Source organism: Nonomuraea sp. NPDC023979 (assembly GCF_040639085.1).
Lineage (GTDB): Bacteria > Actinomycetota > Actinomycetes > Streptosporangiales > Streptosporangiaceae > Nonomuraea > Nonomuraea ceibae.
In genome coordinates this window covers 107298-159692 of record NZ_JBEZZG010000016.1, presented here as the reverse complement: position 1 = coordinate 159692, position 52395 = coordinate 107298, and the positions used below count along the sequence as shown (strand labels likewise).

At 69.0% G+C, this 52395-nt stretch carries 64 protein-coding genes (2 of these 64 running past the window's edge); 30 read left to right on the top strand and 34 right to left on the bottom strand.

Going from position 1 to position 52395, the window contains the following annotated elements; translation table 11 throughout:
* The 6 genes in view from AB0G11_RS26905 to AB0G11_RS26880 are tightly spaced (at most 16 nt apart) and all read left to right on the top strand, a layout consistent with a single transcriptional unit that may run on beyond the window.
* Positions 1–40 carry the end of a hypothetical protein gene (locus AB0G11_RS26905; protein ID WP_357589094.1) on the top strand. Its footprint begins 275 nt before the window's first position, so 40 of the gene's 315 nt are visible here — the last part of the coding sequence; its start codon lies off the left edge, out of view; its stop codon occupies positions 38–40.
* Entirely contained in the window at positions 37–348 is a 312-nt protein-coding gene (locus AB0G11_RS26900; protein ID WP_357589093.1) for a hypothetical protein, read from the top strand. The genes AB0G11_RS26905 and AB0G11_RS26900 overlap by 4 nt, the downstream gene beginning before the upstream one ends.
* A 3-nt stretch (positions 349–351) precedes the next feature.
* Complete coding sequence (locus tag AB0G11_RS26895) at positions 352–630, top strand: hypothetical protein (RefSeq protein ID WP_357589091.1); 279 nt, start codon at positions 352–354, stop codon at positions 628–630.
* Positions 614–928: a hypothetical protein gene (locus AB0G11_RS26890; protein WP_357589089.1), complete on the top strand. Its 315-nt coding sequence runs from the start codon at positions 614–616 to the stop codon at positions 926–928. The genes AB0G11_RS26895 and AB0G11_RS26890 overlap by 17 nt, the downstream gene beginning before the upstream one ends.
* Positions 925–1296 (top strand): hypothetical protein, encoded by a 372-nt coding sequence (locus AB0G11_RS26885; protein ID WP_357589087.1) that lies wholly within the window; start codon positions 925–927, stop codon positions 1294–1296. Before AB0G11_RS26890 ends, AB0G11_RS26885 begins: the two co-directional genes overlap by 4 nt.
* A gap of 16 nt (positions 1297–1312) precedes the next feature.
* Complete coding sequence (locus AB0G11_RS26880; RefSeq protein WP_357589085.1) at positions 1313–2110, top strand: hypothetical protein; 798 nt, start codon at positions 1313–1315, stop codon at positions 2108–2110.
* 73 nt (positions 2111–2183) lie between these two features.
* Here the strand turns inward: AB0G11_RS26880 and AB0G11_RS26875 are convergent, their stop codons facing one another.
* From AB0G11_RS26875 to AB0G11_RS26855, 5 genes are all read right to left on the bottom strand, one after another.
* A complete protein-coding gene (locus AB0G11_RS26875; protein WP_357589083.1) occupies positions 2184–3593 on the bottom strand; it encodes a hypothetical protein in 1410 nt (469 codons plus the stop codon).
* 341 nt (positions 3594–3934) lie between these two features.
* Positions 3935–4207 (bottom strand): hypothetical protein, encoded by a 273-nt coding sequence (locus AB0G11_RS26870; RefSeq protein ID WP_357589152.1) that lies wholly within the window; start codon positions 4205–4207, stop codon positions 3935–3937.
* A gap of 63 nt (positions 4208–4270) precedes the next feature.
* A complete protein-coding gene (locus AB0G11_RS26865; RefSeq protein WP_357589081.1) occupies positions 4271–4855 on the bottom strand; it encodes a phosphatase PAP2 family protein in 585 nt (194 codons plus the stop codon).
* 15 nt (positions 4856–4870) lie between these two features.
* Positions 4871–5725 carry an SAM-dependent methyltransferase gene (locus AB0G11_RS26860; RefSeq protein ID WP_357589079.1) on the bottom strand — a complete coding sequence of 285 codons (855 nt, stop codon included), beginning with the start codon at positions 5723–5725 and terminating at the stop codon, positions 4871–4873.
* Positions 5719–6213, bottom strand: coding sequence for an ATP-binding protein (locus AB0G11_RS26855; RefSeq protein WP_357589077.1), 495 nt, complete (start codon positions 6211–6213; stop codon positions 5719–5721). Before AB0G11_RS26855 ends, AB0G11_RS26860 begins: the two co-directional genes overlap by 7 nt.
* Before the next feature lie 309 nt (positions 6214–6522).
* Here AB0G11_RS26855 and AB0G11_RS26850 point away from each other — a divergent pair, with 309 nt between their 5' ends.
* The 4 genes from AB0G11_RS26850 to AB0G11_RS26835 all read left to right on the top strand — a co-directional run bounded on the left by AB0G11_RS26850 (position 6523) and on the right by AB0G11_RS26835 (position 10115).
* Positions 6523–6960 carry an XRE family transcriptional regulator gene (locus AB0G11_RS26850; protein ID WP_357589075.1) on the top strand — a complete coding sequence of 146 codons (438 nt, stop codon included), beginning with the start codon at positions 6523–6525 and terminating at the stop codon, positions 6958–6960.
* 72 nt (positions 6961–7032) lie between these two features.
* Positions 7033–7593 carry a hypothetical protein gene (locus AB0G11_RS26845; RefSeq protein WP_357589073.1) on the top strand — a complete coding sequence of 187 codons (561 nt, stop codon included), beginning with the start codon at positions 7033–7035 and terminating at the stop codon, positions 7591–7593.
* A 19-nt stretch (positions 7594–7612) separates the two neighbouring features.
* Entirely contained in the window at positions 7613–8791 is a 1179-nt protein-coding gene (locus AB0G11_RS26840; protein ID WP_357589071.1) for an MAB_1171c family putative transporter, read from the top strand.
* A gap of 94 nt (positions 8792–8885) precedes the next feature.
* A complete protein-coding gene (locus tag AB0G11_RS26835) occupies positions 8886–10115 on the top strand; it encodes a cytochrome P450 (RefSeq protein WP_357589069.1) in 1230 nt (409 codons plus the stop codon).
* A gap of 146 nt (positions 10116–10261) precedes the next feature.
* Here the strand turns inward: AB0G11_RS26835 and AB0G11_RS26830 are convergent, their stop codons facing one another.
* Positions 10262–10636: a hypothetical protein gene (locus AB0G11_RS26830; RefSeq protein WP_357589067.1), complete on the bottom strand. Its 375-nt coding sequence runs from the start codon at positions 10634–10636 to the stop codon at positions 10262–10264.
* A gap of 222 nt (positions 10637–10858) precedes the next feature.
* On the opposite strand from AB0G11_RS26830, the gene AB0G11_RS26825 reads away from it, so the two are divergent.
* Positions 10859–11734: a recombinase family protein gene (locus tag AB0G11_RS26825; RefSeq protein WP_357589065.1), complete on the top strand. Its 876-nt coding sequence runs from the start codon at positions 10859–10861 to the stop codon at positions 11732–11734.
* A 153-nt stretch (positions 11735–11887) separates the two neighbouring features.
* Here the strand turns inward: AB0G11_RS26825 and AB0G11_RS26820 are convergent, their stop codons facing one another.
* A complete protein-coding gene (locus AB0G11_RS26820) occupies positions 11888–13126 on the bottom strand; it encodes a Scr1 family TA system antitoxin-like transcriptional regulator (RefSeq protein ID WP_357589063.1) in 1239 nt (412 codons plus the stop codon).
* Positions 13127–13361: 235 nt separating this feature from the next.
* Between AB0G11_RS26820 and AB0G11_RS26815 the strand changes: the two genes are divergently transcribed.
* The 14 genes from AB0G11_RS26815 (at position 13362) to AB0G11_RS26750 (ending at position 30192) form a co-directional block, all read left to right on the top strand.
* Positions 13362–14273, top strand: a complete 912-nt coding sequence (locus AB0G11_RS26815; protein WP_357589061.1) for a hypothetical protein — start codon at positions 13362–13364, stop codon at positions 14271–14273.
* Between the two features lie 15 nt (positions 14274–14288).
* Positions 14289–16082 (top strand): MFS transporter, encoded by a 1794-nt coding sequence (locus tag AB0G11_RS26810; RefSeq protein ID WP_357589059.1) that lies wholly within the window; start codon positions 14289–14291, stop codon positions 16080–16082.
* Positions 16079–16327: a hypothetical protein gene (locus tag AB0G11_RS26805; protein WP_357589058.1), complete on the top strand. Its 249-nt coding sequence runs from the start codon at positions 16079–16081 to the stop codon at positions 16325–16327. Before AB0G11_RS26810 ends, AB0G11_RS26805 begins: the two co-directional genes overlap by 4 nt.
* Before the next feature lie 207 nt (positions 16328–16534).
* Entirely contained in the window at positions 16535–17269 is a 735-nt protein-coding gene (locus tag AB0G11_RS26800) for an SDR family oxidoreductase (RefSeq protein ID WP_357589056.1), read from the top strand.
* A 100-nt stretch (positions 17270–17369) separates the two neighbouring features.
* Entirely contained in the window at positions 17370–18596 is a 1227-nt protein-coding gene (locus AB0G11_RS26795) for an isochorismate synthase (protein WP_357589054.1), read from the top strand.
* A 69-nt stretch (positions 18597–18665) separates the two neighbouring features.
* Entirely contained in the window at positions 18666–19427 is a 762-nt protein-coding gene (locus tag AB0G11_RS26790; RefSeq protein ID WP_357589052.1) for an isochorismatase family protein, read from the top strand.
* Positions 19424–21178 (top strand): thiamine pyrophosphate-binding protein, encoded by a 1755-nt coding sequence (locus tag AB0G11_RS26785; RefSeq protein ID WP_357589050.1) that lies wholly within the window; start codon positions 19424–19426, stop codon positions 21176–21178. Before AB0G11_RS26790 ends, AB0G11_RS26785 begins: the two co-directional genes overlap by 4 nt.
* A complete protein-coding gene (locus AB0G11_RS26780) occupies positions 21175–22476 on the top strand; it encodes a hypothetical protein (RefSeq protein ID WP_357589048.1) in 1302 nt (433 codons plus the stop codon). The genes AB0G11_RS26785 and AB0G11_RS26780 overlap by 4 nt, the downstream gene beginning before the upstream one ends.
* Positions 22473–23474 (top strand): DMT family transporter, encoded by a 1002-nt coding sequence (locus AB0G11_RS26775; RefSeq protein WP_357589047.1) that lies wholly within the window; start codon positions 22473–22475, stop codon positions 23472–23474. Before AB0G11_RS26780 ends, AB0G11_RS26775 begins: the two co-directional genes overlap by 4 nt.
* A 57-nt stretch (positions 23475–23531) precedes the next feature.
* Positions 23532–25355: a sigma factor-like helix-turn-helix DNA-binding protein gene (locus AB0G11_RS26770; protein WP_357589045.1), complete on the top strand. Its 1824-nt coding sequence runs from the start codon at positions 23532–23534 to the stop codon at positions 25353–25355.
* A gap of 37 nt (positions 25356–25392) precedes the next feature.
* Complete coding sequence (locus AB0G11_RS26765) at positions 25393–27033, top strand: hypothetical protein (protein ID WP_357589043.1); 1641 nt, start codon at positions 25393–25395, stop codon at positions 27031–27033.
* 93 nt (positions 27034–27126) lie between these two features.
* Complete coding sequence (locus tag AB0G11_RS26760; protein ID WP_357589041.1) at positions 27127–27924, top strand: hypothetical protein; 798 nt, start codon at positions 27127–27129, stop codon at positions 27922–27924.
* A 41-nt stretch (positions 27925–27965) separates the two neighbouring features.
* On the top strand, positions 27966–29666 hold the full coding sequence (locus AB0G11_RS26755; protein WP_357589039.1) for a TraM recognition domain-containing protein: 1701 nt from the start codon (positions 27966–27968) through the stop codon (positions 29664–29666).
* Positions 29656–30192 (top strand): hypothetical protein, encoded by a 537-nt coding sequence (locus AB0G11_RS26750; RefSeq protein ID WP_357589037.1) that lies wholly within the window; start codon positions 29656–29658, stop codon positions 30190–30192. The genes AB0G11_RS26755 and AB0G11_RS26750 overlap by 11 nt, the downstream gene beginning before the upstream one ends.
* A gap of 300 nt (positions 30193–30492) precedes the next feature.
* Here AB0G11_RS26750 and AB0G11_RS26745 read toward each other — a convergent pair whose 3' ends face one another.
* From AB0G11_RS26745 to AB0G11_RS26700, 10 genes are all read right to left on the bottom strand, one after another.
* A complete protein-coding gene (locus AB0G11_RS26745; protein WP_357589036.1) occupies positions 30493–30846 on the bottom strand; it encodes a hypothetical protein in 354 nt (117 codons plus the stop codon).
* Positions 30847–30881: 35 nt separating this feature from the next.
* Entirely contained in the window at positions 30882–31154 is a 273-nt protein-coding gene (locus AB0G11_RS26740; protein WP_357589034.1) for a hypothetical protein, read from the bottom strand.
* 49 nt (positions 31155–31203) lie between these two features.
* Entirely contained in the window at positions 31204–31539 is a 336-nt protein-coding gene (locus tag AB0G11_RS26735) for a hypothetical protein (RefSeq protein WP_357589032.1), read from the bottom strand.
* 73 nt (positions 31540–31612) lie between these two features.
* Entirely contained in the window at positions 31613–32617 is a 1005-nt protein-coding gene (locus tag AB0G11_RS26730) for a DNA cytosine methyltransferase (protein WP_357589030.1), read from the bottom strand.
* Entirely contained in the window at positions 32575–33144 is a 570-nt protein-coding gene (locus AB0G11_RS26725; protein ID WP_357589028.1) for a hypothetical protein, read from the bottom strand. Before AB0G11_RS26725 ends, AB0G11_RS26730 begins: the two co-directional genes overlap by 43 nt.
* A gap of 12 nt (positions 33145–33156) precedes the next feature.
* Complete coding sequence (locus AB0G11_RS26720; RefSeq protein ID WP_357589026.1) at positions 33157–34179, bottom strand: hypothetical protein; 1023 nt, start codon at positions 34177–34179, stop codon at positions 33157–33159.
* A gap of 76 nt (positions 34180–34255) precedes the next feature.
* Positions 34256–34489: a hypothetical protein gene (locus AB0G11_RS26715; RefSeq protein WP_357589024.1), complete on the bottom strand. Its 234-nt coding sequence runs from the start codon at positions 34487–34489 to the stop codon at positions 34256–34258.
* Positions 34486–34839 (bottom strand): hypothetical protein, encoded by a 354-nt coding sequence (locus AB0G11_RS26710; RefSeq protein WP_357589022.1) that lies wholly within the window; start codon positions 34837–34839, stop codon positions 34486–34488. The genes AB0G11_RS26715 and AB0G11_RS26710 overlap by 4 nt, the downstream gene beginning before the upstream one ends.
* A gap of 42 nt (positions 34840–34881) precedes the next feature.
* Positions 34882–35166: a hypothetical protein gene (locus tag AB0G11_RS26705; RefSeq protein ID WP_357589020.1), complete on the bottom strand. Its 285-nt coding sequence runs from the start codon at positions 35164–35166 to the stop codon at positions 34882–34884.
* A 16-nt stretch (positions 35167–35182) separates the two neighbouring features.
* The gene (locus tag AB0G11_RS26700; RefSeq protein ID WP_357589018.1) at positions 35183–35548 is read right to left on the bottom strand and encodes a hypothetical protein; all 366 of its coding nucleotides are present in this window, start codon (positions 35546–35548) and stop codon (positions 35183–35185) included.
* Positions 35549–35720: 172 nt separating this feature from the next.
* Here AB0G11_RS26700 and AB0G11_RS26695 point away from each other — a divergent pair, with 172 nt between their 5' ends.
* Positions 35721–36254: a hypothetical protein gene (locus AB0G11_RS26695; RefSeq protein WP_357589016.1), complete on the top strand. Its 534-nt coding sequence runs from the start codon at positions 35721–35723 to the stop codon at positions 36252–36254.
* A 71-nt stretch (positions 36255–36325) separates the two neighbouring features.
* Here AB0G11_RS26695 and AB0G11_RS26690 read toward each other — a convergent pair whose 3' ends face one another.
* Positions 36326–37135, bottom strand: coding sequence for a UTRA domain-containing protein (locus AB0G11_RS26690; protein ID WP_357589014.1), 810 nt, complete (start codon positions 37133–37135; stop codon positions 36326–36328).
* 221 nt (positions 37136–37356) lie between these two features.
* Here AB0G11_RS26690 and AB0G11_RS26685 point away from each other — a divergent pair, with 221 nt between their 5' ends.
* Positions 37357–38175, top strand: coding sequence for a hypothetical protein (locus AB0G11_RS26685; RefSeq protein WP_357589011.1), 819 nt, complete (start codon positions 37357–37359; stop codon positions 38173–38175).
* 212 nt (positions 38176–38387) lie between these two features.
* Here AB0G11_RS26685 and AB0G11_RS26680 read toward each other — a convergent pair whose 3' ends face one another.
* From AB0G11_RS26680 to AB0G11_RS26645, 8 genes are all read right to left on the bottom strand, one after another.
* A complete protein-coding gene (locus AB0G11_RS26680) occupies positions 38388–39047 on the bottom strand; it encodes an HNH endonuclease family protein (RefSeq protein WP_357589010.1) in 660 nt (219 codons plus the stop codon).
* 74 nt (positions 39048–39121) lie between these two features.
* Entirely contained in the window at positions 39122–39943 is an 822-nt protein-coding gene (locus AB0G11_RS26675; protein WP_357589008.1) for an RNase adapter RapZ, read from the bottom strand.
* A 90-nt stretch (positions 39944–40033) separates the two neighbouring features.
* A complete protein-coding gene (locus AB0G11_RS26670) occupies positions 40034–40948 on the bottom strand; it encodes a hypothetical protein (RefSeq protein WP_357589006.1) in 915 nt (304 codons plus the stop codon).
* Positions 40948–42042, bottom strand: a complete 1095-nt coding sequence (locus AB0G11_RS26665) for a hypothetical protein (protein WP_357589004.1) — start codon at positions 42040–42042, stop codon at positions 40948–40950. Before AB0G11_RS26665 ends, AB0G11_RS26670 begins: the two co-directional genes overlap by 1 nt.
* Positions 42043–42175: 133 nt before the next feature.
* Positions 42176–42529 (bottom strand): hypothetical protein, encoded by a 354-nt coding sequence (locus tag AB0G11_RS26660; protein WP_357589002.1) that lies wholly within the window; start codon positions 42527–42529, stop codon positions 42176–42178.
* A complete protein-coding gene (locus AB0G11_RS26655) occupies positions 42526–42810 on the bottom strand; it encodes a hypothetical protein (protein ID WP_357589000.1) in 285 nt (94 codons plus the stop codon). Before AB0G11_RS26655 ends, AB0G11_RS26660 begins: the two co-directional genes overlap by 4 nt.
* A gap of 20 nt (positions 42811–42830) precedes the next feature.
* Entirely contained in the window at positions 42831–43196 is a 366-nt protein-coding gene (locus tag AB0G11_RS26650) for a hypothetical protein (RefSeq protein WP_357588998.1), read from the bottom strand.
* A 462-nt stretch (positions 43197–43658) separates the two neighbouring features.
* Entirely contained in the window at positions 43659–44084 is a 426-nt protein-coding gene (locus AB0G11_RS26645; protein ID WP_357588996.1) for a hypothetical protein, read from the bottom strand.
* 316 nt (positions 44085–44400) lie between these two features.
* Here AB0G11_RS26645 and AB0G11_RS26640 point away from each other — a divergent pair, with 316 nt between their 5' ends.
* From AB0G11_RS26640 to AB0G11_RS26630, 3 genes are all read left to right on the top strand, one after another.
* On the top strand, positions 44401–45141 hold the full coding sequence (locus tag AB0G11_RS26640) for a hypothetical protein (RefSeq protein WP_357588994.1): 741 nt from the start codon (positions 44401–44403) through the stop codon (positions 45139–45141).
* Between the two features lie 227 nt (positions 45142–45368).
* A complete protein-coding gene (locus tag AB0G11_RS26635) occupies positions 45369–46274 on the top strand; it encodes a hypothetical protein (protein WP_357588992.1) in 906 nt (301 codons plus the stop codon).
* 228 nt (positions 46275–46502) lie between these two features.
* Positions 46503–47159 (top strand): hypothetical protein, encoded by a 657-nt coding sequence (locus AB0G11_RS26630; RefSeq protein ID WP_357588990.1) that lies wholly within the window; start codon positions 46503–46505, stop codon positions 47157–47159.
* 339 nt (positions 47160–47498) lie between these two features.
* Here the strand turns inward: AB0G11_RS26630 and AB0G11_RS26625 are convergent, their stop codons facing one another.
* The 8 genes from AB0G11_RS26625 to AB0G11_RS26590 form a co-directional block, all read right to left on the bottom strand.
* A complete protein-coding gene (locus tag AB0G11_RS26625; protein ID WP_357588988.1) occupies positions 47499–48470 on the bottom strand; it encodes a hypothetical protein in 972 nt (323 codons plus the stop codon).
* Between the two features lie 591 nt (positions 48471–49061).
* Entirely contained in the window at positions 49062–49427 is a 366-nt protein-coding gene (locus AB0G11_RS26620; RefSeq protein WP_357588986.1) for a hypothetical protein, read from the bottom strand.
* Entirely contained in the window at positions 49424–50338 is a 915-nt protein-coding gene (locus tag AB0G11_RS26615; protein WP_357588984.1) for a DUF5131 family protein, read from the bottom strand. Before AB0G11_RS26615 ends, AB0G11_RS26620 begins: the two co-directional genes overlap by 4 nt.
* Positions 50331–50474 carry a hypothetical protein gene (locus AB0G11_RS26610; RefSeq protein WP_357588982.1) on the bottom strand — a complete coding sequence of 48 codons (144 nt, stop codon included), beginning with the start codon at positions 50472–50474 and terminating at the stop codon, positions 50331–50333. Before AB0G11_RS26610 ends, AB0G11_RS26615 begins: the two co-directional genes overlap by 8 nt.
* An 88-nt stretch (positions 50475–50562) precedes the next feature.
* Positions 50563–51579 (bottom strand): DUF5131 family protein, encoded by a 1017-nt coding sequence (locus AB0G11_RS26605; RefSeq protein WP_357588980.1) that lies wholly within the window; start codon positions 51577–51579, stop codon positions 50563–50565.
* The gene (locus AB0G11_RS26600; protein WP_357588978.1) at positions 51576–51866 is read right to left on the bottom strand and encodes a hypothetical protein; all 291 of its coding nucleotides are present in this window, start codon (positions 51864–51866) and stop codon (positions 51576–51578) included. The genes AB0G11_RS26605 and AB0G11_RS26600 overlap by 4 nt, the downstream gene beginning before the upstream one ends.
* A gap of 17 nt (positions 51867–51883) precedes the next feature.
* Positions 51884–52252: a hypothetical protein gene (locus tag AB0G11_RS26595; protein WP_357588976.1), complete on the bottom strand. Its 369-nt coding sequence runs from the start codon at positions 52250–52252 to the stop codon at positions 51884–51886.
* Positions 52253–52313: 61 nt separating this feature from the next.
* Positions 52314–52395: the end of a hypothetical protein gene (locus AB0G11_RS26590; protein WP_357588974.1), read on the bottom strand. 470 nt of this gene lie beyond the right edge of the window; the window shows 82 of its 552 coding nt (coding positions 471–552); its start codon lies beyond the right edge, outside the window — the gene reads right to left on this strand; its stop codon occupies positions 52314–52316.

Sequence of the window (52395 nt, the reverse complement as noted above, 5' to 3'; positions counted from 1 at the left end):
GCATCTTGACTCCGGCGCCCTGGCCAGGAACCCGCTGTGACGCGGGCCGCCAAGACCGACGACGTGCCGCCGGTGGCAACCGTCGGCGAGCTCACCGAGCAGCACCTCGGATGGAGGGTGCGAGTGCCCGACACGAATCCGACCATCGCCCGGCGCTACCTCGACCTGATCGATGTACGGCACTGGGAGTACAAGGAAACCGCCTACTCCGGTCTGACGAGCACAGAAGGGCAGGACCGAGGGTGGGCCGGCACCGAACACACCTACCCCAGCTCCACCCCCTGTGAGCTGGTACAGAAGGTGAAGGTGAAGCCGCTACGGCGAACTCCTCGACGAAGGAAAAGCTGACTGATGCCCGGCCGTGACCGCATCGTCGCGGAGCTGTGCGCCGCCCGCATCTGGCAGGCGTGGGACGCCGATGACCCCGACGCCGTGACGACACTGGTGTGCGAGGTCACCGACGCCAGCGAGGAGAGCATCGACCTGGTGTGCGGGCTGCTGCACGTCGGCGCCCAGCTCCGGAAAGCGGCCGTGGCCGGGCAGCTCGACACCTACCGCGAACAGCACCTCGGCGCGCTCCTGATCGCCGAGGCCACCACTGAGGACACCCCAGATGGACCGCAAGCCTGAGCGCGGTGTGCTGCCGTGCCACTGGTATGAGAACCCCGACTATCCCGGGGAGCGCTTCCTGGTGCCGTGCTGCCCAGAACGCGTCCAGGACCTGGACGCCGCCTGCACCTGCGAGCTACCCGTCCAGGAGCTGGAGCGACTCCGGGCCGAGGCGGCCGACCAGGAGCGTCGGCTGCGTCGGGCAATGCTGGAGCGCGAACACTACGCCCGCGCCCTCCTGCAGCTGCCCGACGGCCACGCGCTGCTCGACCGCGCGCACCGCAGCGCGGCCGACGATCCGAGGATGCCGCCCCGATGAAGCCCGCGCCCAGCGAGATCCGGACCTGCCGGCACTGCCACGCCCCGCTGCTGCTGGCGCGGCTGGTGCTCGCGCCCGGCCGGTGGCGGTCCATCACCATCTACGCCGATGCTGACCCGCTGCTCGGGACGCTGGCCTGCTACCGCAACCGGCACCGGGTGTGGGAGGCCCGCGCGCTGGAGCCCGGCGAGCGGCCCCGCCGCGACGAGTCGATGCATATGGAACACCCCACCTCCTGCCCGAAGAAGCCGCCCACCGGGGCGGCCGGGCGGCCGCAGGAACGCGCAGCGCGGCCGCTTCCCGAGGGCGTCATCTCACTCGACCAAGCCCGCCTGAAGCGCGCTCAGCGCCGCACGCAGGGCCGCTGACCGAAGGACTCCACTCATGGCCATCACCAGACAGCTCCTGGACGCCCTCCGAGGGCACTACCACAAGCCGGGCCAGCTCGGCCACGACGGCGACATCCTGCTCCCGGAGGTGACCGCCCCCGGCAGCAACCGGCGCTGTGACCTGCTCCGGGTCGGCGTCTGGCAGTCCCGCGGGCTCAGCATCGACGTGCACGAGCTCAAGACCAGCCGCTCCGACTGGCTGCGCGAGCTCGACAACCCGGCCAAGGCCGAAGCGTGGTGGCCCTACAGCTCACGCTTCTGGATCGTCGCCCCTCCGAAGCTGATCCAGCCCGAGGAGCTGCCCACGGGCTGGGGGCTGATGGAGCCGCCGACAGGCGCTGGGCGGCGCCGCTTCAAGATGGTGGTCAAGCCCGCCGAGCGCGCCCCCAAGCTGACCATGCAGCTGCTCGCCGAACTGCTCGGCCGGGCCGCGAACATGTACGCCGCCGACCTGCAGCGGATGCGCATCGACCACAGCAACGAGCTGTTCCAGCAGAAGCAGCGGCTGCGCGCCGAAGCCGGCCAGACGCGTCTCGACCCGCGCACCCAGGAGACGTTGGAGATCCTGGACAAGCTGGAGGCCGCCATGGGCATGCGCCTCACCATCTGGCGGCACGGCGGCGACGACACCGTCACCGTCGAGCAGTTTGCCGCCGCGTTCGCTGACTTCGCTCGGAAGCATGTTGCCCTGCAACGTCGCGCCGAGGATCTGGCCCAGGTGGAGAAGCGTCTGCAACGCGCTCTGGCGACTGCTCAGGAGGCTCTGGGCTCCCCGTCCGCTGCCCTCTTCTGATTGCTCAGGTGTCGGGCGGGGCCGGGAACAGCCGACTGCCTAGCAAGGCACTCACTCCCGAGCGCGACCCCCTTCATATCAACCGCGGGCCTTCTGCGAGCGCCGCGGCGCGTTCCATCCGCGCCCGGACGCGAGCCCGCACCAGCGATCTCAGGCGTCGCTGCTCATGATGATCAGCCACATCGGCGATCTCAGGAGGTTCTTTTTCCGTTGCCCACAGCGTCTGCCGGATGGCTTGCTCAGCGGCCGCATCGGCCCGTATCCATCTCCCCGGGTCCGGCTCTGCGGGCGCTTGAATCCGTCTCTGTGGCTGCTTCTGCAGGGGGCGTGAGGTTTCAGCAGATGTTCGCAAGGCGGTATTTGCCGCTTTCCTTTTCAATTCGGCTTTCGCCGCCCGATACGCCTCATTGGGGCCGGTCGGGCGCACGGCATGTTCCGCTGCGGATGGTTGCGCATCCAGGCACCCCTCAGGAGAGATGGTGGGCGGGCGATGACCAGCCGCCTCGGCCATCGCCTTCCATTCTTGGCGGCGCTGCTGTTGTTCGGTGCGTAGGTGGGCGGCGATCGCTGTTGCCTGTTGTGAGGGTGGGTTGTGCAGATGCGGGTGCCGGTGCCAGGGGGTGAGGCGGTGCCTTATCCAGCCGGGGATGTGCCGGAGTTGGCTGGTGCTGGTCCAGGTGTAGGTCCAGGGGGTGTCGTCGGGGCGGTTGTCGAGTGCGTGGATGATGTCGCGAGGGGTCCATCCTGCGTTGAGGAAGGGTTTGAGGAGCCAGCGCAGGTACCAGGCGGTGATGCGGCGCAGAGCAGGTAGTTCATGGCGGAGGCGTTCGCAGGCTTTGAGTCGGTCTCGCTTGGTCCGAGGCGTGGCGGTGAGAGGCCATGACGGCGAGATACGCATTTGATCATGGTGAGGGGGCCGTGTCTCGCGTGTGCGCGTGGGACTGTCTGTTTCTCCCCTAGGGGGAGAAACAGAGGGGGGTTCAGTTGTGTGTCTGGCCTGGCTGGGGGGCTGGGCTGGGGATGTGGGCGTGCGAGGGGCGCAGAGCAGCCAGACGGCTGCGCGGTTGCCCAGGCCGTCGTCGTCCAGACCTGCTCTGGTGCCTTTGCGGTAGCGCGGGGTGGTGCCTTCTTCCACGGTGCCGAGCCAGCCGCGGCAGCGGAGCCATCTGATCCACCGCTTGACGGTAGGGGTCGACAGGCCGGTCCGTTCGACGATGCGGTTGATGGTGGGGCGTGAGCACATCGTCTGCCAGTCGGCGTGCCAGCTCACCACGTTGGCGATGCGGAGCAGGTTGGAGTAGCCGTCGCGGCGTAGTGCTTGAACGTGCCCATCCTGACGCAGGGCACGCAGCCATGCTTTCTGGGAGGTGGCGCGGCGCATCCCGCGTGGCACCGCGGCCGCGATGAGGGCCTGGCGGGGCAGGTCGTGGGGCAGGGCGCGGCCGGGCCTGATCGACACACCGGACAGCACGGTCCAGCGCACGCCGGCGCGGTGTCGGGGACCGGGTGTTTGAGGCGTTCCTGTCCGGCACGCCATCGTTTGTGTTTCGGGGCATGCTGGCATGACCCCTTGTCCGCCGGATACCATGGCGGAGCCTCCTCAGCGCGGGGGACCGCAAATCCGACCAGGCACGTGGCAGGTGCCCAGTCGGCGATTACACCTGACGGATCACTTCGTCGCTCAACTCTCTACGCCGGCCAAAGCACTAGAGAGCTGGGTTGAGGAGTGGCCGACAAGGTTTCTGCAGAGCCAGGCGCTGCCTGGCTGCCTCGTGTGCATGACCTCCTTCGGCGCCTACCTAGTAGTTTCGATGAACAGTTTCATCAGGTAACTCCTAGGGCGGATGCGACTCCGCGAGCCAGGGTTTCGATGATGTTCGGAACGTAAAAAATCACGCCGATCGTGACGGCCACAACGAGAAACTGCACGAACCGCGTTATCTCGCGAGTGAAAAGAAAAAACAGCGCGATCACAGATACGACCACCAGGAAGAGCGGCCCGAAGAACTGGCGGATGAACTCAGCGAGGCCTTGCGTGTTGAGCTGCTCAGGTGGTGCGCTTTGCAGAAACTGGACGAGCGCATGACCAGCGGTCATTGAACCCCTCCCTGTTGCGATCCTGTTTTCGCCGGCAATGTACAGGGCATCCTCGGCAGCCATTCAGGCGATGCTGGAGTAGACGGCTCCGCAGGCGAGCATCCCCAAGGCCGCGCCCGCCAGCACTTGAGCAGGCGTGTGTTGCTCAAGTTGCACGCGTGACCAGGCGACCGCCGCAACCGCGCCCACCATCGCAAGCACCAGATAGGGGTGTGCCTGCAGCGCAATCGCCAGCATCGCAGCACTGCCGGCGGTTGTTGCCGCATGAATGCTGATATCCCAGCGAGCGGTAATCGGCATGATGCCGATCAGTACCGCCAGGAATGCCGCCCCCGCCGCCAGGACCTGGTTGGGCGCCCCCCCGATAATCAGGATGAATAGACCAGTAATCAGGCAGGCCAGGGCGGTCAACGTCTGGGGGAGCCCCTTGCCTCGCCGCGAACTTTGTGGGCGACGTGCGAGCCAGCGGGAATGCAGTAGAGGCAGGAGTCCGGTGAACGTTGCCGGCACCAGACCCCAAGCCGCGCCGACGCCACCTCGCGCGTGCCAGCCGATGACGATGGGGATAGCGATCGCCAGTGATGTCGGGGCAAAAAGGCGGGATATGAGGCGGGCACCGGCCACAGCCTGAAAGGCGCTCATGAGCATGGAATCCGTCTCGATTCAGGGGATGCGGGCCACGGCGCCGTACATGCCGGTGGCGCGCGGTTCGGCGGAGACCGCGGCTGGGCTCGGACGCCATTGAGAGATAGAGACGATGCCGGGATCCAGCAGATCGAGACCGGCGAACATGGGGCGTAGCTGATCGAGCGTGCGCAGGTCCGGGATGGGAGTCAGGTGACCACAGAGGTCCTTGACCCTGATCAGGTCGGCGAGCGGCAGGTGATCGTGGGTGATCTGCATGATGGCCAGTCGGCTGTTGGGCGCCAGAGTATGCCGCAGCTGCTGGGGCACGCTGAGGTGCCGGTCGCCGGTGAGGTTGTGCAGACACCCGATGAGGAGTCCGATAGGCGCTTCCCGATCGAGGAAGGTGGAGAGGAGCGGATCGCGGAAGAGCCTCGACAGTTCCCGGACGTCGCCTTCCATGATGCGAACCCGGTCGCTGTCCGGCTCGATGGTCGCGCGCGCAGCAGCCAGCACCAGGGGATCCGATTCCGCATACACCACGCGGGCGGTGGGGAGCCGCGCGTGGGCGATGTCATGCAGTCGCTGGCCGGGAGGCAGGCCGGTGGGAACCCCCGTGCCGAGGACGACGATCTGGTCGACGCCCTCCTGTACCAGGTGCCTGATGACGCGCTGGTAGAAGCGGGGGACGGCGTGCATGGACCTGAGGGCGGTGCGGCTGTCCGTTTCCGTGATGAACTGGAGAGCCAGCTCCCGGTCCGCGGCAAAGTTGTTTTTTCCGCCGAGCGCAGCGTCCAGGATACGCTCCAGCCGGGGACGGGCCGGGTCCAGGGCGGTCAGGTGGTGCATGGCGCGCACGGAGTCCCAAAGTGGCGGCGCCGAGGTGATCAGCATGGCGGGTATCCAGAGGCCGAGGTTGTCGCCGGCGAGGAATCAAGCTGGAATCGGCAGCTGGACCGGCGACCACTGGGCGTGCTGGTCACGCTGTAGTCATCACACAGCGCGCTGATCAGCATGAGCCCGAATCCCGTGTCGTCGACGAGGCGGGGCGGAAGGGGCGCATCAGGCTCACCCTCATCCAGCACGGTGGCCGTGAGCATGCCTGATTCGATCTGAAGGTGCACGACGATGAAGTGTCCTTGCTGGCCGGAACGGCTGTGGAACAGGGCGTTGCTCACCATCTCGGACACGCATGACAGCAGGTCACCGACCCGAGGCCAGCCGATCAGCGCTGTCCGGCGAATGAATGCGGTCGTAAACGCTCGGGCGGTGGGCACGCTGGAGAGCCCGCCACTCAGGCGGGCCCGCGAGGTGATCCCGTCGGCTGGTGATGCCGCCCCGCCGGCGGCGAGCAGGGGTGGAGCTGTCGCACTGTGGCCCATGCGGTCCCTCTCATCTCTGCCGTGTGCTCTGTGGCCCAGTTCTCAGATGGAGTGCCGGCCGAGCCGCTCGACGGAACCTCGTGCTCGGGCCAGGGATGACTGGCAACAAGGTTCGCCCCGCCCTCCGACAAGCTCCTGTGAGCCCGCAATATATTGGCGACTTTTCAGGGTTTTCCACCAATCTATTGGTTCCTCAAGATGTCCTGTCAGAGAGAGGGATGTCAAGATCTCCCACCCATGTATTGTTGGCAGCGCGCAGCGGACGCCATATATTGGCGGTGTCTCCAGGCATGGAAGAAGGGCCAGGACGTGGACGACACACACACTGGACAGGCGGAGGAGCTGCAGATCACCGCAGCAATCCGGAGGCGTATCCAGCGGGAGATCACCGACTCGGGTCTGCAGGACCCTGACATTGCCGAGCGCACCGGCCTCAGTGCCAGCCAAGTCGGCAGGATGCGCCGCGGCGAGGCCGACAACCTCACAGTCAAGTCGCTGGTTCGGCTGAGCAAGGCGTTCGGCAAACCGCCGGAGTACTGGCTGAGCGGCCAAGCCGCCGAACGCCCAACGGACAACCAGCCCGACAAGCCTGAACACGAACTGCTGGCCAGTTCCGGCATCCAGTCGGTACTGCTGCGAGGCGTCTTCGACCTCGACCAGCAAGCCCAGCTGGAGATCGTGCGTTTCGTCGACTCTGTCCGCCGGCTCAGGGGCATGACGGAGGTTGCCGGTGACGCCGATGACTGAATCCGATTGCCGGGGCCAGCGGGCGGATGCGGCAACAGCAGTTTCGGATCCCTACTCACCGGGGGTGGTGATATGAGGTTGGCACGCCGCGAGCGCTCTGCCGCCGAGCGGTTACGCCGGGAGCACTCGACGCTGTTCCGCCGGCTCCCTGACCCGTTCCACATCCCTACGTTCTGTGACGTAGTCAGTGATGTGGTCGGACGCCCGGTATCCGCCCACCCCTTCGCCAAGGGCACCTTCACACGGTTTGATGCCTGTGGCGTCAATGGAATCTGCGTACGCGCCGACGATGAGTTCATCATCGGATACGCGGGGTACGTGCCGGTCTTTCACCAGGTGGTGATCACCTTGCACGAGGCGGCGCACATCGTGTGCGGCCACCTGCAAGACATCGACCCTGGCGCCGGCCTGACAGGAGCCATCGAGATCGGCACCCCGCTCGGCAACGACTCTGCGCCTGTCCGGCAGGTTCTCGGCCGCAGCGATTTCCGCGGCCCGCAAGAGCAGACAGCCGAGACGCTGGCCATTCTGCTCGCTGACCGAGTACGCCAGGGCGCCTTGCGCAGCACCGACCCCAGACGCGTTGCCGCGCTGCGCGAGTTCGTCGGCCCCCTTCGCAATCCGTTCGGCTGAGCCGGGCTGACGATCACCGATGACCAACGGCATCGTGGCGATATGCCTGGTCACTATGTCCATCGTGGCGGTGATCAGGATGCCGGGGATGCGGCACTCTCCGGTCCATCTGATGATCTGGCTCGCGCTTGTCTCCGGTTCGATCAGCGCCAGCATCGGCCAGCCCGCAGCACGAGCCTGGTTGTTCGAACTCTCCGGCCAGCACTGGGTGGCGCTGGCGTTGGAAATGGTGCTCGCGCTGGTCACCATGGCCGCCGTGCTCAACTGGCTCACCCTCGCCGAGTCAGCCGGCCGACGGCGACCGCAACGGCATCGGTTACGCAGCGCCTGGGTCCGGACCGGCATCATCGCTGTCACCGTCACCGTGACGGCCGCCGTCAACAACCTTGAGACGGTCTCGACCTATACGGCCATCGGCAACGACCAGGGATCACTCGCTCAGATCATCTGCGTGAGTCTCTACGAAGGCAACATGATCTACACCTTCGCGCAGACGACGGTCATGTTCTTCGCGCTGGGCCGCGCAACAGCCTCTCGCTGGACCCGCTACATCCTCTACATGATCGCAGTGTCCACCATCGGGTCGCAGGGCCGCTCCATCTACACCATGGTCTACCTCCTGTTGCCGAGCACGGCTCTGCCTCCCTGGTCGACACCACTGAGCGCCACGATCAACCTTCCCTCCAACGCGGTGGGCTGCGTGGGGATCGCCCTTCTGGGCTCTGCCGGGGCGATCCAGTGGTTTCGCACCCGCCGGGATCTGCGGGCGATCACCCCGTTGTGGCAGGCGATCCGTGCGGCCTATCCCACCGTGGTCCGAGTTCCTGACAAGCTGCCCACCGGCCCCCGCCTCGTCGCGGCGGTGACCGAGATTCATGACGCGCTGAGCCGCCTGGCAGGTTGGAAAGGCTCGCCAGCGATACTGCGCAGCGCACGCGAAGCCGCTGCTCAGGCCGGCGTGCCCAGCCACCGCGTCGAGGCTGCCGCCCAGGCCGCCTGGATCGCCCAGGCCCTGCGCACGCGTCTTGACACCTCCCAAACCGAGCACACCGCGTGGACCTACGGCGCCTCCGCCGATGACGACATGGCCGGCGGCGTCTCCTGGCTGGCCCAAGTCGCTCATGAGTTCCAGCACAACCCCTTCGTCGACACCTTCGCCTCCCGCACCACCCATTCGTCCGCGCCGACCGGCACCTGATCAGCCAACCGCCCAGGGCGAAGCATCATCGGTGACTTCACAACCAGCTCCACCCCCCACCCGCCTGCAACATCCCGCAACTTGGGGAGGCATCATGACTGTCGAATCCAGCACCTGGCCGTGGGTAGATCTGCCGCCCGGGCCAGACGGCACCCCCTCACCGGCAGTGACCCGCCGGCAGGAATCAGCGCCCATAGCACCGGTGCGCATGCCGAGCGGTGACCAGGTGCCGATGCTCGTCCGCTATGACGACGTTCGAGCCATGCTCGCCTGCCCGGCCAGCAGCCGCATCTTCAGCGAGGACGACCCGGTCATGGTGGCCGGCATGTCCTCCGAACGTGTGCCCGACGTCCTGCTCAACATGGACCCGCCCGAGCACACGCGACTGCGCCGCCTCATGCAAGGCCCGTTCTCCGTCCGGCAGAGCGAACAGTGGCGCACGCACATTCGCACGATCGCACATGACCTGATCGACCACTTCGGCAGTCCGTTCGATCTCGTGGCGGACTACGCCATGCCGCTGTCCTCGCGCGCGCTGTGTCGAGTTGTTGGCATACCCGCCGACGATTACGGCCGTTTCCATCGCTGGACGACAGCGTTCCTGTCCACCAGCGACGCCAGTGCCGAGACGCGCGCCGCCACGTTGGCCGCGCTGGTCGACTACGCCGCCACCCTGATCTCCCGGCGCCGCGAAGCTCCAGGGGAGGATCTGATCGACCTGATGATCCAGGCCCGCGATCAGCAGGACCGGATGAGCGAGGGCGAGCTGGTCAACATGCTGCTGATGCTGATCGTGGCCGGCCACGAAACGCTCACACTCATGATCAGCCGCACCGTCTACCGGCTGCTGCGCACCAACACCTACACCGAGTTGGTGCGCAATCCCTCGCTGATCGGTCCGGCAGTGGAGGAAGCGCTGCGGTATGAGGGGCCTGGCGCCAACGGGGTACTCCGGCGGGCCCGCGAGGACATCACCCTGCCGTCCGGCAAGCTCCCCGAAGGCAGCGTCGTGCTGGCCAGCCCTTCCGCCGCAAACCACGACCCTCACGCCTTCACCAACCCAGCCCGCTTCGACATTCGCCGCTACACCGACTCGGCCACGCGTGCTCACCTGGCCTTCGGCCATGGACCGCACTACTGCCTGGGCGCCAACCTCGCGCGCATGGAGCTGCAAGAAAGCCTGCGGGCTCTGCTTGACCGGCTTCCTGCCCTACGGCCCGCCATAGACCTGGATGAGGTGCCGTGGACGGTCGAGGCGACCACTCACCGCCCAGTGAAACTGCTCCTCCGCGGAGAGCCCGGGGTTCCCTCCGCGCAGCCCTAGACCCATGAGGCAGGCACGGCGCCTCGCTCTGGTGGGCGAGGCGCCCTCCACGGGATCGACCGGCCCTTTGAGCGTGAACGCCTCGCTCGCAGGCGGGCCCGTCAGGACGCGGACGTGGCGTGCGATCCGGATGTCGATGTGGGCAACTACGTCGAGGTCGGTACCGGCGAGGGTGTGGAGGGCGCGGTGCTCGGGTTGGGAAGCTCGCCGGGGACGGGCTTGGGCTTGCCAGAGAGACAGGAGTCGACGAAGAACTCCTTGACCTGAGCGCGCCACTGGGCGGTGAGGTGCCCGGTGTCCGTGTCGGGGGGCATGTCCTTGCTGGCGCCGCTGCCATCGAAGGCGCGCTCGCACCGCGCCTTGTCGATCTTCGCCTCCTGTGAGTACAGCAGTTTGTAGGTGTCGACGCCTCGGCCAGCGGATTTGCGCAGGTAGCTCATGCGCTCGTCGACATTACCGTCGACGCCTGCACCCGCTTCGCCACCCATGTGATGCTGCTGTCGCACCAACTCGGCGAGCATGACCTGGACGACACGGCCCTCCACTCGGGTCCGTGTAACCAGCCCCAAAGTAGCTCTCTGTAATCGCGCTCACGGATTGCGGTTAGGCGGCGCTCGGGCTTGTTTCATAAGCGGCCACCTATGAAACACCCGGCTCAGCCGATCACAGCCAGGGCGAACAGTGTTTCATGGGACGTTGCAAACGCTGTTCCTGATGAAACAGACTTATGAAACACTCGCGGGGTGAGCGATGACGACTTCCTGCGCGTGGAGGCCCACGACTGCCCGATGACCTCGTGCGCGGCTCCGGCCGGGTCGCCCTGCCGTACGGGCCGCGGCAAGGTCGCGGCGCAGTACCACACGGCCCGCTTCCGGCTCGTGCCCGATCTGGCCAAGTCCCTGGCCGTGGCGGTCCCGGCGGTGCGTAAGCCCGGCACGACGTGGAAGGCCCTGCCACGTCCCGCCGCGGCCGGCGCCCAACCGGCGGGGCACGCGCGCATCGGCTACGCCCGCGCCTCCACCGTCCGCCAGTCGCTCGACACCCAGCTGGATGCGCTCAAGGCCGCCGGCATCACCCGCGTCTTCGCCGAGAAGATCTCCACCCGCGCCACCGTCCGCCCCGAACTCGAGCGCGCCCTGGTCCTGGCGGCCGAGATGCGCGCCTCTGGCCTGGCGGTCACCCTGGTCGTGCACGAGCACAAACGGCTGGGCCGCGGCATCGAACTGGCAGCCCTGGCCGAACAGCTCCGGGCCGCGGACATCGGCCTGGAGTTCCTGTCCGGCGAACTGCAGGGCAGCCACGACCCGACCGGGATCGTCTTCACCGTGCTGGCGGCGCTGTCGGGCATGGAGCGCGAGTACATCCGCGACCGCACTCTGGAAGGCCACGAGTCGGCCCGCACCCGCGGCAAACACATCGGCGGCACCGCCGTCACCGACGAATCCATGCTGTCCATGGCGCTGCACCTGCGCGGCCAGAACCTCAGCCTGCGCGACATCGCCGCCCGCCTGGTCATCACCCGCGGCAAGAAGAAGGGCCAGCACCCGTCCCCGGCCACCGTGCTGCGCATGCTCCGCGACCACGACGAAGCGTCCGTGCCTGCCGTGCAAGGGTCCTGAACTGGAGAGATAGCGCTCGTTTGGGGCTGGTGACACGTTCGTTAACGACACCCCGACACGGGCCGCGTGCGAGCGGGCCGCCGGCCTGTCCAAGACGCTGGAGCGGGCACTGGCGGCAACGCGCGGCCTGGAGCTGGGGGTTGAGCAGCATAGTTAGGTCAACATGTTGCTGATTCGCTGGCGGTGCGCGTTCAAGAGCTGCAGACTTTCTCCCCGGGTCGCACAGATCACTGACAAGTGGGCGAAGGCCACGTTGTAGGCGTCGACGTGGGCCGGGTCGGACAGCAGCCGGTCCCCGATGATGCTGTGTTCGTGCACGATGTCGGGGGCGAACGGCTCAGCAAAGCGCAGCAGGGTGAATGGGCCGGTGGTGGGCACGGCGACAGGCGCGTCAAGCGGGAGGACCTGCACGGTGACGCTCGGCCGTTTCGCGACCTGGAGAACGTAGTCGAGCTGGGCCAGTTGCGTGCGGGAGTCGTTCGGGCGTCGCAGCAGTGCGCCCTCGTCCACGATGGCCCAGAGCCGGGGCGGATCTGGGCGCTCCAGCATGTCCGGGATGTGGTGGGTCCAGCTCTGGACACCGTCAGCCGCCAGACTGCTGGTGCTCCCCACTGCGGGGCTGAGGTGGTTGGCCTGGAGCAGAGCGGGGATCTGCTGGCCGTGATAGGTGCGCAATAGCACGGCCTGTTGCTGCAGACCGCGCACGGCGGCGTAGGGGAGCGGGACGCCTGGGTGGTCAAAGTCGTCCGGGTCACGCTCGGCGCGGGCGAGTGACAGGACTCGCTCGCGCTGGTGGAAGTCCTGCACGCCATAGACGGTCAGCAGCTGTTCCACCACGACGGTTGGGATCGCAGATTGGCCCGTCTCCAGGTCTTCGACGGAGAGGTCTGTCGGCACCCTGCTGGACGTGAGTGCCTGCCGCACCTGCTGTGGCGACAGGCCGGCGGTTTGCCGAAGAGCGCGCAGCCGGGCGGCCAGTGTGGCGCGCTGGCTTGGCGTGAGCGACGCAGGATGCGCAGGCATGGGCGGGGGCGAGAGCAGGGACGGCGGCTGGTCGGCACGCAGGGCCAGCTCGTAGACGATTTTCAGGGCCGTCATCGACTCCGGCGACAGGCTCTCGGCGAGTTCCGCCGTGGCCGGCAAGCCAAGGGCCGGGCCGAGCTGGTTCGGCAATGACTCCTCGCCGATCAGCCAGCCCACGCTGACCTCGAGATACGTGGCGATCGCGCGCACCACGGCCAAGGTCGGGTTTACCTGCTTGCCGCTCTTGAGCTGGCTGACGTAGGCGCGCGTGATGGGGATTCCCGCCTCGGTGACGGCGGCGGCGAGCTGCGTCGCGGTGCAGCCGCGCCGGCTCATCGCGAGCGTCAGACGGTCCGCGAGATTCGCCACGTCCTGGTCCCTCCTCGACGAGCACCGGCTACGGCCTCTCTCCGGTGACCTCCGCTGATCACTTCACGGTCGCGCACGAGCCTAGCAACCGGTCACAGCTCGGCCGAGCCCCATCTGTCTCCACACAAACGAAAGTAACAGTTGACACAGAACACGCCATTCATCAGGATCATCTCTCGCGCACGTAACTGTAACTTACGTATCCGGGCAACTGTGGCGCAGGAGGGCGGAGAAGATGACGATCGGCCCGGCACACCAGTACGGGCCCCTTCCGGGGCACGACGGCATCGAGGCGGGGACGCTTCGCGGGCCGATCGGCGAACACGCGGTGATCCAGCGCATCTGCGCCCGGCTGATGCCGCCCGGCACCCGCATCGAGGTTGCCCCCGGGCCGCTGGGCGGTTCATGGGTGAGCGTCGTCGTCCCGCCGCGGATGTCGGCGTGGCCGGTGCATCAGCGGATCGCCCGCCAGCTGGCGCTCGTGGGCTGGCATGCGCAGGTGACCAGCACCCAAGTGGTGATCCTTGGCTGGAGCGCACCGGCGCTTCAACACCGCGCCCGGCTGATGCAGACCGCGCTTACCCGGCGTCTGACCGACATCCGCCTGACGGCGAGAACGGCTGTGGATCTCACCCTCGCCCTCGCCGCCGATCCGGGCGCCGCCCGAATGGAGCCCTGGGGCCGGCACGCCAGCCGCGGGCGAGGGCCCGTCGAAGCCGATCATGCAGGCGCGATCGCTGAGCGGGTCTGCCGGCATCTGTGCACGGTGCTGCGGTGGCCGCATCGGCTTGCGGATCTGGACGGCTTCGAGCGCACGTCGCTCCTGCACGAGCACCAGCTGCTCATCGCACAGGTGAGCGGCCTGGAGGACAAGTTACGCCGGGCGTGCCGCGACCATCTGATCGTCAGCCGTCTGCTGGCGCTCGCCACGTGGGAGCACCTGGGCGAAGGGCTGCTGCCGGCCCGGGCCGGTCAGCAAGCTCTGGCCCAGGCGCGCCCCCTGCTGCGGGCCAGCGAGCTGGCGGCCGGTACCGGCTGGCCCGCGCCCAACTCGCACCAAGGGCGATCGGCCGGACTGACCGAGCGACACGTGGGGGCCTGTGTGCCCAATCAGAGCTCGACAGCTCCGCTTGACGGCTGCTGCTGAGGGCGCGGGGGCACCATGAAGGCGACCACACCACAGGCCTCCGGCCGCATCCGCCCGCGCCACAGTCACGCGCGCCGTCCTGCTGGAGGGCTTGCGCTGCTGCGACTGATCGCCGCGGCGGTGACGGCGCTGGTGATGGGCGACAGCATCGCCACCACCTTGGCCTTGCCCGCGCTGGCTGATGACCCGCTCACGAGGGCTGTCCCGCTGACGCAGCTGAGCTGGCTCACCACCGTGAACTTCGCCGCGACCGCCGCATTGCTGGTCACAGGTGGACGGCTGGCCGATCTGCTGGGGCGCCGCGCTGTCCTGGCCTGCGGTCTGGCCCTGTTCGGCGTCGGCGCTCTCGCGGCTGCCTTCGCGCCCCTCTGGCCGGTGCTGGTTGCCGCCCGGCTCGCTCAGGGGGTCGGCGCGGCGCTGATGATGCCGGCCTCGCTCGGGCTGCTGCTGAGCCGCGTCAGCATGGCCGCACGCGCCGGCGCCCTGGCGCTGTGGGCGGGGGCCACCAGCGGCGGAACCCTGCTGGTCCATGGGTTCGGTGGGCTGGCGCTGACCGAGTACGGGTGGCGCGTGCTGTATCTGCCGGCGGGGCTGCTGGCCATCGCTCTGCTGCTGCTGACCGCCGCGCTGCCCCGCTCCTCGGCATCCCACCGGCTGATGCCCGATGTGCTCGGGGTGGTGGCGCTGGTGAGCGCCACCACCGCACTGGTGCTGCTCATCTCTCAGGGCGGTGTGTGGGGCTGGACCGCCCCGCCCACCTTGGCCACGCTTGCCGTTACGGCGGCTGGCGCTGCCGTGGCCGTCACGCGCTCGCGACGGCACCCTGCTGGGGCGGTCGACCTGGCGCTGTGGCGGCGGCCGGGGTTCGGGTGGGGCAGCCTGGCCTCCCTGCTGTACGGCGTGATGGCCTTCCCGGTCCTCATCTTGGCGCCGCTGGTGCTCAAGGAGCTCGGCTTTGGGCTGGTCGAGGCCGGGCTCGCGCTGGTGCCCATGTCGGTGGCGGCCATCATGGTCAGTCCGCTGGCCGCCCGCCTGGCGCGGCGGGCCGGAGCCTGGTGGCCGATCTATGTGGGCGCCTACGTGAGCGCCGCTGGCTTCCTGATGCTGATCATTGACGGCGATCCCGCACTGCTGAGCGCGATCGCGCTCATCCTGCTCGGCGCCGGATTCGGCGTCATCAACACGGCCGCCACCATCGCCGGCATCGGCAACGTCGACAAGGGGCAGCAGGCCGCCGCGGTGGGATCCATCATCACCGCGCGAACTCTCGGCGGGGCGCTGGGCCCGGCGGCCGCGGCCGCCCTGCTCGCCCAGTCCCCAGGCGGCCCAGCGGTCTCCTACCGCGGCGTCCTGGCCGGTTGCATCGTTGTGGCGATCGTCGTCACGGGCGGCGCGTTCATTCTGGCCATGCGCCAGGCCCGTCTCGCTCGCACCCACGCCGCCGCCATCGGCATCACCGCTGCCAGCGGCTCCACCCATGTGCCGCAGGACACACCCGCCGAGCTCGTGAATTTAGAGGACGAACTCGCCCGGCTCCAGCAGGTGCTGCTGCACCAGCGCGACCGTTTGACCGCCATTGCGCGGGCGGCGGAGTCGGAACTGGCGGCCCTGACCGCGCCGGTCCCACCGGCCCCGTCCCGGTCGATCCCCGCCCTGTCACGCTCATCTTTCCCTACTCCGCCCGGCGTCCAGCGTGGCCACGGCGCGCACCGTGCCGTTCCCGCCGCGCCCGCCGCCGCGCCCGCCGCCGCGGCCGCGCGCCGCGTCGGGCCCGCGCCCCTCACCACACTGCCAGGAGGCCAGCCGTGACCCCGATCACCTCCATGACCGCTACGCCCGCCCCAGCACAGGAACGCTACCTGCAGCCCTACCTGGACTCCCGACCGGACACTGTGCCGGACGTCGCCGGGGACGCACGTGTTTGGCCCGGGCCCGGGACTGACACCCTGCCGCTGCTCAGTGTGGCCAACATCCGCTCCATGGAGCGGCTGCGCTTCATCCACGATCAGGCCTTGCAGGGCATCGCTGAGATCACGCAGGCCCTGGACCTGTGAAGGCCCAAGCGTCCCGCCCATCACCTCACCGCCCGATCGGAGAAGCCGGTGCCCGTTCACTCCCTGCCCCTCGCCACCGCCCAGCCGCCACAGGAGCTCTCCCAGCCGCCTCTGCCAGGGTTCGACCTCGCGAAGCGAGCGCACCAAGCCCTCCATCAGCCCGCCCCTCACCAGGGCGGCGCATCCTCTGGGAGCCTCGCCGGACGGGTGGCCGTGGTCAGCGGCGCGGCCCAGGGAATCGGTGCCGCGGTGTGCGCCCGCCTGGCCGCTGACGGCGCCACCATCGCCGCACTGGACGTCGATGAGCACGGCTTGAAGGAGTTGTCCGCCACCGTCCCCGATGTTCTCGCCCAGATCTGCGATGTGCGAGACCCGCGAGCGGTCCAGGCCGCGATCAGCCACGCCGAACGCGACGCCGGACCCATCGCAATCGCGGTGAGCGTGGCCGGCGTGCTGCGCAGCGGCCCCGTCACAGCGTTGACCGAACCGGACCTGCGCGAGCTGTTCGCGGTCAACACGATGGGCGTGATCCACCTCTGCCAGGCCGTGACCGGCCTCATGATCAGCCGCCGCGCCGGAGCCATCATCACCGTGGCCTCCAACGCTGCCCACGTGCCCCGCATCGGCTTGGCCGGCTACGGCGCGTCCAAGGCGGCCGCGCTCGCCTTCACCCGCCATCTCGCTCTGGAAGTGGCCGAGTACGGCATCCGATGCAACAGCGTCTCGCCCGGCTCGACCGACACCCCCATGCTGGCCATGCTCACCACTCCTGAGCAGGCCATCGCAGGTGACCCCGCCCGTTTCCGGCTCGGCATCCCGCTGCGCCGCATCGCCCACCCCCACGACATCGCTGACGCCGTGGCGTGGCTGGCCTCCGACCAGGCCCGGCACGTCACCATGCAAGACCTCGTCATTGACGGCGGCGCCAGTCTGACCGGCTGATATGCCGCCCCGGCCGGCCGCCTACCGCCGCCCGGCTGTGGCCCAGGCACCGCCCTGGATCGCACCCCTGTTTGCACCGTGAGAAAGAAGCTCCTCGCTCATGTCGTCAACCACGTGGCCGCTCATGCCCCTGCAGGCACCGCTGAGCCATGACATGCCCACGCCCCGCATCCTGAACGGATACACCCCCTCCACGCTGCTCTTCGGCGCTCCCACGCACACCCTGCTCGCCGCTCCCGACGCTGACCGGCCGGTCCTGACCGGATCCCTGCGGAGTCTCGCTGGGCAGGTGCGGACCACACTCACCGAGCCGTCTCAGGTCGCCGCTGGCGCGATCTCCTTCGACGGCCGCCGTTCGCGGCTGATCGTCTCCTCCACCCCGCGCTGGCGTGCTCCGCTGCTGGTCCCGCGATGCTTCCGCTGCCGTCACCCGGCCTGGACGGTGCGCGACGATCCGCCCCCGGAGGATTACCACAAGAGCGTCCAGCAGGCCCGCGACATGATCACCACTGGGGCGCTGGACAAGCTGGTGCTCGCCCGGACCCTGCTGCTCGCCGCCGACCACCCGCTGGACGTGGCGGAGCTGCTGGCCCACCTGCCCGGCGCGGGCCCCCACGTGTTCGCCGCACCGCTCGGCGACCAGCCCGCACACCCCGGCGGCGAGCTGCCCCACCAGGCAACCAGCCAGGGCGCCGGTGACCAGGGCACGCTCATCGGCGCCAGCCCCGAACTGCTGGTCTCCCGGCACGGCCGCATGGTCACCACCAATCCGCTGGCGGGCTCGGCGCCACGCGCCCTCGACCCAGCCACCGACCAGGCAAGCGCTCACGCACTGCAGAACTCCCGCAAGGACCGGCACGAGCACCGGCTGGTCGTGGAGGCAGTCGCCGACGCGCTCGCCCCGCTGTGCAGCCAGTTGCACGTACCTGACCGGCCGCAGGTGATGGCCACCACAACCATGTGGCACCTGTCCACGCCGATCACCGGGCTGGTGCGTGATCCGGCCATCTCCAGCCTGACTCTGGCCGCCGAACTCCACCCCACCCCGGCAGTCTGCGGCACCCCGACCCGCCTGGCCAGCAGCCTGATCCCCGAGCTTGAACCGGTCGAACGCGGCTACTACGCCGGCCTGGTCGGCTGGCAAGACGCGGCCGGCGACGGCGAATGGGCCCTGGCCCTGCGCAGCGGCCTCGTCGTCGGCGACACCCTGCGGCTGTTCGCGGGCGCGGGCATCGTGGCCGACTCCGACCCCGATGCCGAGCTCGCCGAGACCAGCGCCAAGTTCGGCACGCTGCTGCGCGCCCTGCGCATCCCGATCGACCTGTAGATGCTGGCCGCCTGCGCCAGCCCGCATGTTGCAAGCCCCGGATCCGCCGTGACACGGAAGGGATACCTCATGCCCATCGCCGCCATCGCTCCCTACGCGATGCCCGCCACCATGCCCGACAGCCGCGTCAACTGGGCACCCGACCCGCGCCGCGCTGTGCTGCTGATCCACGACATGCAGCACTACTTCCTGCGCCCCTACCAGCCGGACGCCGAGCCGCATGCCGACCTGATGGCCAACCTTCTGGCGATCCGGCAGCGATGCACCGAGCTGTCCATCCCGATCATCTACACCGCCCAGCCGGGCTCCCAGCTCCCGGCCGAACGCGGCCTGCTCACGCAGCTGTGGGGGCCCGGCCTGACCGATGTCGAGACCGACACCGCCATCCCAGCCCCGCTCGCCCCCGCCGGCGGCGACATCGTCGTGGCCAAGCACCGCTACAGCGCCTTCATCCGCAGCCCGCTGGCCACCATGCTCGCCACCGCGGGCCGCGACCAGCTGCTGATCGGCGGTGTCTACGCCCACATCGGCATCCAGGCCACCGCCGTCGACGCCTTCAGCCACGACATCCAACCCATCGTGCTGGGCGACGCTGTCGCCGCCTTCAGCGCCGACAGCCACCAGGCGTCGCTGGAGTACATGGCCGCGCACTGCGCCCGGGTTCTCACCACCAGCGACGCCGTCCGAGCCCTCAGACGCCGTCCGGCATCCACCACACCCGCCGGCTCGCCGCCCGCCAAGCCGCCCACCGCCGCTGCTGGGAGCGCGCCACCCGCCGCAGCACTGGCGGCGGTCTTCTCCGCAGCGGCCTTCGCGGGGGAGCGCCGATGACGACGGCCGGCGAGCACGCTCACACCGCCGCGCCGGACTCCTCGGCCTCGGCCGCCCCGGCGAGGGTGGCCGACGTGATCGGCTCCACCCTGGCCGCGCTCGGTGTGCGCACCGCGTTCGGCCTGACTGCCACCGGCAACTTTCACCTCGTCAACGCGCTGAGCGCCGGCGGGGTAGCGTTCGTCGCCGCGCGCCACCCCGCTGGCGCGGCCACCATGGCCGACTCCTATGCCCGCGCCAGCGGCCGGCTGACGGTCCTGTCGGTGCCCGGCGGCGCCGGCGTCCTTCACGCCCTGCCGGGCATCGCCGAGGCCGCCAGCGGGCGCAGCCCGCTGCTCATCCTGTCCGACGTCGCCAACAGCGATCCGCCACCGGCCCGCCACCAACCGGCCGTGCTCAGCGCAGCCGGAGTCTGGATCGAACGGATCACCGACCCGGCACAGACCATCGAGGTCGTCCTGCGCGCCGCACACATCGCTCGCACCCGGCACCGTCCCGTGCTGCTGGAGGTGCCGCCGCACCTGGCGCTCAGCCCTCATCCCGCCCCCGTCCCGGAGCGGGCAGACACCCTCGACGCACTGGCGGCCCTGGAACCGCCTGCGCCGCCGACCGCCGACGCGACCGCCGTGGCGAGCCTGACCGACCTGCTGACGCACGCGCGACGCCCGGTCTTCCTGGCCGGCCGCGGTGCTCTGCAGGCCGGGCCTGAGCTCCAGCGGCTGGCCGCACGAACCGGCGCCCTGCTGGTCACCTCCACGGCCGCGCACGGCCTGTTCGCCGGCGACCCCTTCCTTCTGGGCCTGGCTGGCGGGCTGGCCACGCCGGCGATGGCCGAGCTGATCGCCTCAGCGGACGTGCTGATCGGGTGGGGGAGCGCGCTGGGCGCTTGGACCTTGCACCACGGTCTGTCCGTCGGTGCCGACACCGTGCTGGCGCAGATCGACGTCGACCCGGCCGCACTCGGCGCCCACTGCACGATCGATCTGGGCGTCGCCGGCGACGCCGCCGCCACGGCTGGCACCCTTCTGCAGGCGCTGCCCAAGGCCAAGATGGGCTACCGCACAGCACAGGTACGTCAACGCATCCACGACCACAGCAACTGGCACGACGTGCCCTACCAGCCGATCGAGCAGGAGGGCCGCATCGACCCGCGGACCCTGTCGCTGATGCTGGATGCGATGCTCCCTCAGGAGCGGATCTTGACGGTCGGCTGTGGCAACTACATGGGTTACCCGATCGGCTACCTGGCCGCGCCGGACGCGCGCGGACGTCTTAGCCTCCTGTGCCCGCACACGCCTGGATCCGGCCTGGCCGCCGGCATCGGCGCGGCGCTGGCCGGCACCGACCGGCTGGCCGTCGCCGCCCTCGGCGACGGCAGCGCACTGATGGCGGCCAGCGAGCTGGAAACGGCTGTCCGCCTCCGCCTGCCCTTGCTGATCGTCGTCTACAACGACGCGGCGCACGGCGCCCCGCTGCACCACTTCGGGGCCGCCGGGGATCGCCTGGACACCGTGACGTTCCCGCCGGCCGACATCGCCGCGATCGCCGCCGGGTACGGCTGCCGGGCCGCCACCGTCCGCAAGCCGGCCGACCTCAACGTGGTCACCGACTGGTTGTCCGGGCCTCTCCAGCATCCGCTGCTGATCGATGCGAAGGTCGCCTCGTTCCCTAGCTGGTGGCTGCCCGCCTCGCAGGACGGCCCCGCCGCCCCCTCCCGGGGTGTGGCTTCCTCTCCGGAGGAGCTGCGATGAGCGCGCCCATCTATCTGCTGCAACAGCCGTCGCCTCCCTTTCCTCCGCAGCTGAGCAGCATCAGCCTTGCACCGGCGGGCGAGCCTGCACACCAGCTCACGGACGGCTGGTGGCACCTGCCCGCCCTCGTTGAGCCTGGCCCGCTGCGCAGGGCGGCCGCCCGGGCCGTGCGCCGCCAGCAGGACCTGCTCGGCTACCTGTGGGACACCGATGCGCCACCTGCCGCCGGCGCGCTGTGCGAGCGCGACACCCGCTCCGGCCACGATGGCGTCACGGCCTACAGCGCGCTGCCGCTGGACGGCGCCGACCACCATGTTTTTACCGCCGGTGGACCGCCCACGCCCAGCGTGCGCGATCTTCAGGAGGTAACCATCGTCTCTGGCGTGTGTCATTACAGCGCCCGCGCTGCCCGGCTGATCACCGAGAGCGGCCGCAGCGTGCCCATCGCCCACCTGCGCCAGGGTCTGCTGGGCGAGCGCGTCGTGGCGCTTCGCCTGGATGAATCGCTGGCCCTGCCCGAGGAGGAGACGTCGCTGCGCCTGCCCAGTTTGGGCGCGAGCCTGATGCGCCGTATCCCTCCGGGGATCGACCTCACCCTGCTGCTCGACGTCCCCCACACCGCCACCGCTCTGTTCCTGCTCCAGGCCGCCCAGCATGGCGAAGCCTGCCCCCAGCTCGTACTGGACTGGTGCGAGGCCATCACCGACCGGCATCCCCGGCTCGCACTGCTGCAGACCGAACGGTGGGGGGCAGCCACCGCGGACCTGCGCGGACCCGTTCATGTCCGCCTGGCCGCCGAGCTGGAACCGGTTGGCGGCTACCTTCGCCATGCCTTGTCCCGCAACCGCGTCCCGGGCACCCCCGAACTCGTCGATCTCATCGCCAGCCAAGACCGGCTGTGGCGGCTCCTGGTGGAGTTCGCGCCGCCCCAGACGCCGATGGACCTGGCTGATCTGAGCTACGTCGCCGCCCTCCTCCGCGCCGCTGTCAGCACCCCCGACGCGCCCCGCCTGGCGCTCGCTGTGGACAACATTCAGGAATTCAAGATCCAGCGCCGGGCGCACAGCCTCGCTCGGCGCCTGCAGCATGAGTTTCCCAACGCGCGTTTCCCGCTGGCCGGGCTGTATCCACTGGGCCGCCTCTGGATCCGCGACCACGAGGGGAGCATCCGGCACAACCTGCACACCAGCGACCCCGGCCGATGGGCGGTCGACGATCAAGGCCATCAGGTCGACCTGTTCGAGCTGATGGCTGAGCTGTACCCGGCGGCCTCGCGGACGATGGTGATCGGCCCATGAAGGCTGACCCGGCCGCGCCCCTCTGGCCTTCCGCACCGGCCTCGTCGTATTCCAGCCCGGCCCTGCCCGGACCGGTGGACGCCCGGAGGCGGCGGGGCGGGCGGCCGATGGCCTCGGCCGCGCTGGCCGGGGCCGCCGCGCTGTGGGCGGCCTACACTCCGGTCACCTCCGTCGCCGCTACCTCCGCCGTGGTCACCGTGCCCATGCCGGTTACCTTGCTGCTACCAATCCAGGTTGCCGTGGCCGCCGCGGTGCTGTGGCTGGCGGTTGTGTTACGCGGCCACCGCCCGCCCGGCCCGGTGAGGCGCCTGGTCCTGCTCGGCGCCCTGGAGCCGGCGGCCAACTGCACGCTCTTCGCGCTCGCCCTGACCATCGTTCCGGCGGCCGCCGGCTCCCTGCTGCTGAGCAGCGAGAGCGTCCTGGTGGCCCTGCTGGGCGTGCTGGTGCTCAAAGAACGACTCGGCCGCGCGGGCTGGGCCGCCGTGCTGGCCTGCCTGCCCGGGCTGTGGCTACTGGCCGGGGCGGACACGCTGGTGGATCTGTCGCCGGGCGCGCTGCTGGTGTTTGCCGCCACCGCGGCCTCCGCCCTCTACGCCACCGCGGCCGCCTGGCCGCCGCGCACCGAGCACGTGCGGGGCATGGACGCGTTGACCATGACCACCTGGCAGTTCACCTTCGGCCTGGCGTGGGTCAGCCTCCTGCCCCTTGGTCATCTCCTGACCAGCTCACACACGATCATCAGCGCCGTGACGCACACCAGCGCCGGAGCGTGGTGGGCGGCCATCGGCGGCGGGCTGCTCCTGGCCGCACCGTGCCTGCTCTACAACCACGCGATCCGCCACGTCGGTATCGCGCGCGCCGGCGTGATTCTGAACCTCATTCCGGTGTTCGGCGCAGCGATCGCCGTCATCTGGCTCGGCGACACCCTGTCGGGCCGGCACCTTCTCGGCGCCACCATCACGCTGGCCGGCATCACCATCCTGGCCGCCCGCCGCTGACCCACCCGTGTCCTGTCCTTGTCCACCCGCCCATCCTCCGCGAAAAGGGAGCAGTCGATGTGGCACTCGCTGTCGGAAGACACGCGCGAGATCATCACCGATCTGCGCCACGAATACGGCGCCCGGCTCTACGACTACCTGCGTACCGAGCTTGGGCCGGGCGATGCTGAGCTCGGTGTCGCCGGGGCGTTGCTATCGGCCTGCGCGCACGCTGAACGCCCTACCTCAGGTGAGCAGCTACGTGCCTGGCTGTACGCGGTGGCTCGTGCGCACCGCGCCCTCGCCGCCGCCTCTGCCACAGCGCCCGCCCAGCCGTCCAACACGCTGTCGAGCTCGCCTCCTGGCTCCTGGCCCGACGACTTCGGCCTACCAGCTGTGCTGGCCGAGGCGCTGGCTACCCTGCCGCCGGCGCAGCGGGAAGTACTCGACCTGGCCGCCCGGCACGGACTCAGCCACACCGAGATCGCGTTGATCTTCGATGCGGGCGTCATGGAGATCGAGGCCTTGGCCACCCAGGCGGCCGAGCACGTCAACGCATGGCTGGCCGCCCGCACCAGCGACGCCTGCCCACAGCTGACAGAGCTGACACAGCCGACACCTCCTCGGGCTCTCCTGCCCAGCGAGCTCGCCACGATCAGCGACCACATCCGCGGCTGCCCCACCTGTCATGCGGCGCCCCGCCCCATGACCACCACCGTGCTGGAGCAGATGCCCCTTCAGGCCGCGCCCACCACCCTGGCCGACCGGCTCGGCGCCGCCGCACCACTGCCCGACGACGAGACGCTGTGGCGCAGCGACGGGTTCCCCGTCCAGACCGCAGAGCTTCCTGACGTGTCCGCCACCACCATGCTGCGCTCACCGGCTCCCGCGCACCCTCCGGCCTCACCGGCGACCTCCGCAGCAAGCGAGCCGCCACCGCAGATGGGCGGCAAGGATGAGGAAGAGTTCCGGGCCTGGGAGCATCGCGGCGAGCTGGCTGCGGAATTCTGGACCCCACGCACGGACGAGTCCAACCCCGAAGCCAGGATCTCGCTGAGGCCGGTCCTGCCTGTGGTACGCGTCACCGCGACCGTCGCCGCCGTGCTCACCGCCGTGGTGCTGACCGGCATCGCCTGGTCGGGCATGCAGTCCCCTCGGCAAACTTCCGCCACCGCGGCCCAGGCCCCGCCGAGCAGCATCCCGGACGTGATCACCCTTCCCGCCGATCCGGCCGAGCCCGATCCCTTCCTGCAGGAGCCGCCATCTCCTGACCCCACATCGACGCCACCTCGCACCACCGACCCCACCCGCCCGACCAGCAAGCCGACCAGCCGGCGCGCCACCAAGAAGAACAGCGACCGCCCATCGACCAAAGCCCCGGCCACCCACCCTGCCAGTTCCCGGCCGGTCAGGAACGACAGCCCACACGATCCGCCGGCTCAGCCGAGCAAACCGGCCACCAAGCCGAGCGCCTCCTCTACCACCCGCAGCGCTGCGCAGCTCCCCAGACCGGCGGCGCCGTCCGCCAAGGTGTCGCCCAGCAGCATCAGCCTGGGATCAGCACGCAGTGGGTCGTTCTCCCTCAGCGTCTCGCCGGGCAGCGGCCGGGTGCTGTCCGCCACCTCCAGCAACGGCATCCAGGTGAGTGGCAGCAGGTTCACCGTGTCCGCCCCCCAGTCCAAGCCGGGCTGCTCGCCGAGCACCGAATCCGGGACGATCACGCTCACGTGGAGCGGCAGCAACACCGGCGACGGCCGGACCACCGCGGGCACCACCGACGCCGGCGGCAGCCTGTCGGTGAACGTCAGCTGGACCGTCGAGGCCGACAAGGGGATCTGGCTGTCCAGCGGCCCCGTCACCAACGGCAGCCGCGGCTACTGGTCCAACTGCCCCAACGGCTGACCCGCACCCCGCCTCCCTAAATTCCGGAGAGTCGCAGATGAGACAGTTCTTCACCGGCATCACCCGGCGCGAAAAGCAATTCACCGTTGCTGGGATCGTCCTCGCCCTGGTGCTTTTCATGCCGTTCCTGGCCATCGCCGAGCCAGGCATGGTGTCCGGCTCCGGGCCCGGCGATCCAGTTGACCCCGGCGCGGAGCAGGCCCTCGATGTCGAACGGGGTGACTCCTGCCGCGACACGCTGCCCGCCGACACCCCCTCCTACGTGGTGTGCACCTGGCTGACACCGCCCCAGGACGCCCTGGAGGTCGCTGCGTTCTGGGCCGCCGACGGCGGCGCCAACCTGAAAGCTGCCCAGCCCCTGCCCGCCAAGTATGTGCGCTGCAACCAGAAGACCGACCTGTCCAAATTCTCCGCCTGCAAGGGCGGCGAGACCGCGTGCAAGCAGCGGCCGGACGGCTGGTATGAGTGCCGCAACATGGCCACCGGCAAGACCACCTACGAGCGCACCATCAACGGCAAGAGACAGGTGCGCACCACTGCCCCGGAACCCTCCGCAACCGGCACCCCCGCTGCGCAGGCCACCCCAGCAGCACCCAGCACGGCACAACCCGAGGCCACCGACAGCACGACAAGCGGCACGACGGAGAACAGCGGCACCGCCGCAGCCGAATCGACTCCCACGATCACTCCGCCTGCCGCGCTCCCGCCCGACGGAGACACCTCCAGCGCCGCCAGCCCGGCCGCCAGCCCGACGAGCAGTTCCACCGGCGACCGGGCCGCCGCCGGTGAGCCGGTCACCACCGCTATCGAGGCAGCCCGCGCAGCACACCTGCGCGTCTGGGTAGAAAGCGACCTGGCCGACGACTACCTGGCAGGAGACGCCCAGTTCCGCGCCGCGCTCGATGCGCTGAGCCAGGCCGCTCGCCAACCCGGCGTGATCGGTATCAAGTTCACCGACAACCTAGGCTACAGCCGCTTCTCCACCGAGGCCGACATACGGACCTTCCTGACCAGCGCGACGCGTGCCCTGCGCGCCGCGGCGCCCGGCAAGCGGCTGGCCATCGGCGTGGTCGTTCCCGAGCTCGGCTGTGGCTCGTCCCAGCCGTGCATCACCGCCATGCGCGCCAAGGCCCCGCTGGTCACCAAGCAGCTGGTCGGCCGTTACATCAAGGCCAGCGGCGTGGAGCATGTCTACGTCTCCAGCGGCCTGTTCGCCACCACGTATCGCACCTACCAGGTGACCCACCCGAAGACCGGCAAGCCGACACCTATCACGCCGGCGCTGGCCACCCGCGCACAGTGGCTGAGCATCAAGGCGCTCGGCTGGGACACCCTGGCTCAGATCGGCTCACGTGAGTACGGCCTGGCCCACACCGGTGACACGGCCGACTGGTCCAAGGCGGTTGCGGCCGCCCAGATCAGTGCCAGGATCGGCACGGTGATCGGGCTTGGCGCGCCGACGGTGACGTTGTGGGGGCACAAGGCCGCCGACGGCGACCAGACCTACCGCCTGCTGGATGCTGGCCTGGCCCCCAACGAGGTATGGCAGGCGCTGACCGCTCAACGGCTGCGCGAGCGCCTGTCCGTGGTCTTCGACCCGGCCTCAACCGAGGCGGGCGTGAGCCAGGACATCGCCGCGCTGGCCAAGGGCGTGAGCGAAATCTTCATCCTCACCTGACCGGTGTAGCCCCAGACCTCACCTGCTCGCTCGTCCCATGCTCCTCGCGCACGCTTTCGCCCCTCTCCTTGCTGTTGGAAGGTGTATCGCCGGATGCGGCACGACGACCACCACGACATCCCGCCGGGCCTGCCCGACGGCCGCCCGTACCGCGACTACGACGGCCCGCTCGGGTTTGCTGATGCCGGGCAGGGCGGCTACCCCGTCGAGCGTGACGACGTCCCTGCCCGAGCGGACGGCGAGCAGGATGAGCCAGCCGGCACCGGCCCCGGCGCCGCTTCCACCGGCCGGACGACCGGCCGCCGCCTGCACAACCCTCTGCCCCCGATCACGAGCGTCGACGACGAGGACTGGTACGAGCCGGACCCTGTCCGCACCGACTGGCGCAAACTCGCCCCGATCGCGCTCACCCTGGCCGCCGCCATCGCTCTCGGCCTCTGGCTGGCCCTGGCCCCAAACACCCGGCAGACGGCCGATCCCGGCCCGCCCTCGCCCACGCGCCACCAGCCACCAGACAGCCGCGAGTTCACCGCGACCACCCGCACTACGCCGCCGGCCCGCACCAGCCGGCCGACCACGAGTCGGAGCCTCACCACCGCGCCCAGCACGACACCCCGCCCGACCCGCACGCCGTCGGCCCGCCCGTCACCCACGGGAGCCAGGACCACCCCGCCGCCGTCGACCCGCCCGATCGTCACCGTGACCGAGACCGTCACGGTGACGACCCGCACCACAGCGCCGCCACAAGCCCAGCGCACCCCCAGGCCTTCTTCCGCGCGTCCCGGCGGCCCGGAGGAACCACCCGGCAGCAAGCCGTCCGCCTCCGGTCCGCGGCCCACGACGACCTGCCGCATGTGGGCTGACTGCCACGACGGCCCGCCGGAGGGCTGACTCGTGACCGACGCCCCTGCCGGCTCGTACCGAGAGGGCCCATGGTGACGACAACGGCTCTCACAATCGCGGGCGCCCGGCTCGTGCTCACCCCCGGCCTTGCGGCCATCGCGGCCGCCGCTGTACTGCTTACCTTGGTTGCCCTCGTGACCCTTGACCGGTTGCGTAACCCGCGCCGCCGCTCGGGGCTGGCCCTGTGGTGGCGGCTGCGCTGGCGGCTGTACCCGGGCAAGGGCTTCGCCCGCAGGCTGGAGCTCTACCTGCACTACGGACTGCCCGCGGCCCGCAAGGTAGCCCGCCAGGCTAGGCCCTCGGTACGCGGGTGGTGGTTGCGCATGATGGTCCGCCACAGCGAGATCGCCCTGTTTCTCGGCTGGGCCCAGGGCTGGCTACTGCGCTTTCGTGTTTATGCCACCTTCGAGGACAACCTGCTCTGCCTGGCCCCGCAGAAGGAGGGCAAGACCGCCCACTTGGCTGGCCGGATCCTGGATGCTCCTGGCGCCGTCATCGTCACCAGCATCCGCGACGACATCGTCGAGCTCACCGCTGGCCTGCGCGCCCAGCATCATCGCGTTCACCTGTTCAACCCCGAGCAGTTCGGCACCTGGGCCTCCACCGTCCGGTGGTCACCCGTCGACGGCTGCCAGGACCCCGCCACAGCTATCCGCCGGGCCGCCCACATGGTCGCCGCCGCCGAGACCGGCGGACTGTCCAACGAGCAGTTCTGGACCAACCAGGCGGCCATGGTCCTTGCCGCGCTACTCCACGCCGCCGCTCTGGAAGACCTGACCTTGGAACATGTTTATGCCTGGGCCCTGGACGAAGACCCCACCCCGCTCAAGATCCTGACCCGGCGCCGGCCAGGTCTCAACACCGACCGAGCGGCCGCCCTGGTCCGCCGCTACCACACCCTGCACGTCCGTACCCGCGACTCGATCTTCCTGACACTACGCCAGGTGCTGCGTTGCATGGACGACCCTGCCACCGCCTGGGCCGTCTGCCCGCCACCCGGCCAGGGACTAGACCTGGACGACCTGCTACGCCAGAGGGAAACCCTCTACCTGATCGCTGGAGACAGCGCCAACCCCGCCATCCCGGCACTCTTCTCCACACTCGTGGCCGAGATCCACCACCATGCCCGGCAGCTGGCCTCCCGTCGTTCCGCCCGCCGCATGGACCCGCCCGTCATCTTCGTCCTCGACGAAGCCCCCGAGATCTGCCCAATCACCCAGCTGCCGGGCTGGCTGGCCACCGCCGCCGGATCCGGATTCGTCTTCATCGTCGCCGGCCAGTCTCAATCACAGTTCCAGCAGAAATGGGGCCATGAAGGCGCCCGCACCATCTGGAACAACTGCAAGGCCAAGATGCTGTTCGGTGCCACCTCCGACCCCGAAGACCTGAAGGTCATGTCCGAGCTGTGTGGCGAGATCGCGCTGCCTTACTGGGAACAATCGGTCGACGGCTCAGGCAAGCGCCAGCGCACCCGCCGCTGGGAGACCGTCCCGGTCCTGCCCCCCGAGCAGGCCCGACGGCTGCCGACCTGGCGTGCCCTTGTACTGCGCCGCAACGCATCCCCCACCATCGTCAGAGTCGAGCAGATCTGGAAGCGCGCCGACTACAGACGCTGGCGCAGGAAAGATGGCCAGATCCCGCTACCACCCGCCAGCACTCACTCTCTGCGCAGCGAAGACCAGCATCTGCACAACATGAGCCACGAAGTCGGCAGGAAGCATGACCGCTGAAATGGATGATCCTCAAGATGAGCAGGCCGCGCTCATCAACGAACTCGCGAACGAGGTGGAACAGCTCGCTGAGGCTGTTGCCGAGCTACACGCTGCTGCTCCCCAGCAGGCAGGATCGCAGGCGCGGGCCCAACTCGAGCCGGCACCGCGTCCCTGGTGCTGGCCGCGGATGCCGCACAGCGAGAAGGCCGACCGGCTCGACGAACTCGCCGCCTGGGTCCGCGACGTCCTCTTCGCCTGGCCAGGAGCCCAGCAGGCGATCTTGCCGTGCTGGCCGCGACACTGGGATGTCATCGATGAACTGTCCATGCTTTACTGCGCCTGGCAAACCGCCTACCTCTGGGAGAGCCGAACCGCCAGCGACGCCGGCTACTACCTCGACCGCCTCTTGCCCAGCATGATTGAACGCGCCAAAGTCCGGCTCCGGCCATGCAGCCAAGGCCACCACCCTGACGGTGCCCGACGTGACGACACCGACATCGTGCAGCGGACAATAGTTGACCTGCGTCGACTCACAGAGGGGTAGCCATCTCTGGTGCGACGAGCCGTCAAACCGCGGGCAACGAAAAGCCCCGCTGGCTCCGCCCTGAGGCGCGGAGTCAGCGGGGCTTCCCGCGTGGGGCTACTTCCGCCCCGTCAACTCGCCGGCCTGCTGCAGCTGGTCGTACAGGTCGCGCATCTCCTGCGACTCGCCACCCGGCCAGGTTCCGTTGGTGTCGTTGCCGTCTCCGCGATGCATGGGGAACCTCCCTCGCTGTCTGCCCGGTTCGCTTCGGGCTCCTGACTTCAAGTGTAGGCACGGAAACCGGCCGGTGGAGGGCGACGTCTACACCGGATCGCGGCGGGCCCACTCCTCTTCCGGGCCGAGCCAGCCGTCGACCACCAGATCGGGGCGGCGCGCCCGCCACCTGGCGATGGCCGCCTCGTAGGCGGGCCCGTCGTGGAAGTGGGAGAACCCGTGCACGCGGGCCAGGTTCCGCCAGGAAGCGCGCACCCGCTCGTAGGAGGCGGCCGAGTAGTCGAACCCGAGAGCGGGGTCGATGTCCTTTATGTCGACGCCAGCAGCCAGGCACAGCCCAATCCTCGCGTCGGCTGTCGATGTGCACCGGTCGGCCTCGGCGACCGGATCTTCTCGCCCCGTGGCGAAGCTCAGCAGCAGCAGCCGCGCCCGCGTCCGCATACGCGCGGCATCCTTCGGAGTAGCAGACGTGTGAGTCATGCCTGCTCCGCGCTGATGGGCGGGTTCAGCTCGGCGTCAAGCGCGAGCTCCAGCGCTCCGGTGGCGTTGCCGATGGCGTCGGCCGCCCGCTTGGTGACGTGCGGGTAGTGCGCAGGAGCAGCGGCCACGAGGCCCCTGAAGTGGTCGGTGGCCCTGCTCAGCGCGATCAGGACGTCGGTCAGACTGTCCATGGGGAGGGCGCCAAGCTCCTCGGCAAGGTCGGCGATCTGCGTAGCGAGGGCGGCGGCGGTCTTCGTCTCGGTTGTCACGATGCTTATCTCCTTTAGTCGGGTGCCCGGGTCGCTAGGGGCGGTGGAGTCAGGAGTTCGGCTGGTCAAGGCCGAAGTACAGGTGTGGCGGCAGTTCGGAGGCGCCGTCTATCCACTCGTCCCGGGCGAGCATGGCGATCTCGATGGACTCCTCAGCCGCGTACCAGCGCTGGCAGGCTTCCGGGTCGCGCCGCTCAAGCACTTCGGCGATCCAGCCGAGGGTGATGCAGGCGGCCCGCGCCTCGTCGCCGGTGCTCTCGTTCCGGTGCCCCACCGCGAGCACGTACATGTCGCACAGCTCCTGGGTGGTGCGCGCCCCGAGCGTGGCGCGGCCACGGGTGCGTATCGCGGCGAGTCGCGCCTGAGGGTCCTCGATGATGGTCACATGCATGCCTCTCTGTCGGGCGCCCGGGTCGCTGCGGGCAACACACTCGAATGTAGTAGTGCTTACTCTTGGGTCAAGCCGCCGCGCCGTATCCGAGCGCGGCGGCGGCCCGCTCGCCGAGGAACTGGGCGATGCCGACGGGCACCGCGTTGCCGATCAAGCGTTTGACCTCCTTGCCGGTGCCGACGAACTGGTAGTCATCCGGAAATCCCTGGGCTCGGGCGCACTCCCTGTTGCTCACCAGGCGATGCCACGACTTCCCGTCGCGGACGGTCGCAACAGCGTGGTGGTTGCCGCCAGCGGTGATCGTGGCCAGCTGGTGCTGGTCGGCGCGCCGGGGCTTGGCGTTGCGCCGGTAGGTGACCAGGTGAGGGACACCCTCTTCGGCGATCTGCTCGATCTGGTCGGACACGTACAGCCGGCGGGTGACGAGCTTGCCGGGGTCCTCGTCGAGGATCGCCGAGGCGGGAACCCTCGGCATGGTTGGCAGGTCCAGGTCCACGTTGATTCCGTCGAGGGTGGCCACGATGAACAGTCGGCGGCGGTGCTGGGCGTGGCCGAAGTCGGCCGCGTCCAGGATCATCTCGCTGGTCTTGTAGCCGAGCAGGTGTAGCCCTCCGAGCCACCAGGGGAACAGGGTCCAGTCCAGGAACTCCGGCACATTCTCGATGATCACGACCGGATACTTGTGGACCTCGGCGGCGGCGATGACCGCGAACGCCGTCGCGCGGTCAATGGCCCCCGCGTCCGCGCGCAGCCGCTCGACCTCCGCCGGCGGGCGGCGTCGACCGCCGGCGCGGCAGTGCCAGACGCATGAAGGGGAGGCCCACAGGAGGTCAGTGGAGGGGAACGTGCGCCAGTCCACCTCGCTGAGGTTGTCGCTGCGGTGCTCGACGTCGGGGTGGTTCAGGCGGTGGGTCGCGAGAGCGGTCGGCCAGTGGTTCGCGGCAATCACAACGCGCAGCCCGGCCTTGCCGAGCCCCGTGGTGGAGCCGCCGCCGCCGGCGAACAGGTCGGTTGCGGTGGGTCCGGCCGTCAGTGGCCGCCGCCGAGCGTGCGCGGTCGCGCTGGGGAGCATGGTGATCCTTCTCTGTCTGGCACCCGGTTCGCTGCGGGTGGGTAACTCAATGTAGGAGTGTTTACGTGGCTGCCGATCTGGGTCACCTTGAGGCCGAGCCGCTCGGCAAGCGCACGCACCTCCTCCGTGGTCCACGGCTCGGTGCGCAGCGGCTTATCGCCTCCGGCCGGGCCGCCCTTGAAGATGCGTTGCGCGGCCATGCCGAGCGTCGCGCCGTCGGCCGTACGGAACGCTGCTTCCCGCGCGGGGAAGCCGAGGGAGTTGAAATTGAGCGGCGTGCCGTCGGCGTCGACTAGCTCGGTCTCCAGTCGGTTGGCCAGCCCGCGCGCCGTCTCCAGGTCGGGCTGCTCGCCGCCGATGCCTTGCCCGTGGTGGTTCATGATGCGCCAGCCGCCGCCGCCCTCGCGCAGTTGCAGCAGCACCAGGTTCTTGCCGTCGGACAGCTGCAGGTTGGCCGCCTTCTTGCCGGCGCTGGTCAGGAACTCGCGGCGCTGGTCGGACAGGCCCGGCTGCGAGTCCGCGCGCATCACCCAGTGGTCTCAAATCGTGTCCGGGGTGTCGAGCGCTGGCCACCCCGCCGACGCGGCGGGGGCGGAAAGCGGTTCGAGGTCGAACAGGTTCTCGTGCGCCTGGTCCGGGGCGACCCTCCAACCGGAGGACTCCGGCAGCGAGTGCAGGATCTTGTACCGCCAGGCGAGCGCGAAGAGGGGGCAGTTCGCGCAGTTCTTGTGCCTGGCGTGCTCGTCGCACCAGGGATGGCGGGGCTCGTGCCGGGCGGCAAACGACCACGCCAGCGAGTCAGCCGACACGAGGCTCTCGGCGTACCGCCTCAGCCCTGAGGTCTTCACGCCGAACCCGTGCATTCGCAGGGTGGGGAACGCACGGAAGATGTCGGCGATGTCTTTGGTGTGGCTGCGACGGCACACCGAGCCGACCCCCACGAGCGGCTCCGCCTCCAGGTCGAGCCGGTAGGTGGTGGCGTACATGTCGGCATGGCACTTGTAGTCGTCGAGGTCCCAGCCCTGCAGGACGGGCACGTTAGGGTTCCCCCACCGGGCCATGAACGATCGGATCATCATGTAGTTGTGGCAGGTCCGTCGCTGGTGTTCTTCGATCGACCTGCCCGTAACCGATCTGACGCCCGGTTCGCACATCCAGTCCTGCGGCGCCGCCCACCGCAGCATGCCGATCTCCTCGTGATAGCGGCGAACCGCCCGCACGTACTCCAGGGGGCCTTGCGTCCAGCCGCCACGCATCGACAGTTCAGTGAAGCCGCCAGAGTCGAGCGCCCACGGCGCGCGAGCGCGGGGGAATGCCTTGCGCTTGGCGAGGCGGCGGTGCGACACGAACATCGGCACGTCGAGCGTGCCCAGCCAGTTCACCATGTGGGTTCCCAGGTAAAACGTGAACCGCAACGGCATCCCGGGCGCCCCGATCGACCCCTCCAAGGCCTCGGCGACCGGCGTCAAGCTCCGGCGCGAGCAGCAGCGGCAGCGCGGCACAGGCTGTGACCAGACCGCGTCGAGCGCGGCCGCGGAGTGCTGGATGGTCAAAGTGGGCACGGGTCTTCTCCTGGCGTCAGGGCGGGGGTCGCGTCCCGCCGACCTGGCGGCCCGCCAAGCGGATCGCCAGGTCGGGCTACAGCAGATGATCGATGATTCCGGTCAAGGTTGAGGTGATGAGCGCGTCGGCCTTCCTCCGGTCGCCGTCGGAGAGGTCCAGAGCAGCCAGCCGAACCAGGCGGAGCGCCTCCTTCTCGTCGTACGCGGCAGCCAGGACAGACCAGCTGTTGGCGTGGTCCGTTCCGGGCTTCAGCACAACGCGGGCGGCTGTCACCGGCCAGCGCCGCGCCATCTCAACGGATGAGATCATTCGTCGTCCTCCTCGGGGAGAAGCTGCTCGCGGATCGATTGGAGGGCCTGCGGGATGCTGGAGTGCCAAACGCATGCGGCGATCTTCTTCACGGTGTCGTCGTCGAGCGGCCCGAGATGTTCCTCGGGCCGCTCCCGGGAGAGATGGATGCCGAGCCGCGACGGCGTCGCCGGCTCGATGGTGTTGTGGTGCAAATCCACCGTCGATCGCTCGCCAGTGGCTTTGTCGGTCACGGTGAAGATGTTGGCGGTCGAGCCAGGCTTGCGCATGTGCTGCCATGCCCTCTCAGCGGCCTGCGCGGGGGAATCGGCGTCCTCGGTGATTCCCCATTCGACGTCGTAGGTGTTCATGGGTGCTCTTTCGTGCCTAGTGGCCAATGCGGTTGGTCGAGTTCAGGACAGAAGATCGGCGATCACGCCGAGCACCGAGTTCTGCTGATCGGGTGTCAGGTTGTTCAGGATGTCGTCCCAGTTGAGCCATGGGCCGGAGACGTGCCAGCTCGCCTCCTCCTTGGCGAGTTCGCGCACGTCGGCCAGGACATGGGCGTACGTGGACACCGAGGCGCTGATGACCCGGGCCAGCGTTTCCAGGGCCTGCGTCAGGTGCCCGCCCCAGCGCAGGCAGTTGCGGGCGGCTTCGACGCCGACCTCGGCGAGGGCAGCGGAGATGGAGGACATGGAGGGCACTCCCTGCTCAGTAGCTGCTGACCCGGGTCTTGCGCACCTCGACCTCGACGGCGGCCAGGTGCTTGCGCAACAGCCGCGCGCCCTGCTCCTGCGGGGCGACCCGGCCGTCGAAGCTGCGGAACACGAGCACGTGCGGTTCGTGCGCGTAGATGAACCCACCGTTCGAGGTGATCAGACCGGCGGCGACAAAGACCCGGCAATGGCGAGTGTCCTTAATGCCGGTGTCTCCTCGCACGTCGATGATCGGGATTCCGGCGTCGATCTCGGCGGTGGCCTCGGGGAAGTCAGTGTTGAAGGCGCGGGCGGCCTCGCGAATCTGCTCGGCGGTGGCCAGCAGGGCGGGCACCTCACTGGAGTGATGGTGCAAGGACATCGATCTCTCCTCCGTCGGGGCGGGGTTCGCTTCCCGCACACACCACTGTAGCAGTGCTTACGCTCTTGGCAATCTCCGAACGACGGAAGGACCGCGCCACCCCAGAGCGTAAGCACTGCTGCATTCGTGGTGGCGGCGGGAAGCGAACCCCGCCAGACAACAGGAGATCCACATGCCCACGCCCATCCAGGCCGACATCACCGCCCGCGCCGAGCGCGCCCGCGCCATGATCCAGCCGGTCAACGGCAGCAACCAGGAAGTCGCCCGCCACATCACCGACGCCCTCCTATACGCCCACAGCCGCGACAGCCGCCGCAACCCCACCACCACCGGCCAGATCCTCCGCGACGCCGTGGTCGAAACCGCCAAACTCGCCCAGGCCGACGACACCAACATGCGGCACGAGGCCCCCGGGATGATGGAGGAAGCCGGCTGGCTGATCGGCGAACTCCTGTCCGCCGCCGACGAGCAACCACGCCAGGCCGCCGTTACCGGCAACGCGCCGCTGCTCCTCTTCGAGGGCGTCATCGGCTACCTGCTCAACCGCCCCCGCGACGAGCGCACACTGGACCGGCCCGGCGTCCGCGCCGACGCCAGCACGCTCACCCGCCAGCTCATCGATCTGGTGCGACGCTACGACACCGAAACGTTCATGGCCATTCTCTCCGAGGCCCTCGGCGGCGTCCGCGACGCGAAAGAGGTCTGACTGGATGACGTAGCGCCCCCGCCCGATCTATCGGACGGGGCGCTGTGACCGTTCCTCGAGGAGAAACCTGGTCAGAATTCGTCGTGGCCGGCAACCTGGCCGATAGGGAAGACGTGCCGAGAGGCGGCACAGATGGTCTCCAGGATGTGCACGGGAGTTCCTTCGGCTGAGTAGCTGGCCCGAAGCACCTGGACAACGATTCGGTCCTGGGGATCGAGCTCTAGGGTCTCAGCTTCGAACTGAGTGGCATAGCGGGCGGTAAGAGTCTCCTCGGCATGGCCGAACCGGTATCCCAGATCTTCCAGAGCCGCTTGCAGGGTAGGCCTCACAAACTCGGCCTGGGCCATCCTGGTCTGGCCGAATAGATCAGCACGGAAGAATGAGGTAGCGATTCTCACGGGGACGCCGTTGGCCTTCATGAGCTTGCGCCGGGCAACATGCTCAGTGCCGGGCTCGACGCGCAGGCAGGCTGCGACGTGCTCGGGCACTGGCTCCAGACCGATGTAGAGCATCTCGCGGGTGGCCTCGATGCCCTGTCGTTCAGCTTCCACGAGGAACAGCGACACCGAGCCGCGTGTGGCCGGATCGGTAGGCAGCGCTCGTTGCACGAGGATGCGGGGGGCCTTCACAGCCATTGGTTCAGGTGCCCGCGCAGCCGGCCCCTTGGATACTTGGGCGATGCGCCCAGGGGTCACACCGAGGCGGACAGCGATCTGCTCCAACGTCATGCCCCTTGAGCGGGCCTCGGCAATCGCGTGCCGCTTGTACTGGGCGGCCTGCTCGGTGAGCATCTGGTCGGACTTCATGAGCTGGTCGAGGGCGCGAGCACGTTCGATTGGGTCGGTGATGCGGGCGGCCTCGTTGAGAGAGCGCAAGTCCATGAGATAGGGCTCCAAGGCTCAGGCGTTTATAGCCCCCCTATTGCAAGGGGCGGAGATGTGGGTTTACGCTGCGGACAGCAGCTATAGCCCCCCTAACTATAGCCCCCCTCAAAAGGAGAGGTATGGGGGGAGGAAGCCTGCCAGAAATACAGGTGGCCTCCGGTGTGTCACCACCGGAGGCCGTCGGGTCGCCCAATCCACGCAAAGGAGATCAACGACCCATGACCTCTCAGCATAATCAGGCCACCACGCTCATGACACAGGCCCAGGCTGCGGAAAACCGCCGGATTGCCCGGATTACCGCCCGCGAGCACAACCGACGCATCCGGAACCTGGTCACGGCCGGCGCCACTCCAGAGGAGATCGCTCGGGTGCAGCGCAGCCATGATCGCGCGGCCGAGCTTCGGGCGCTGGCCGGTGGGTCCGCTCGGGTCCGGCGCGTGTTTGGCACTCCGTTCGCGGCGCGCTGTGCCTCTGCTGCGAAGTACGAACCGTTCCCAACCTACGAGCAGCTGCCGCCCGTGGTTGAGGCGAGGTTCGTGAGCCAGGCCAGCGGTTTCGGGCCTCTCACCCAGATGTACATCAACAACCGCCCCGTCGGCCGCCCATTGGGCGACCATGGCCGCGCTGAGGGCTTCCGCTGGCACAACGCCCTGCACCTCGCGTTCGCGGTCGGCCTGGGCTGGTCACCGGTCACCCGGTCGATGCTCGGCGTCGAACGGCTGTCCGACCCGTACACGGCCAACGTCGAGGACGGCCACGCCGCCCGCGAGGCCGAGGAGCGCACCGCCTGGGCCATCTTTCTGGACGCTCGCTCTCACGGCTGGTACACGCGCGTCCACCCCAGCAAGTCCCTGTTGCGACAGGTCCGCACGCTCACAGCTGGTCTTGAGGTTTCCGGTCGCTCGAACGACGACTGGCGCAGCGTCATCACGGCCGGCATCGACTGTGTCCGGCATCTGTGGAGCGCCGACGGCGGCACACTGTACGGCGACAGCGCCGTAGGCGCCCTCGCCCCTGTCACTTCGAGCTGCGCCTAACGTCGGCGGCATAGTCTCAAGCTCCGCCATTGGCTCACATCAGCCGTTCTCCAGGAGTAGACACTCCTGGAGAACGGCACACAGGCCCAGTACGCGTGGAACTATCGCCGCCGAAACAGCACGCCCGCTGGACACCCGGTCGGGCGCGAGCCAGGCGGGAAGACGGATTAGCGGGCCATCCATCCAGGACAGCCCGCTACGGGCATGCCGCACTACGGCAGCGGGGGGATCTCGATCGGCTCGTTCGGGCACTCGGCCGCGAGCGAGGTGAGCGTGTCCTTCTCTGCGTTGTCCACGGTCAGCTCCCACCGGAGTTTGATCGCGGTCCATTCGCCGATGTACCGGCAGCGGACGGGCTCGATCGGGAGCCACGTGCCGGGGTCCTGGTCGGCTTTCTGCCGGTTCGAGCGGGCGGTGACGGCAACCAGGTGGCCGGGGTCGGACAGGTCGTTGGCGTACGCCTGGCGCTGCGCCGGACTCCAGGCGTGGGCGCCCGAATCCCAGGCCTCTGCCAGCGGGACTACATGATCAACATCCAATTCGGACGCTTGTTCGACTGTGATGTCATCGTAGTAGGAGTGCCACTGGCCGCCCACCAGGGTGCACCGAGAGCCGACCTCAGGCGGTGTGACGGCCTCCTCGATCAGCACCTCGTTGCGGGCGTTGCAGCCGTCGCGGTCGGCGTCGATCCAGTGCCGGAAGCTTGAGCGCTCGTACCCGTCTCGGCTTTCGGTGCCGGTGGGCAGGCTGGCCACGGCGTCGCGGAGGAGCATGGTCTGGGCGGCAGCCTGGGCGGTGCCGCTCGCCAGGGGTGTGGCGAGGAAGGCGATAGCCAGGATGGCGGAGATGGTGTGGCGTGGGGGGCGTGGCACGGGGCCTCCAACGGCGGTTACATAGTGTGGTATCAACCTGCGCTAAGTAACCACAGGGGGTAGCGGCACGGTCACTACCGCCCCGGTGACACTCCCCTGACATGCGGCAACACCGTCGTACAGACCGCGCATGAGTGGCCGGCGCCTGTTGGCTCTTGGCACCGTTTGATGCACACCGCGCAGAACCGCAACTCGATGCCGGAGTAGCCCTGTGGCACCCATCGGTGGCATTGCGAGCAGCGTCCTTCGTTGTATCCGCACAGCAGGCAGCCAGCGAGCGCGCCGACTTCGTGGCCGGAGCGACATCGCGTGATGCACTCCAGGCAGAACCGATCTTCCACGGTGGCGGGGCTTGGCGTGGTTCGGGCTGGCGGGTGTTGTCCACACCGCTCGCACGTTGCCTGCTTCAGGATGCGGGGAAGGTGGGCGTGCAGGTGTTCAATCTCAACGCCGCGGCCCAGTGCGCGAAGGCGCTGGGCTGTGAGTTCCACAAGTCCGCATGCCCGGTGGCGTCCGCCGGCACAACCTACAGCGATCGTTGTCGGGCCACTGGGCAGCAGCGCGTAGTCGACGAGGTTGTCGATGAGCTCTCGAGCGCCGGCGGTGTTGAGGACCACGTCCTGAACGCGAGGGTGGAGTCCGTCGAGGTCAAGGATCTCGCGGGCGCGGGCGGGATCGCGTAGTCGGTCGCGGACGTCCTCCACGCGATCGGCGGCCGGGGGGATCGGACGTCCCTTGGCGTCCGTGGGCAGGTGCAGGTAACCGAATGAGACCAGCTTGAGGAGGTTCTCTTCGGGGGCCTCCGTGCGTATGTGAGGGCAGTGTTCCAGCGGGCCGCCGTAGTAGACACGGTTGCACGGTGGGTCGCAGTACCACTCCGGGATTTTGATGGTCATGGGACGGGTTCCCTTCCTCGTGGGCGCGACGCCGGGTTTGGCACCGCGGTAGTCGGCGGGCCGGTGGTTGTTGATCACAGCTCGCCGTCGTCAGTGCGTCGCCGCCGGCAGGTTGGCACCGGGCGCGGGCGGGACGTCGACCCGCGTTGGATAGGTTCGTGACGTTGGCATGGCGATGTGGATCTGGCGCCGCTGAGCGCGTGTCTTGGCCAGCTTGAACAGGTATCGGTGCTTTCCTCGGTGGCGGACCCGGCGCACTCCGATCCGCTGCAGCTCTCGTCGGAGCCAGGCGGCGCCGTCGTCCTCGTGGGGCTCGCGCGGGCTCGCTCCGTAGGCAACCAGCCGCCGCTCGACGCCCTCGTGGCCCTGTTCGTTCCGGCGGATCTTCTGCAGGGATCGCTCTGACAGCGACGTGCCGTCTGGAGCGAGCCACAGGGGTCCGGGGGTGCTCCGGCCCGCGTAGAGCGCCCCCTTCTCCCGATAGATGGCGCCGATGTGGCCGGGCATCACCAGGCGGCCGTCGACGGTGGCGCGCGGCATCGGATCGGCGAAGGACACCACCCCCCGCATGCCTTCCTCCCGCGCGAGTTCGAAGCCGCGTCTCAGGAAGTTCGTCTCCGCGTTGCTGGGCACGCCGTCCAGCAGCACGAACCGGCCGAGCTCGGCCGACTCCTTGAACGGCTCCAGCTCGGGGAACGGGTTGGTGATCGCGAGCACGTTCTGCGGGGTGCTCAGCACCATCATTCCGACCAGCGCCGGCCCGCCGCCGGGACCGGTGGCCGCGAGGTCGAACAGGCCGTAGCGCAGGATGTCGGCCACGTAGGCACCGCTGTAGTGGTGGGCCATGACGAACGCCTTGGCCGTCGGCTCTGCCACCGCCTCCACGGTGTACTGGTCTGGGTCGAACCCGCCGTCACGGCGGTGCACCCACGTGTGAGTCCGGCCGGGCCCGCAGCGCTGGCACCAGTCGTTGGCCGGGTTCACCTCGGTCAGTATCGTGGCCATCACAACGCCCCCGCCAGCTTGACGAGGTCCTCCTGGCACGGCGCGACCGGCGTGGACCGCTCGGCCTGCCGCTCCGCCATCCGGGTCTCCAGCTCGGCCCGGCCGAGCTGAACGGCCTCTGCGATGTACCAGATGATCGACCGTTTGTTCTTGAACAGGTGCTGGATCCGCGCCTCCAGGGCGGCGATGTCGTCGGCGAGGTCGGGCCGGAACGCACACGCCCAGGTGACGTCGAGCACCGCGCCGAGAATGCAGATCGAGCACGACAGCCGCGACATGAACGCGTACGCCCAGTGCGCGTCCAGGTCGTGGGCCTCGTGGCAGGCCCACACGTCGGCGAGTGTCCAGTGGTGCACGATCCGCCAGGTGAAGACCTCGCGCTTGGTCTTGTTGGACGCCATGCGATTGTGCTCAACAGCGGGCTTCTTGGCCCGCGCGGTGGACTCCTCGGCCCGCTCGCCGTTGACGTCCAGGATGCGCACCTTGCGGCCCAGGTAGGACAGGCCCTGCACCAGTTCGGTGAACAGCCGGAACTTCGGTGCTCGCTTCTGCTCGCTCGTGCAGTGCCGGTTCGCCGCGTCCGGGAACTTGCCGTACTGCTCGATCTGCTGCAGCAGGTCGCCGCCGGTCCGGGATCGCACGAAGAACGGCAGCCCGTAGCGGGCGGCTTGCGCCTCGGCGATGCCGCGCGCGGACGGCCGGTCGCCGAACAGTTCGACCAGCGTGGCGCCGAAGCGGCGCCGGTAGTAGTCGGCGTGCTGGGCGTCGAGCTCGGCCGTGGACGGCCATTCGACTCGGCCGAGGTCGTTGTGCAGGACCACGACCCGGTCCAGCAGGCCGAGGCGGCGGGCGAGCGTCACCAGTTCGTGCAGGGCGACGCTGGAGTCCTTGCCGCCGGAGTGGTTGACGACGATGACGTCCATGGCGGGCAGGTACGGCCAGAACTCGGCATCGGCGGTGATGGCCGCCGCGATCAGCTCGTGGCAGGCCCGTCCAGCGATCTGCCGGACTCGGCTCTCGGGACGGACCGGCAGGTGCGGGCCGCCGGCGGCGAGCTTGAGCTTGACGCGCTTGGCGCGGAGCGGGAAGTCCACGGAGGGTCTCCTGGCTGTCAGGGCGGAGGTCGCGTTCCGCCGTACGCCCTAGATTGTAGGAGTGCTTACATTCCGGGTCAAGGGAAAGGCCCGCGCCCTTCTGAGGAGAAGAGGCGCGGGCCACATGAGGCGGTCAGTCGTCCTGTGCGCGGCGAAGGTTCTCGGCCACCTGCCGGCCGAACTCCGCCACCGCGTCCGCCGCCAACTCCAGGGCGCGGCCCGCCTCGATCTCCGTCAGGACGACCGTCCCCGGGCCGGAGCATGCGACCTTGCGGGCGTCGCGGACGCCCTGACAGGAGGAGGATCCGAGGGCGCACCGCATGTTGGCGCCGCAGTTCACGCAGTCGCCAACCCAGAAGTAGGCATGGTCCTTGCGAGTGGCGTTGGGGCCGAGCCGCCACGACATGTCGTGGCCGCGCCGGCGAGCGTCGGCGTCCAGGTCGTCGCGCAGCGCCTTGACGTCCCGGATCTCGTCCCGGCTGGTCACTCCGACTCCAGGATCTCGATACCCCTGGCCAGGGACACCTTCTGCTCGCGCCGCTCGACCCACGGCACTCCCTCGCGCAGCCACACGCCGAGCACTCGCTCGCCGGTGCAGGCGAACGAGACCTGCCGCAGCTGGGTGTAGGTGTCGAACTCCCACACCCTGCGGTAGATGTCCTCGGTGGGGATCTTCACCGTCGAGGACGGGGCGTTGACCACGTAGCCGGCGGGGGAGCGGTGGGCCTTCCAGCCGCGCTCGTTGACGGCCGCCCTGACTGCCTCCATGAACTGGACGGAGGAAGCCATCAGGTACCAGCCGTAGCGTCATCGTGCAGTGACCGCATCGCTGACTCATCCGCGGGGAAGCTCGCCCGGAAGAACGCATTGTTGCCGATCTCGATGACACAGCCATATGCGTCGAGCCATTCCTCCAGTTCGGCGACACCGGGGAAGTCCTCCCAGACATGGGAGGCGTCAGGGGAGTAGATGGCATACCGCTCCTGGCCATCCAGCAGGTAGCGAACGCCGCAGATGTGGCCGCCGTAGTGACGGGCGATCGTCAGCGCAGTCCAGTCGACGCCGCAGACCTGCGCGATGTCGGGAAGTTGGTAGTTACCTCGGAAAAGCACAGGTCCTCCTGTTTGCTGCCGGGGGTGGAGGTCGCGTTCCACCGTGTGTGTCCATTGTAGAAGCGCATGGCCGTCAACGAAGGCCGCCCTATTGCCCGCTAACTGCGCGATGATCTTAATTTGGAGGGTGAGATACCGAGCCGGTCGCTGCTGCCCAGCACGTCATCCGCGGTCCGGAGCCCCGGCAGCGGCCTGCGCCGCCCGAGCCGGCGTGGCTCGCCAAGCAGCCAGCGGAGTTTCCATCTCCCCTCGGGGGCGACTAGCTGGAGGTCGGGGCGGCGTCTGGCCGACCGTAGGCCGCCCTGACCTGGGGCACACCAACGCCACAGCGCAGCCACTGTCAAGCGGCTGGCCAACCGTCACCTCGGTGGCTGAGGTTGGACGATCGGCGGACTTCGGTTCCCGCCCGTACGGGGCCGGGGCCGATCGCCGCCCGGTGGTTCGTGCCTCACCACCGGCCACCGAGCCCGCGCGCACGGCCCGGCCGTGGTGGAACCTAAAGAATCACGGCACCATCGTGGCCAGGACCTCGCTGGCGCCGTTGCTCTTGCGGAGCTCGGTGGTCAGCACCATCAGCAGGTGCTGGAGTTGCTCGGCGAGCATCCGGGCGCCGAGCACCTTCTGCTGGTCGGGCTCGCCGGTGTCGATGTTGATGCCCCACAGGACGCGCTCGGACGCCTGGGTGATGTGGACTGGGTCGACCCCGGCGTCGGCCGCCGCGTTGGTGGCCATCAGGATCTGGTGGAGCGTCACGCCGAGCAACGCGTTGACCAGTTCCACGCGCAGCAGCGCCGCGCTGCCCGCGCGCTTGATCTCGCCCTTCAGCTCGTGCTCGGTGAACGGACGCTTGAGAAGTCCGATCGTGGTCAGGACTTCGGCCAGTTCCTGCGGCGAGGCCATCGTGCCCAGCTCTTTGTACTGTTCGCCCATCAGGTTCGCGTCCTTCGCGGTGATGTGTCCAACGACCGGCTCAGCGTAGCCACGTCGTTCCGGCGCACGTGGCAGAACGAGGGCGCGCGGCCGTCCCGTCCGGGGACCACGCTGAAAGTGTCGGCCGTCCGGCGTACTGTGGGCGCCAGTGGCAGACCTCGCGCCTGCCCGCTTCCGAGCCGCTCGGCGCCCACGTCGCCGGCGACAACGAGGACAAGGGGCTACGCCTCGCGCGACCGGATCACTCCCCCGCCCGATCGCGACTGATCGCAGCCCGGCGGAGTGACGTGGGCACCCGCCGAGAAATGAGCCGATCATGACCGCAGACAAGGCGAGGAAGAAGGCGATCAGGGCGCGGATGGCCCGGACCGGCGAGGCGTACAACGCAGCTGCCCGCGCCGTCGACCGCGAGCGCCAGGCCAACGCCGAACCCGCCGCCCCCACGTCCCTCGCGGGCGCGGCCCAGGACGGCCGCCCGTGGGTCTCCTCCTGGGACGGCAACCCCGAGCACGACGCCAACGCCGTATGCGGCCACCACCTACGCGCGCTGTGCGGAGGGTGCGGAGTCTGCGCCACCTGCGACGGCTGCTACTGCGCCGAGCTGGCGGAGAACGCCGCCATCGACGCCGAGGCCGAACGGGAGACGCGCGAGCACCTGGAGCACGACCAGCACCGGCCGGACTGCGACCGGTGCGAGCACGAGCGCCAGGAGTCCGCCGACTACACTCGCTGCCCGAAGTGCGGCCTGGCCTACCCGGACGGCATCGGCGACCACCACCGGCACAACCCGCCCTACTGCACCCGGCTCCCGGCCTACCGGCTGGGCATCGACTGGGGATACCTACGCGGCCAGCACGTGACCCTGATCGGCACGCACTACACCATCAGCGGGTACGTGCTGCCCGACCAACCGGCCCCCGACCCCCGCGCCTACCACCCGTACCTGAAACTGCGCCGGGCCGACCCCGGCTACGAGGGCGAGGTGGCCCCGTTCAATCCGCGTGACTGGCTGGAGGTCCACCCGGCGCCTTCCGGGGAGCCGCTGCCGCGTCAATAAGCGATACCGCAGCTCAACGGCATGCCATCGGCGCCGACCTCGTTGCCGGCGAGGCCTCCGCGGCCGCCGCGGTCCAATGCTTCGCCCCAGGTCAGCGAAACGGCCCGGGGTGCGCTGGGCGCGGCGCCGCTATTGACAGTGCCGCACAGGCATCCCCGCAACTGTCAGTGTGTAGCTGACATTCTCGTTTGTCAGTTGTACGCTGACAGCGAGAAGGGGAGGTGTCCATGAAGGACAAGACCGAGCCGACGTACGACGACGCCCCGTACACCGAACAGTCCCTGGCCCAGCTGGCCCTGGCCGCCACCGCGCAAGACCTGGCCGACTTCCTGATCGGTTTCGTGGCGGTCTGGCGGACCTCGGAGCCGCGCCCGGTCGAGGACGCGGCCCGGTTCGTCCGGCGGGCCCAGGAACTGCTGGACCGCGCGGTGATCGTGCAGAAGGCCGGCGGCGCCTCGTGGGAGGACATCGGGGACGACCTGGAGATCACCCGGCAGTCCGCCCACGCCAGGTTCCGCCAGGCCGTGGAGGAGTGGGAGGTGGCGGTCAAGCGCCCGATCGTCACCGATGAGATCTACGGGATCACCGGCGGGCTGGAGACGCGCACCTACAACCGGATGCCCGCAGGCACCGCCACGCCGGACGAGACAGCCGCCTACCTGGACAAGTGGGCGATCGCGCACGCCCAGGCCGACGGCCGCGACGTCGGCGAGCGACCGGTGTCCGGCGGGCTGACCCGGATGGATCCCCTGCTCGAGCTGATGACCTTGACTGACCGCTCCAGCGCGCTACGTGAGGAGTTCCTCGCCCCACCCCCGCACCTCATGGCGGAGATCAGGGAACGGGCGGCCGTCCTGTGGGAGCGCCTCGCGGCCGGCCCGCACCCCCACCGGGACGCCAAGAAGTACGCCGCTGAGGAGCGCGAGAAGGCCGCCACCTACCGGGCCCAGGATGCCCACGCCAAGGCGATCGCCGAGACCCAGACCCCGGACCAGCACGCAGGCGAGCACGCACGACGCTGGCCCAAGGAGATCTACGGCCCGTACCGCACCTTCCCCGACCTGGCCACCGCGCGCGACTGGTGCGCACACTGCAACGTCTGGATCGGCACCGCCGCCGCGGCCAGGGAGTAGCGCGACGGGTGGGACAACTGCAATCCTGGCCGTGCGGCGCGTGCTCGACGGGCACGCCGGACTGTGCGGCAGCGCCGTGGTTCAGGCGGCCGCGCTCTCATCGGGCGCCGACACCGCCGCGCACGTCGTGCCGATCGCGTGGAGGATGCCGACAGCCTTGCCCATCAGAAGAAGCGGTGCCGCCTTGCATCCTTGTAGGCGCCGACCAGCCCAGCGAGTGAGGGTTCAATGACCAACGAGAAGCCTGAACTCATCCCCGCTGAGGACCTGGACGCATGGGTCCAGCAGGCCAGCGCGAGGTACCAGCGCCTGCCTGGCGTGGGTGCCTTCCTCAACGAGTACGCCTCGCCCGACGTGATCGAGGTCTTTCTGGACAACGCGGCCGTGCGGCGCGTCCTGGTGGTGTTCGCCGGCCACTGGGCCAATGCGGCCGGGCCGGATGAGTACCGGGTGGAGGCGATGACCGTGGGCGAGTTCGCCGAGGAGCTCGCGGACCCGGTCAAGCTGGTCGAGGTCTACCGGCCCTACGTCGAGCACGGCCAAGGTGCCGAGAAGACGTTCGGCGCGGTCGACATTCTCGATCTGCCGGTGCCGGCAGCTGCGTTCGTGCGCGAGTTGGACGCCCTCGCGGGGAGGCCGACGATCCCTGCCATCGACTGCACCCCGGCCCAGACCTTGGCCACGACGCTGGCCAAGTTGGTGGAGCACACCCCGCCCGACACGGAGGGATTGCCCACAACGATCGTGGCCATCACCGACCCGGAGACTGGCGATTCCTACCCCGTGAGGCTAAGTCCGTGGCACGTGGAGAACCTGACCGACATGCTTGAGACGATGCTGCGAATCGCCGCCGCGGTCGAGGACACCGGTCCCGATCAGGTTTGAAGGTGCGAACCTTCTGATCGCCTCGTCAGTGCTTGCCCTAATCGCGGCCCGCTGGATGACGGCGCACAACCCCAGCCGCCGCGCTGCGCAGAACACGTCATCTCTGACATCCAACGATCGACCTGTTTGGGCCAGGGGCATCGCTGGGGCGCCCATTGATGAGATGGACCGGTGCCGGGGACGCCAGGAGGCCCGGCCGCGCTCCGCCCCGTTCCGAGAAGGTCGACCGGCTATTGGCCGGCTGGCGCGAGAACCTCGGCCACCTGCCGCAAGTCAGCCCGGGCCGCACGCCATTTACACCATCATCGCCAAGCTGCGGCATTCCGTGATCAGACGGGATCAGACGCTCGCTGCGTTGATGGCTCGGGTGAGCACGACAGTCGATACACCGAGACGCTCCGCAGCCTGAGGCACCGTGCACGTTCCTTGTAGGACCTCCCACTCCCGGGCAAGATCCTCCGAAGTCCAGCCGTTGAGCTTTGCGCTGGGCGCATGCCTCACGGATTTGGCGTCCCGAGTTGGTGGGCGCCTTCTTCCACCCTCATGGGCACGATCACGTTTCTGTGCTGCACGCCGCTCCCGATAGTCCGGGGCGCAAATCTGGGCGATCCGCTGTGTGGTCACGCCCGCCAGCCGCGCAAGGTCGACGGGTCGATGCGCGCGGAAGCGGCCCTCGTGTCGCAGCGCCTGGATGAGGGCGTCGCGCAGCATCGTCATCGTGGCCACCACCTTGACGGCCTGACGGTATTCCACGTCGGCGCCAAGCACCGCGACGCGGACGTCGTCGCCGCTGCGCAGGCCACCTCGTTCGCTGAGGTTGTATCGCGCGAGTGCCGCGTTCAACGCTGGCCGGTCGATGTCGACCAGCGTGTACAGGCGCGCCTTGGTTTGCCAGCCGTAGAAGTAGAACAGCTCACATAGACCAGAGTCGCGGCGTTGTCTGGCGTCCTTCTCAACGGCGCGAGGCTCCTCCAGGCTGGTGGCGATGGCCTCCAGGGTGAGCTCAGCATGCTCATCGGTTACGTCTGGGCCGTGAGCAAGCAGCATGGAGGCCATGTTGGACATCGTCGGGGCGTCGACGCCCTCCACCTCGGCGATCGTGGGTGCCCCAAGGCGTAGCCGCTCGCCCTGGGTGCAGCTCATCGTGTAGGAGATGACCTTGCCGCTGGCACAGAATGCCGTGGCATTGACTGTGTTTCCGGTCAACTCTTCAACGTGTAGCCAGGCCTGGTCAGGCAGGGCATGAGCAGTCTCCAGCCGGCGGTTGACGGCCTTGAACAGCTTGAGGCGAGGGGAAAGCGTCTGTGGCATGGGGCCGGCTCCTTTCTGTTCCTGCCATGACCGAGGTGACACCGATCAAAGTGGATATATGTTCAGCCGATTGTAGCAGTGCTTCCATTTGAGGGTCTGTGGCGACCTTGCCCAGCCCGCGCACCGCGTGCGGTTTCCGACGGCTGCCAGCGCTTCATGGCCGTTCCGAGCGCGGGTATGAAGCAGGGGAAGCGGGCTAGCCTGCCGACTGGCGTCACCGCGCGGAAGCGTCCCGCGCATGCGTGCAGGGTGCCACCCACTGCGTGATGGCACCCTGTACGGCAGGTCACTCAGCCGTAAACCGTCCTGGCGAGTGGCGGTCACCGCGGCGCTGCGAAGGCCGCCAGATACCTGCAGATACCTGAATCGGTATCCTCGGCCCAGATGTACTGCACCGCGACCACCCAGGCTGGGGCCGGTAACGAACGAGGATCCGCAGCCGCTCGATCGCCCGCGGGCGTCGACAGGGCCAGGCCATCTGCGTCATCGATTGCCAACCTCGACGTCCGCGATCGGAAAGCTGGACCAGGCCTTGGAGGCCACGCTGTCAGGCGTGGCCTCCAACGTGTTCGGCCTCAGGCCGTTCCCGCTCTAGTCGTTCAGTTCGGCGGTGCCGAACTCGCCGAAGGTGGCCAGCAGTACCGGCGCCCGCCGCAGCCGATGCTCGAACCTGCGGCGCGCGACACGCCAGCGTGGCCCCTCCTCATCGGCGTCCGGCGCAGACGTCATCGCCGCGTGGAGCAGGTTGAGCTGGTCCCGGTAGGCCCGCCACATCTGCGCGTACCGAGCCACCGGATGGAGCTCTTGCACAGCTTCCAGAAACGCCTGGTATGCCTTCCACCACTGTGGCCCGAACTCGGCCGCGTCCGACGCCATCTTGACTGCCGCGTACTGCACCTCCACGTGGACGGCGTCGCGGCCAGACAGCAATCGCGCCACTTGAGCCGACAGCGTCATGCCGCCACCCCCGTCAAGACCGGGAACTGCCGCACCCGCAGGTCTTCGGGCCAGAACTCCCACTTCTCACCCTTGGGGTCCTTCAGCCCTCGAACCGTCCTCCCGTCGATACGCGTGGCCGAGGCCCACCGGGACCCCATCTGCTTGACGAACACCGCCACGCCCGCGTCTCGGCACTGGGCGATGATGTCACGCGCCCACGCCTCCTCGAAGGGGCGCGCGCCGCCGCCGGACTCGCCGCCCACGATCACCCAGTCCAGAGCGTGCAGCCACGGCGTCAGGTCGGCCGAGGTGAGCATCGGTTCCACCGATGCGAACCGCGCCGTCGCCGGGGTGGCAGCCAGCCGAGGTAGTCGCCGATCCACCCACTTCTGCGTTCCGGCGGATACCCCGACCAGGATGTTCGGCACCGGGTAGACGAAGCGATCGGCGGCCTGCTCCAGCTCGGCCAGCGCGCGCCGCCGGTTGGGCGATAGCGCCCCCTTGGTTTTGATCATGGCGGCTAGCCGCTCGAATGCCGCGCGCACCAGCTGCGGGAATCCCGGATCGGACAGGATCCGGTACATGCGGGTGTGCCGCTTGCTCAGCGTCTGGTGCTCCCACATCGTCGTGGCGGCCATGACGGCCCACACCAGTGCGATGTCCTCGACCGGCACGCCGGGGTGGAAGGGGTCGGTCATCGACGCGGTGAACATCTGCCCGCCCACCCGGTACGGCCCGGACAGCAGCGGCATCAGCAGCCTGTCGGGCAGCAGCGTGGGCGGCTCGGAGGTGAACGCGTTAGCGCCCTGCCACCGCTTCGTGTCGGTGTGGGCGTAGCACAGATCGCACTCCTCCGTGATCGGAGTGCATCGGTGCGTCCACGGGTTCCAGGTCAGGTCAGTCCACCCGATGGATGTCCGCTCAGCCATCGAGCGTCCTCCGCCGCCGGGTGATCTTGGTCGTGGCCAGCACGGCCTCGACGAAGTCGCGGGACAGCGGCACGCCGCGCTGGTTCACCTCGGCGGTCACCTGGTCGACGGTGTAGTCCGGGAACTCGGCTACCACCTCGTCGATCGCGGCTATTCCAGGGTCGGGTTTCCAATCAGCCGGACGCCGCCCGAGCGGTCGATACAGACGCCCGAAGGCGTAGTCCTTAGACATCGAACTCCTCCGGCATGGCGTCGTGTACGCGACCGTCGAGCAGCCGGCCGGACCTGCGGCTGCCCCACCGGCGGATCGGCTCGTACGGCGGGGCCAGGTGCCGCCGCTCCAGTGACCACGGCTTGTGCCCGATTTCGTGCAGGTGGTACTTCCGTTCACCGTTATGCATGTACTCGTTGCCGGTGTGCACGTGGGTCGCCCCCTCGGCCTCGGCGCGCTTCTTGGCCTCGGCCAGCTCGGCCTCGCTGCCCTGCCAGCCCACCTCGGGGTCGCACACCCGGACCACGAACGGCGCCGGCCCCCACTCTCCCCAGCCGGTGAAGTGGAACGGGACACCCATGTCTTCGGCGTCGTCGCGCAGCTTGCGCAGCCAGTCGGGATGGATCGGCCGGGCGTTCTTGCCGCGCTCCCCGGCGGCTACGATCCAGTCGACGCCGTTGAGTGCGTGACCGGCGCCGCCGCAGCCGCCGCACTCGGCGTCCATGTCGTAACCGTGCAGGTGACTGTAGCCGGATGCGCCGCCCTCGCCGTCACACCACCGGCAGCGGATGGCGGTCAGATCGATCGGCCCGGTCAGCGGGTCAGCCCGCAGGAACCGGACGTGCGCACGCACGCCCATGAGGTCCGGCAGCCGCTCGGCGGCCTGCTCCTGGTCGCTGGCGTTCACGCCGACCCACAGGTTCGCCAGCGGCCACCGCCACGGGCCGGGACTCGCCCCTTGAGCCCGCAGGATACGGCTCACCTCCTGCTCGAACTCGGGCGCGGCCAGCACCCGCATCATCCGGTCGGAGTGGTCGGTAACCACCTGGTAGACGTGCTGCGGGGTGATGGCCATCGCCGCCCAAGCCGCCGCGATGTCGCCCGTGTCGACGGCGGGCTGGAACAGCTCGGCCACGGTCACCATGCGCAGCCTGTTCCAGCGCGTCACCGACGCCCCCAGCAGGCGCCGGTCGTCGTACTCCAGAGGGTTCCAGTGTTCCGCCCGCAGCGCGGTCATCGTGCTGCTCATGAACTCTTCCGGAACGTCTCGGCGAGGCGCGACCACGCACTGCCCGTCGTGGTCAACGGCTCCGGCTGCGGCTCAGGCGTCGGCGGGGATGCGGGTACGGGCGGGATCCCCGTGCAGGTGCCGGCGTGCACGTTCGCCTGCCCGTGGGTCATGTGGTCCTCGTGGCCGCCACACGCGGTGCAGTTGACCGCGCCGTAACGGCGGTCGGACGAGTCGACGTTGCGGCGCCAGGTGACGACGCCGCCGTACTTGGTGCCGAACAGGACCTGGTTTCGGGTTGAAAGCATGGCTTCCGGTCTGCCTCTCATGGGTTGACGGTGGTGATGTAGACGGGCTCGTGGTCGACGCACTTCGGGCCGCTCGCGAAGGGTCGGGTAGGGGTCTTGCCGCACGGGCCGGACCCGTAGTTGCATGGCTTGGCCGCGATGAGCGCACGTTGCCGCTCTCGCAACTCCTCGGCGGCGCTCTCGGCGGCCGGCGTGAGCGTTACCGCGGGGTCGCCCCGATAGGTGCCGCCGGTGCGGCCGGGGCACTCGCAGCCAGGCACGGCACAGCCACCGGCGGCGTTGTACCAGGCGCGCCGATCACCGGGGGTGGAGCTGCGTGTGTGGCCGCCGTTCTGGTGTCCGCACCGGCCGCACTGCTCGGCGAGCTCTTGGAGTGAGATGCGCACGATCGTGTCCTTCATGGTCATGGGCGAGCGCCCGGTTGCCCCGGTGCTCGCCCATGGGCGGCTACTTGCAGCTTCGCCAGGTGATGATGTTGACGATGCGCTCGGCGTCGTCCTCGTCGTCGGCGTACGCGTACGGGAAGGCG

What these genes read in the sequence shown, in the direction of transcription:
- AB0G11_RS26895 (WP_357589091.1), top strand. Translation starts at nt 352, where the DNA reads ATGCCCGGCCGTGACCGCATCGTCGCGGAGCTGTGCGCCGCCCGCATC.
- AB0G11_RS26890 (WP_357589089.1), top strand. Translation starts at nt 614, where the DNA reads ATGGACCGCAAGCCTGAGCGCGGTGTGCTGCCGTGCCACTGGTATGAG.
- AB0G11_RS26885 (WP_357589087.1), top strand. Translation starts at nt 925, where the DNA reads ATGAAGCCCGCGCCCAGCGAGATCCGGACCTGCCGGCACTGCCACGCC.
- AB0G11_RS26880 (WP_357589085.1), top strand. Translation starts at nt 1,313, where the DNA reads ATGGCCATCACCAGACAGCTCCTGGACGCCCTCCGAGGGCACTACCAC.
- AB0G11_RS26870 (WP_357589152.1), bottom strand. Translation starts at nt 4,207, where the DNA reads ATGACCGCTGGTCATGCGCTCGTCCAGTTTCTGCAAAGCGCACCACCT.
- AB0G11_RS26865 (WP_357589081.1), bottom strand. Translation starts at nt 4,855, where the DNA reads ATGCTCATGAGCGCCTTTCAGGCTGTGGCCGGTGCCCGCCTCATATCC.
- AB0G11_RS26860 (WP_357589079.1), bottom strand. Translation starts at nt 5,725, where the DNA reads ATGCTGATCACCTCGGCGCCGCCACTTTGGGACTCCGTGCGCGCCATG.
- AB0G11_RS26855 (WP_357589077.1), bottom strand. Translation starts at nt 6,213, where the DNA reads ATGGGCCACAGTGCGACAGCTCCACCCCTGCTCGCCGCCGGCGGGGCG.
- AB0G11_RS26845 (WP_357589073.1), top strand. Translation starts at nt 7,033, where the DNA reads ATGAGGTTGGCACGCCGCGAGCGCTCTGCCGCCGAGCGGTTACGCCGG.
- AB0G11_RS26840 (WP_357589071.1), top strand. Translation starts at nt 7,613, where the DNA reads ATGACCAACGGCATCGTGGCGATATGCCTGGTCACTATGTCCATCGTG.
- AB0G11_RS26835 (WP_357589069.1), top strand. Translation starts at nt 8,886, where the DNA reads ATGACTGTCGAATCCAGCACCTGGCCGTGGGTAGATCTGCCGCCCGGG.
- AB0G11_RS26830 (WP_357589067.1), bottom strand. Translation starts at nt 10,636, where the DNA reads ATGCTCGCCGAGTTGGTGCGACAGCAGCATCACATGGGTGGCGAAGCG.
- AB0G11_RS26815 (WP_357589061.1), top strand. Translation starts at nt 13,362, where the DNA reads ATGACGATCGGCCCGGCACACCAGTACGGGCCCCTTCCGGGGCACGAC.
- AB0G11_RS26810 (WP_357589059.1), top strand. Translation starts at nt 14,289, where the DNA reads ATGAAGGCGACCACACCACAGGCCTCCGGCCGCATCCGCCCGCGCCAC.
- AB0G11_RS26795 (WP_357589054.1), top strand. Translation starts at nt 17,370, where the DNA reads ATGTCGTCAACCACGTGGCCGCTCATGCCCCTGCAGGCACCGCTGAGC.
- AB0G11_RS26790 (WP_357589052.1), top strand. Translation starts at nt 18,666, where the DNA reads ATGCCCATCGCCGCCATCGCTCCCTACGCGATGCCCGCCACCATGCCC.
- AB0G11_RS26785 (WP_357589050.1), top strand. Translation starts at nt 19,424, where the DNA reads ATGACGACGGCCGGCGAGCACGCTCACACCGCCGCGCCGGACTCCTCG.
- AB0G11_RS26780 (WP_357589048.1), top strand. Translation starts at nt 21,175, where the DNA reads ATGAGCGCGCCCATCTATCTGCTGCAACAGCCGTCGCCTCCCTTTCCT.
- AB0G11_RS26775 (WP_357589047.1), top strand. Translation starts at nt 22,473, where the DNA reads ATGAAGGCTGACCCGGCCGCGCCCCTCTGGCCTTCCGCACCGGCCTCG.
- AB0G11_RS26770 (WP_357589045.1), top strand. Translation starts at nt 23,532, where the DNA reads ATGTGGCACTCGCTGTCGGAAGACACGCGCGAGATCATCACCGATCTG.
- AB0G11_RS26765 (WP_357589043.1), top strand. Translation starts at nt 25,393, where the DNA reads ATGAGACAGTTCTTCACCGGCATCACCCGGCGCGAAAAGCAATTCACC.
- AB0G11_RS26760 (WP_357589041.1), top strand. Translation starts at nt 27,127, where the DNA reads ATGCGGCACGACGACCACCACGACATCCCGCCGGGCCTGCCCGACGGC.
- AB0G11_RS26755 (WP_357589039.1), top strand. Translation starts at nt 27,966, where the DNA reads ATGGTGACGACAACGGCTCTCACAATCGCGGGCGCCCGGCTCGTGCTC.
- AB0G11_RS26750 (WP_357589037.1), top strand. Translation starts at nt 29,656, where the DNA reads ATGACCGCTGAAATGGATGATCCTCAAGATGAGCAGGCCGCGCTCATC.
- AB0G11_RS26745 (WP_357589036.1), bottom strand. Translation starts at nt 30,846, where the DNA reads ATGCGGACGCGGGCGCGGCTGCTGCTGCTGAGCTTCGCCACGGGGCGA.
- AB0G11_RS26730 (WP_357589030.1), bottom strand. Translation starts at nt 32,617, where the DNA reads ATGCTCCCCAGCGCGACCGCGCACGCTCGGCGGCGGCCACTGACGGCC.
- AB0G11_RS26725 (WP_357589028.1), bottom strand. Translation starts at nt 33,144, where the DNA reads ATGCGCGCGGACTCGCAGCCGGGCCTGTCCGACCAGCGCCGCGAGTTC.
- AB0G11_RS26715 (WP_357589024.1), bottom strand. Translation starts at nt 34,489, where the DNA reads ATGATCTCATCCGTTGAGATGGCGCGGCGCTGGCCGGTGACAGCCGCC.
- AB0G11_RS26710 (WP_357589022.1), bottom strand. Translation starts at nt 34,839, where the DNA reads ATGAACACCTACGACGTCGAATGGGGAATCACCGAGGACGCCGATTCC.
- AB0G11_RS26705 (WP_357589020.1), bottom strand. Translation starts at nt 35,166, where the DNA reads ATGTCCTCCATCTCCGCTGCCCTCGCCGAGGTCGGCGTCGAAGCCGCC.
- AB0G11_RS26700 (WP_357589018.1), bottom strand. Translation starts at nt 35,548, where the DNA reads ATGTCCTTGCACCATCACTCCAGTGAGGTGCCCGCCCTGCTGGCCACC.
- AB0G11_RS26695 (WP_357589016.1), top strand. Translation starts at nt 35,721, where the DNA reads ATGCCCACGCCCATCCAGGCCGACATCACCGCCCGCGCCGAGCGCGCC.
- AB0G11_RS26690 (WP_357589014.1), bottom strand. Translation starts at nt 37,135, where the DNA reads ATGGACTTGCGCTCTCTCAACGAGGCCGCCCGCATCACCGACCCAATC.
- AB0G11_RS26685 (WP_357589011.1), top strand. Translation starts at nt 37,357, where the DNA reads ATGACCTCTCAGCATAATCAGGCCACCACGCTCATGACACAGGCCCAG.
- AB0G11_RS26675 (WP_357589008.1), bottom strand. Translation starts at nt 39,943, where the DNA reads ATGACCATCAAAATCCCGGAGTGGTACTGCGACCCACCGTGCAACCGT.
- AB0G11_RS26670 (WP_357589006.1), bottom strand. Translation starts at nt 40,948, where the DNA reads ATGGCCACGATACTGACCGAGGTGAACCCGGCCAACGACTGGTGCCAG.
- AB0G11_RS26655 (WP_357589000.1), bottom strand. Translation starts at nt 42,810, where the DNA reads ATGGAGGCAGTCAGGGCGGCCGTCAACGAGCGCGGCTGGAAGGCCCAC.
- AB0G11_RS26645 (WP_357588996.1), bottom strand. Translation starts at nt 44,084, where the DNA reads ATGGGCGAACAGTACAAAGAGCTGGGCACGATGGCCTCGCCGCAGGAA.
- AB0G11_RS26640 (WP_357588994.1), top strand. Translation starts at nt 44,401, where the DNA reads ATGACCGCAGACAAGGCGAGGAAGAAGGCGATCAGGGCGCGGATGGCC.
- AB0G11_RS26635 (WP_357588992.1), top strand. Translation starts at nt 45,369, where the DNA reads ATGAAGGACAAGACCGAGCCGACGTACGACGACGCCCCGTACACCGAA.
- AB0G11_RS26630 (WP_357588990.1), top strand. Translation starts at nt 46,503, where the DNA reads ATGACCAACGAGAAGCCTGAACTCATCCCCGCTGAGGACCTGGACGCA.
- AB0G11_RS26625 (WP_357588988.1), bottom strand. Translation starts at nt 48,470, where the DNA reads ATGCCACAGACGCTTTCCCCTCGCCTCAAGCTGTTCAAGGCCGTCAAC.
- AB0G11_RS26620 (WP_357588986.1), bottom strand. Translation starts at nt 49,427, where the DNA reads ATGACGCTGTCGGCTCAAGTGGCGCGATTGCTGTCTGGCCGCGACGCC.
- AB0G11_RS26615 (WP_357588984.1), bottom strand. Translation starts at nt 50,338, where the DNA reads ATGGCTGAGCGGACATCCATCGGGTGGACTGACCTGACCTGGAACCCG.
- AB0G11_RS26605 (WP_357588980.1), bottom strand. Translation starts at nt 51,579, where the DNA reads ATGAGCAGCACGATGACCGCGCTGCGGGCGGAACACTGGAACCCTCTG.
- AB0G11_RS26600 (WP_357588978.1), bottom strand. Translation starts at nt 51,866, where the DNA reads ATGCTTTCAACCCGAAACCAGGTCCTGTTCGGCACCAAGTACGGCGGC.